Source organism: Curtobacterium sp. ME12, from assembly GCF_903970855.1.
Lineage (GTDB): Bacteria > Actinomycetota > Actinomycetes > Actinomycetales > Microbacteriaceae > Curtobacterium > Curtobacterium poinsettiae_A.
Genome location: NZ_CAJCKD010000030.1, coordinates 1 through 44,211, shown reverse-complemented (window position 1 = coordinate 44,211; position 44,211 = coordinate 1). Strand labels below are relative to the sequence as shown.

At 71.8% G+C, this 44,211-nt stretch carries 39 protein-coding genes; 21 read left to right on the top strand and 18 right to left on the bottom strand.

The window, feature by feature from the left end; all coding sequences use genetic code 11:
* Window positions 1–200 precede the first annotated feature (200 nt).
* Window positions 201–1,646 (bottom strand): amidase, encoded by a 1,446-nt coding sequence (locus tag H7A73_RS13865; RefSeq protein ID WP_182066496.1) that lies wholly within the window; start codon window positions 1,644–1,646, stop codon window positions 201–203.
* A 40-nt stretch (window positions 1,647–1,686) separates the two neighbouring features.
* On the opposite strand from H7A73_RS13865, the gene H7A73_RS13860 reads away from it, so the two are divergent.
* From H7A73_RS13860 to H7A73_RS13850, 3 genes are all read left to right on the top strand, one after another.
* On the top strand, window positions 1,687–1,986 hold the full coding sequence (locus tag H7A73_RS13860) for a hypothetical protein (RefSeq protein WP_182066495.1): 300 nt from the start codon (window positions 1,687–1,689) through the stop codon (window positions 1,984–1,986).
* A 104-nt stretch (window positions 1,987–2,090) separates the two neighbouring features.
* On the top strand, window positions 2,091–3,764 hold the full coding sequence (locus H7A73_RS13855; RefSeq protein ID WP_182066494.1) for an ABC-F family ATP-binding cassette domain-containing protein: 1,674 nt from the start codon (window positions 2,091–2,093) through the stop codon (window positions 3,762–3,764).
* A 44-nt stretch (window positions 3,765–3,808) separates the two neighbouring features.
* Window positions 3,809–4,732 carry a L,D-transpeptidase gene (locus H7A73_RS13850; protein WP_182066493.1) on the top strand — a complete coding sequence of 308 codons (924 nt, stop codon included), beginning with the start codon at window positions 3,809–3,811 and terminating at the stop codon, window positions 4,730–4,732.
* A gap of 17 nt (window positions 4,733–4,749) precedes the next feature.
* Here H7A73_RS13850 and H7A73_RS13845 read toward each other — a convergent pair whose 3' ends face one another.
* Complete coding sequence (locus tag H7A73_RS13845) at window positions 4,750–5,322, bottom strand: gluconokinase (RefSeq protein ID WP_182066492.1); 573 nt, start codon at window positions 5,320–5,322, stop codon at window positions 4,750–4,752.
* Window positions 5,319–6,875, bottom strand: coding sequence for a GntP family permease (locus H7A73_RS13840; protein ID WP_220456619.1), 1,557 nt, complete (start codon window positions 6,873–6,875; stop codon window positions 5,319–5,321). Before H7A73_RS13840 ends, H7A73_RS13845 begins: the two co-directional genes overlap by 4 nt.
* 207 nt (window positions 6,876–7,082) lie before the next feature.
* Between H7A73_RS13840 and H7A73_RS13835 the strand changes: the two genes are divergently transcribed.
* On the top strand, window positions 7,083–7,781 hold the full coding sequence (locus H7A73_RS13835) for a FadR/GntR family transcriptional regulator (protein ID WP_182066491.1): 699 nt from the start codon (window positions 7,083–7,085) through the stop codon (window positions 7,779–7,781).
* Window positions 7,782–7,914: 133 nt separating this feature from the next.
* Here the strand turns inward: H7A73_RS13835 and H7A73_RS13830 are convergent, their stop codons facing one another.
* From H7A73_RS13830 to H7A73_RS13810, 5 genes are all read right to left on the bottom strand, one after another.
* Window positions 7,915–8,520, bottom strand: coding sequence for a GNAT family N-acetyltransferase (locus H7A73_RS13830; RefSeq protein ID WP_182066490.1), 606 nt, complete (start codon window positions 8,518–8,520; stop codon window positions 7,915–7,917).
* A 9-nt stretch (window positions 8,521–8,529) separates the two neighbouring features.
* Entirely contained in the window at window positions 8,530–9,213 is a 684-nt protein-coding gene (locus H7A73_RS13825) for a uracil-DNA glycosylase (protein ID WP_182066489.1), read from the bottom strand.
* 5 nt (window positions 9,214–9,218) lie between these two features.
* On the bottom strand, window positions 9,219–9,938 hold the full coding sequence (locus H7A73_RS13820; RefSeq protein ID WP_182066488.1) for a Type 1 glutamine amidotransferase-like domain-containing protein: 720 nt from the start codon (window positions 9,936–9,938) through the stop codon (window positions 9,219–9,221).
* On the bottom strand, window positions 9,935–10,462 hold the full coding sequence (locus tag H7A73_RS13815) for a phosphoribosyltransferase (RefSeq protein ID WP_051596753.1): 528 nt from the start codon (window positions 10,460–10,462) through the stop codon (window positions 9,935–9,937). Before H7A73_RS13815 ends, H7A73_RS13820 begins: the two co-directional genes overlap by 4 nt.
* Before the next feature lie 159 nt (window positions 10,463–10,621).
* Window positions 10,622–11,395, bottom strand: coding sequence for an SDR family oxidoreductase (locus H7A73_RS13810; protein ID WP_182066487.1), 774 nt, complete (start codon window positions 11,393–11,395; stop codon window positions 10,622–10,624).
* Between the two features lie 123 nt (window positions 11,396–11,518).
* Here H7A73_RS13810 and H7A73_RS13805 point away from each other — a divergent pair, with 123 nt between their 5' ends.
* The 6 genes from H7A73_RS13805 (at window position 11,519) to H7A73_RS13780 (ending at window position 19,125) form a co-directional block, all read left to right on the top strand.
* Window positions 11,519–12,607, top strand: coding sequence for an acyltransferase family protein (locus tag H7A73_RS13805; RefSeq protein WP_182066486.1), 1,089 nt, complete (start codon window positions 11,519–11,521; stop codon window positions 12,605–12,607).
* Between the two features lie 316 nt (window positions 12,608–12,923).
* Entirely contained in the window at window positions 12,924–14,255 is a 1,332-nt protein-coding gene (locus H7A73_RS13800; protein WP_182066485.1) for a bifunctional o-acetylhomoserine/o-acetylserine sulfhydrylase, read from the top strand.
* A gap of 299 nt (window positions 14,256–14,554) precedes the next feature.
* Window positions 14,555–15,757: a homoserine O-acetyltransferase MetX gene (gene metX / locus H7A73_RS13795; protein WP_182066484.1), complete on the top strand. Its 1,203-nt coding sequence runs from the start codon at window positions 14,555–14,557 to the stop codon at window positions 15,755–15,757.
* Between the two features lie 133 nt (window positions 15,758–15,890).
* Window positions 15,891–17,048: a sensor histidine kinase gene (locus tag H7A73_RS13790; protein WP_182066483.1), complete on the top strand. Its 1,158-nt coding sequence runs from the start codon at window positions 15,891–15,893 to the stop codon at window positions 17,046–17,048.
* Window positions 17,045–18,367 (top strand): hypothetical protein, encoded by a 1,323-nt coding sequence (locus tag H7A73_RS13785; RefSeq protein ID WP_182066482.1) that lies wholly within the window; start codon window positions 17,045–17,047, stop codon window positions 18,365–18,367. The genes H7A73_RS13790 and H7A73_RS13785 overlap by 4 nt, the downstream gene beginning before the upstream one ends.
* Window positions 18,368–18,453: 86 nt before the next feature.
* The gene (locus tag H7A73_RS13780) at window positions 18,454–19,125 is read left to right on the top strand and encodes a response regulator transcription factor (RefSeq protein WP_017888182.1); all 672 of its coding nucleotides are present in this window, start codon (window positions 18,454–18,456) and stop codon (window positions 19,123–19,125) included.
* Between the two features lie 177 nt (window positions 19,126–19,302).
* Here H7A73_RS13780 and H7A73_RS13775 read toward each other — a convergent pair whose 3' ends face one another.
* From H7A73_RS13775 to H7A73_RS13760, 4 genes are all read right to left on the bottom strand, one after another.
* Complete coding sequence (locus H7A73_RS13775; RefSeq protein WP_182066481.1) at window positions 19,303–20,568, bottom strand: MFS transporter; 1,266 nt, start codon at window positions 20,566–20,568, stop codon at window positions 19,303–19,305.
* A gap of 146 nt (window positions 20,569–20,714) precedes the next feature.
* Window positions 20,715–20,894 (bottom strand): hypothetical protein, encoded by a 180-nt coding sequence (locus H7A73_RS13770; RefSeq protein WP_182066480.1) that lies wholly within the window; start codon window positions 20,892–20,894, stop codon window positions 20,715–20,717.
* Between the two features lie 114 nt (window positions 20,895–21,008).
* Window positions 21,009–21,317 carry an MTH1187 family thiamine-binding protein gene (locus H7A73_RS13765; protein WP_017888186.1) on the bottom strand — a complete coding sequence of 103 codons (309 nt, stop codon included), beginning with the start codon at window positions 21,315–21,317 and terminating at the stop codon, window positions 21,009–21,011.
* Window positions 21,314–22,570, bottom strand: a complete 1,257-nt coding sequence (locus H7A73_RS13760) for a glycosyltransferase 87 family protein (protein ID WP_182066479.1) — start codon at window positions 22,568–22,570, stop codon at window positions 21,314–21,316. Before H7A73_RS13760 ends, H7A73_RS13765 begins: the two co-directional genes overlap by 4 nt.
* Window positions 22,571–22,653: 83 nt before the next feature.
* Here H7A73_RS13760 and H7A73_RS13755 point away from each other — a divergent pair, with 83 nt between their 5' ends.
* Window positions 22,654–23,364: a YceI family protein gene (locus H7A73_RS13755; protein ID WP_182066478.1), complete on the top strand. Its 711-nt coding sequence runs from the start codon at window positions 22,654–22,656 to the stop codon at window positions 23,362–23,364.
* A gap of 259 nt (window positions 23,365–23,623) precedes the next feature.
* Here H7A73_RS13755 and H7A73_RS13750 read toward each other — a convergent pair whose 3' ends face one another.
* Window positions 23,624–24,484 (bottom strand): NAD(P)H-hydrate dehydratase, encoded by an 861-nt coding sequence (locus H7A73_RS13750; protein WP_182066477.1) that lies wholly within the window; start codon window positions 24,482–24,484, stop codon window positions 23,624–23,626.
* A gap of 24 nt (window positions 24,485–24,508) precedes the next feature.
* Here H7A73_RS13750 and H7A73_RS13745 point away from each other — a divergent pair, with 24 nt between their 5' ends.
* From H7A73_RS13745 to H7A73_RS13730, 4 genes are all read left to right on the top strand, one after another.
* Window positions 24,509–25,141, top strand: a complete 633-nt coding sequence (locus H7A73_RS13745; RefSeq protein ID WP_111223986.1) for an HAD family hydrolase — start codon at window positions 24,509–24,511, stop codon at window positions 25,139–25,141.
* A 9-nt stretch (window positions 25,142–25,150) separates the two neighbouring features.
* A complete protein-coding gene (locus H7A73_RS13740) occupies window positions 25,151–26,233 on the top strand; it encodes an NADH:flavin oxidoreductase/NADH oxidase (RefSeq protein WP_182066476.1) in 1,083 nt (360 codons plus the stop codon).
* A gap of 156 nt (window positions 26,234–26,389) precedes the next feature.
* Complete coding sequence (locus H7A73_RS13735) at window positions 26,390–27,790, top strand: hemolysin family protein (protein ID WP_182066475.1); 1,401 nt, start codon at window positions 26,390–26,392, stop codon at window positions 27,788–27,790.
* Between the two features lie 55 nt (window positions 27,791–27,845).
* A complete protein-coding gene (locus H7A73_RS13730; protein WP_182066474.1) occupies window positions 27,846–28,883 on the top strand; it encodes a hemolysin family protein in 1,038 nt (345 codons plus the stop codon).
* 96 nt (window positions 28,884–28,979) lie between these two features.
* Here H7A73_RS13730 and H7A73_RS13725 read toward each other — a convergent pair whose 3' ends face one another.
* The gene (locus H7A73_RS13725) at window positions 28,980–30,419 is read right to left on the bottom strand and encodes a GuaB1 family IMP dehydrogenase-related protein (protein ID WP_182066473.1); all 1,440 of its coding nucleotides are present in this window, start codon (window positions 30,417–30,419) and stop codon (window positions 28,980–28,982) included.
* 177 nt (window positions 30,420–30,596) lie between these two features.
* On the opposite strand from H7A73_RS13725, the gene H7A73_RS13720 reads away from it, so the two are divergent.
* Window positions 30,597–34,385, top strand: a complete 3,789-nt coding sequence (locus tag H7A73_RS13720) for a multifunctional oxoglutarate decarboxylase/oxoglutarate dehydrogenase thiamine pyrophosphate-binding subunit/dihydrolipoyllysine-residue succinyltransferase subunit (protein ID WP_182066472.1) — start codon at window positions 30,597–30,599, stop codon at window positions 34,383–34,385.
* Between the two features lie 79 nt (window positions 34,386–34,464).
* Here the strand turns inward: H7A73_RS13720 and H7A73_RS13715 are convergent, their stop codons facing one another.
* The 3 genes from H7A73_RS13715 to H7A73_RS13705 all read right to left on the bottom strand — a co-directional run bounded on the left by H7A73_RS13715 (window position 34,465) and on the right by H7A73_RS13705 (window position 36,132).
* Complete coding sequence (locus H7A73_RS13715; RefSeq protein ID WP_182066471.1) at window positions 34,465–34,905, bottom strand: GNAT family N-acetyltransferase; 441 nt, start codon at window positions 34,903–34,905, stop codon at window positions 34,465–34,467.
* Between the two features lie 136 nt (window positions 34,906–35,041).
* Window positions 35,042–35,284, bottom strand: a complete 243-nt coding sequence (locus H7A73_RS13710; protein ID WP_027465838.1) for a zf-HC2 domain-containing protein — start codon at window positions 35,282–35,284, stop codon at window positions 35,042–35,044.
* Window positions 35,281–36,132, bottom strand: coding sequence for a sigma-70 family RNA polymerase sigma factor (locus H7A73_RS13705; protein WP_182066497.1), 852 nt, complete (start codon window positions 36,130–36,132; stop codon window positions 35,281–35,283). Before H7A73_RS13705 ends, H7A73_RS13710 begins: the two co-directional genes overlap by 4 nt.
* 81 nt (window positions 36,133–36,213) lie before the next feature.
* On the opposite strand from H7A73_RS13705, the gene aroA reads away from it, so the two are divergent.
* The 4 genes from aroA to H7A73_RS13685 all read left to right on the top strand — a co-directional run bounded on the left by aroA (window position 36,214) and on the right by H7A73_RS13685 (window position 40,972).
* Window positions 36,214–37,599: a 3-phosphoshikimate 1-carboxyvinyltransferase gene (gene aroA / locus H7A73_RS13700; protein WP_182066470.1), complete on the top strand. Its 1,386-nt coding sequence runs from the start codon at window positions 36,214–36,216 to the stop codon at window positions 37,597–37,599.
* A 3-nt stretch (window positions 37,600–37,602) separates the two neighbouring features.
* Entirely contained in the window at window positions 37,603–38,649 is a 1,047-nt protein-coding gene (rsgA, locus tag H7A73_RS13695) for a ribosome small subunit-dependent GTPase A (RefSeq protein WP_182066469.1), read from the top strand.
* A gap of 342 nt (window positions 38,650–38,991) precedes the next feature.
* The gene (locus H7A73_RS13690; protein WP_182066468.1) at window positions 38,992–40,164 is read left to right on the top strand and encodes a hypothetical protein; all 1,173 of its coding nucleotides are present in this window, start codon (window positions 38,992–38,994) and stop codon (window positions 40,162–40,164) included.
* A gap of 19 nt (window positions 40,165–40,183) precedes the next feature.
* Window positions 40,184–40,972: an inositol monophosphatase family protein gene (locus tag H7A73_RS13685; protein WP_182066467.1), complete on the top strand. Its 789-nt coding sequence runs from the start codon at window positions 40,184–40,186 to the stop codon at window positions 40,970–40,972.
* 18 nt (window positions 40,973–40,990) lie between these two features.
* Here the strand turns inward: H7A73_RS13685 and H7A73_RS13680 are convergent, their stop codons facing one another.
* Window positions 40,991–42,550, bottom strand: coding sequence for an MFS transporter (locus H7A73_RS13680; RefSeq protein ID WP_182066466.1), 1,560 nt, complete (start codon window positions 42,548–42,550; stop codon window positions 40,991–40,993).
* 525 nt (window positions 42,551–43,075) lie between these two features.
* On the opposite strand from H7A73_RS13680, the gene H7A73_RS13675 reads away from it, so the two are divergent.
* Complete coding sequence (locus H7A73_RS13675; protein WP_182066465.1) at window positions 43,076–44,128, top strand: ATP-binding protein; 1,053 nt, start codon at window positions 43,076–43,078, stop codon at window positions 44,126–44,128.
* Window positions 44,129–44,211: the final 83 nt, after the last annotated feature.

Below are 44,211 nucleotides of genomic sequence, written 5' to 3'. Positions count from 1 at the left end.
GCATTCACATCACTCATACGATCTTATTTTTACATTATGCTCATCGACTAAATACTACTACATAGACCTGTCCCATTTGTCCACACGACTCGCTCTCATGATCACGACTCGCCTCCCGCCGCACCAGCCTGACTACGCCGCACGGTGCGCCCAGCGCCCGCACCCGCGCACCGGTGCGCGGAGCAGCCACGGGCCTCCCGTCAGGCGGTCCACGCGGCCGGGTGCCGCCGCTGCCAGCGCAACCGGCGCTCGAGCTGCGCGCCGATCGCGAGCAGGACGCGCTCGCCGCCGGGGCGTCCGATCAACTGCACGCCCATCGGCAGGCCGCCGCCGTCCGGGTGGTCGTCGTCGGTCACGCCGACCGGCAGGGTGATCGCGGGGAGCCCGGACACGTTCGCCATCGACGTCCACGGCGAGTACGCGCACTGGCGGCGGAAGTCCTCGTCCGGGTCGTCGCCGTACCAGCCGAGGAGCCTCGGCGTCATCGCGAGGGTCGGCGTGAGCACCGCATCGAACCGGTCGAACGCACCGATGAGCGTCGTCGAGAAGGTGTCGAGCGTCGACATCGCGTCGAGGACCTGCGTGCCGGACAACGCCTGTCCGCGGGCCACGAGCCAGGCCACGAGCGGGGTCAGCGACGACAGGTCGATGCCGGGCACCTCCGGCAGTCGGGCGGCCGAGCTCTCCCACGCCACCCGGAACGCGTCCGCGTACGGCACGCGGGGCATCCGGACGTCCTCGACGCCGTGTCCGACCTCGCCGAGCACCCGCACGGCGGTCTCCACGGCGGCCCGGGCCGCGGGGTCGACGACCACGTCGACGGTGTCGTCCCAGGGCGAACCCTCGAGCACCCCGACGACGAACCGGCCCTCGCCGCGGACGGCGGCCGCGGTGAACGGCCCCTCGCCGACGTCGGGGGTGACGAGTGCGTACGGCGACGGCTCCGGCAGCCCGGTCGGCGCGACCAGCGCGTCGAGGAGCATGCCCGCGTCGGCGACGGAGCGGGTGAGCGGCCCGGCCACGGACAGGCCACCGACTCCGGAGCGGCCGGGCATCGACGGCACGCGTCCGCGGCTCGGCTTCAGGCCGACGAGTCCGGTCGCCGCGGCGGGGATCCGCACCGATCCGCCGCCGTCCGACCCGACCGCGGCGGGCACGAGTCCGGCGGCGACGGCGACGGCCGCACCACTCGACGACCCGCCCGGCGCGCGCATGGTGTCGTAGGGGTTCCGCGTCACGCCGAGCCGGGTCTCGGACGACGAGGACATGCCGAACTCTGGTGACGCGGTCTTGCCGAGGCTGACGGTGCCGGCCGCGTCGAGCGCGGCGACGAGCGGGTGGTCGGCCGACGCGGGCCGCTCCGGCAGGCTCGTGGTGCCGTTCCGCGTGGGGACCCCGGCGCGGTCGTACAGGTCCTTGTCGGCGGACGGGAGGCCCCACAACGGTCTCGACGTCGGCACCAGGTGGCCGAGGCGATCGGCTCGGGCCCGGGCAGCGTCCGCGGTGACCGACACGAAGGCGCCGAGTCCGGCGTCCAGGCGTTCCACGCGGGACAGGTAGTGCTCGGTGACCTCGCGGGCGGTCGCCTCGCCCCGGCGGATCCAATCCCAGAGTTCCTGTGCGGAGAGATGGTGGAGTTCGAACACGGCTCCGAGCCTAGGCGGCGGCGGCCCGTATCCTTCGACGGTGCACACCTCGCTCGCCTCCGGCACGACGAAGCGCCGGATCGAACTCCGGCTCGTCCGGCCCCTGTTCGCCTGGTTCGCCCGGCCGACCGTCACCGTCGACGGGGTGGGACACCCGGCGCAGTGGGGCACCGGCACGTGGGCGGTGCCGGACGACGGCGACACGGTGATCGGTGTGTACCTGTTCAACCGAGCGTGGCGGTTCGGGGCGGCCTCGGTGTCGGTCGGCGGCGCGACGGCGCTCGAGTACCGAGGCGGGCTGCTGCCGGTGGGTGCGGGTCGGCTGACGCCGCGGGGCTGAGGGCAGGGTCTGCTCGGGCGACTACTCGAACATCTCGGCGAGGAGCGCGTGCTGGCACGGTCCGCTGCACGAGGAGTTCCCGCTCCGCGTGGGACGATGGGCGCATGACCGCCACGCTCGTCGCCAAGGGCCTGTCCGGCGGCTACGCCGCTCGCACGCTGTTCGACTCCCTCGATCTGACGGTGGCGCCGGGCGACGTGATCGGGGTCGTCGGCGTGAACGGTGCCGGCAAGTCGACGCTGCTCCGGCTGCTGGCCGGGGTCGACGAGCCGCTGGCCGGCACGGTGTCCCTGGCGCCGACGGACGCGTTCGTGGGGTGGCTCCCCCAGGAGCACGAGCGCATCGCGGGCGAGACCGTCGCGGCGTACCTCGGGCGGCGGACCGGCTGCACCGAGGCGACCGTGACGATGGACGCAGCAGCGGCGGCGCTCGGGGACTCCGATGCCGGCGACGCAGCGGCCGATAGGTACTCGGCGGCGCTCGACCGCTGGCTCGCCGCGGGAGCCGCCGATCTGGAGGACCGGATCCCGGCGGTGCTCGCGGACCTCGGGCTCGAACCCGGCACCGGCGACTCCGCGGCGGACGGCGTCAGCCCGGACTCCCTGATGACCGCGCTGTCCGGCGGGCAGGTCGCCCGGGTCGGGCTCGCCGCGCTGCTGCTGTCGCGGTTCGACATCGTCCTGCTCGACGAACCCACCAACGACCTCGACCTGGACGGCCTCGACCGGCTCGAGGCGTTCGTGCGCGGGCTGCGCGGCGGGGTGGTGCTCGTCAGCCACGACCGTGAGTTCCTGGCGCGCTCGGTGACCTCGGTGCTCGAGCTCGACCTGGCGCAGTCGTCGAACCGGCTGTTCGGCGGCGGGTACGACTCGTTCCTCGAGGAGCGCGAGATCGCCCGGCAGCACAAGCGGGACGCGTACGACGAGTTCGCGTCGACGAAGGCCGACCTGGTCGCACGGGCACGGACGCAGCGCGAGTGGTCGAGCCAGGGTGTCCGGAACGCCATGAAGAAGAGCCCGGACAACGACAAGATCCGCCGCCGTGCCGCCTCGGAGTCGAGCGAGAAGCAGGCGCAGAAGGTCCGGCAGATGGAGTCCCGCATCGCCCGGCTCGACGAGGTCGAGGAGCCGCGCAAGGAGTGGCAGCTCGAGTTCACGATCGGCAGCGCACCCCGGTCGTCGGCCGTCGTCGCGACGCTGTCGAACGCCACGTTCACGCAGGGCGACTTCACCCTCGGCCCGGTCTCGCTGCAGGTCGACGGCGGTGACCGGATCGGCATCACCGGCCCGAACGGCGCCGGCAAGTCCACCCTGCTGCGGGCGCTGCTCGGCAAGCAGGCGCCGACGACGGGCACGGCCTCGCTCGGCTCCAGCGTCGCGGTCGGCGAGGTCGACCAGGCGCGCGCCGCGTTCACCGGCGACCAGCCCCTGGCGGCGGCGTTCGAGGCGATCGTCCCCGAGTACACGACCGCCGACGTCCGGACGCTGCTCGCGAAGTTCGGGCTGAAGGCGGACCACGTCGGCCGACCGGCCTCGGCACTCTCCCCCGGCGAGCGCACCCGGGCAGGCCTCGCGCTGCTGCAGGCCCGCGGGGTGAACGTGCTCGTGCTCGACGAGCCGACCAACCACCTCGACCTGACCGCGATCGAGCAGCTCGAGCAGGCGCTGGAGTCCTACGACGGGACCCTGCTGCTCGTCACACACGACCGGCGCATGCTGGAGACCGTCCGACTCGACCGGCAGTTGCGGGTCGAGGGCGGCACCGTCACCGAACGCTGACGGGTCGACCGGACGCTGAGGCATCGACCGAGGGGGGACGCACCATGCGACGCAACACCTGGATCGCGACGACCGCCGGGGTGGTGGTGCTCGCCGTCGCCGCCGTCGTGGTGGGGGTGACCGTCGGGTCGCCGGCACCGGAGCCGACCCGCGCGGCCCGGGCCACGACGACACCGGCCCCGACCCCGAGCGCCACGCCGAAACCGAAGCCGACGCTCGCGGCCGTCCCCTCCGCGCCGTCCGACGCGACCCTGGCCGCGCTGCCGTTGGCGTTCCACGACGCCGTCGTACCGCAGTTGCTCGACGGCGGGGACGTCGACCCCGAGGACACCTGGCAGATCGCGACCCCGCGCACGCCGCTCGTCGCCCTGTACGCGAGCCCGTCGAGCCGCGCCCGGCCGGTGGCGACCCTGTCCCACCTGGTGTCGACGATCAACCGGCCCGCGGCGACCGCGGTGTGGGGTCGTTCCCCCGGCCGGGACGGCGGGATGCTCCTGGTGTCGACGCCGTCCCGCAACCGCACCCCCGGTGACGGCGGCGACCCGGACGCCCCGAGCGCGACGTTCGCCTGGGCCCGGGCCGCCGACTTCACCGTGACGCGCACCGACCGGATGATCACGGTCGACGTCGCCGCCAGCACGGTGTCCGTCGTCACCCGCACGGGCACGGTCACCGCCACCGAGGCCGCCCGGCTCGGGACGCCGGAGGACCCCACACCGGCCGACACCGCCACCTACGTCGAGGCGGCGTACGTCGACACCCGCGTCGCCTACACGCAGGGCAACCCGATCATCCTGACCGGGGCGCACTCGTCCCGGATCCCGTCCTACGGCGGCAACGCCGCGCTGACCGCGCTGCACTACTACCCGGACCCGACCGGCAGCTCGCACGGCTGCGTCCGGATCTCGGCGGAGATGACCCGCACCCTGGCGGCGCTGCCCGTCGGTACGCCGATCCGGTTCAGCTGAGGACCGGCGCCGCCCGATCAGTCGCTCGGAGTCCGCACCAACCCGAGTCGCTCCACGACCTCGGCGCTCTCCTCTTCCGGCGTGCGGTCGGCGGCGATGGTCAGGTGGGCCTCGTCAGGCTGCGGCGGCTCGAGCGTGGCGAGCTGCGACCGCAGCAGCGACGTCGGCATGAAGTGCCCGGAACGCTGCGACATCCGCTCCTCGATGAGGGCACCGTCACCGGCCACGTGCACGAACACCACCCCGGGCGCCCGCAGCACGTCGCGGTACGAACGCTTCAGCGCCGAGCAGGTCACGACGCCGTTCGTCCCGGCGTCCAGGTGCCCGCGGATCCACCCGGCGACGACGTCGAGCCACGGCCAGCGGTCCTCGTCGGTGAGCGGGGTGCCGGCGCGCATCTTGTCGACGTTCACCTGTGGGTGCATCGCGTCGCCCTCGGCGAACTCCCACCCGACCTGCTCCGCCACCATGGCGGCGACGGTGGACTTGCCGGACCCGGAGACCCCCATCACGACCAGGACGCGGGCATCCAGCCCGGTGTCGGCCGCCCGGGCAGCACCGGCCCCGCCGGCACCTCCTGCGCCGCTCATCGGATGAACACCCCGGCCAGCAGGACCCCGAGCAGCCCGAACACCGAGATGAGGCACTCGAGCACCGTCCACGTCTTGAACGTCTGCCCCACCGTGGTGCCGAGGTACCCCTTCACCAGCCAGAAGCCGGCGTCGTTGACGTGCGACAGGAACACGGAGCCGGCACCGATCGCGAGCACGAGCAACGACGTCATCGGGGTCGACAGGTCGGCGGCGATCGGCGCCATGATGCCGGCGGCGGTCACGGTGGCGACCGTGGCCGACCCGGTCGCCACGCGCACCAGGGCCGACACGACCCAGGCGACGAGCAGCACCGAGACGCCGGAGTCCTTGACGGCGTCGGCGATCACGCCGCCGATCCCGGTGTTGATGAGCACCTGCTTGAAGCCACCGCCGGCACCGACGATGAGCAGCACCCCGGCGATCGGGGGCAGCGCGCTCTCGAGCGACTTCGACACGGCCGAGCGGTCCATCCCGCCGCCGATCGCGAAGAAGACCATCGCGTAGACGGCCGCGATGCCGATGGCGATCATCGGCGAACCGAGGAAGTCGAGCAGGCTCACCCACGAGCCGGCGGCGTCGGGGGCGGTGGCCTCACGGATCGCCTGGCCGAGCATGAGCACGACCGGCAGCAGGATGCCGATCAGGGCGACGGTGAACGACGGGCTGCGCGGCTCGCTGATGACGCGCGTGAAGTCGCTCTTGCCGTTGGGCAGGGACGCGGTGTCCTGCGTTGCGGCGCGACGGCGTGCCTGGCGTCCGGAGTGTGCCGGGTCGTCGGCGAAGGCGGCGGACGCGGAACCCGACCCCGAACCCGGCCCGGCGGTGGCGACCGCCCCGCGCGACCCGAACATGTCGGGGACGGGGATGTCGACCCAGCGGGCTGCGAACCGGGCGAAGAGCGGCCCGGCCAGGATGATCACCGGGATCGCCAGCACGATGCCGAAGGCGAGCGTGGTGCCGAGGTTCGCGCCGACGGTGGAGATCGCGACGAGCGGGCCGGGGTGCGGCGGGACGAACGCGTGCATCGTCGACAGGCCGACCAGGGCGGGGACGGCGATCTTCATGATCGGCACCTCGCTGCGCTTCGCGACGAGCACGATGATCGGGATGAGCAGGACGAGGCCGACCTCGAAGAACATCGGCAGCCCGATGAGCGCACCGATCAGGGCCATCGTCCACGGCAGCGCCGCCTTCGACGACTTCCGCACCAGGGTGTCCACGACGCGGTCCGCTGCGCCCGAGTCGACGAGCATCTTGCCGAACATCGCCCCGAGCCCGACCAGGATCCCGACGCTCGTCATGGTCGCACCGAAGCCGTCACCGAAGCTCGTGACGGCCTTGTCGGGAGCGAGCCCCGCGCCGATGCCGACGCCGAGCGCGCCGATCGTGAGCGCGATGAACGGGTGCACCTTGAGCCACGTGATGAGCGCGATGATCACCACGATGCCGACGAGTGCCGCGATGATCAGCTGCGGGATCGAGCCGGACGGGTCGACCGTCTCGGTGGTGCCACCTGCGGCGAGCAGGTGGTCCGGGAGAGCGTGAGGCATCAGCGCCCCTTCCTGGAGTCGCTGCTGCGCGGCTCCGTCGCCTTCGTGTCGAGGGTGGACTGGCGCGACGAACGCCGACCCTCAATAATCTGATTAATCAGACTATACGACGTCGTTCCGCGCGCCAACCGCCCGTCCCCGGAGTCTGCCGCTTCGATGGGACCGGCGTCACGGCGACCGCGTGACCCGTACTGCACGGAGGAAACGATGCCCACCGCACGCGGACTGCACGCCCACGTGCTCGACACCCTGGGCCAGCGGATCGTCGACGGCGACCTGGCCACGGGTTCCGTCGTGCGACCCGAACTGGTCGCCGACGAGTTCGGGGTGTCCCGTTCGGTCGTCCGCGAGGCCCTGCGCGTCCTGCAGTCCCTCGGCCTGGTCGAGCCCCGGCAGCGCGTCGGCACGCTCGTCCGCGACATCACCGCGTGGGAGCTGCTCGCCCCCACGGTGATCCGGTGGCGCGGTACCTCACCGGCGTACTTCGTGCAGCAGCGGGAGCTCCTCGAGCTCCGCCTCGGCGTCGAACCGGTCGCGGCGTCCCTGACCGCCGGCACCGATGGTGCGGACGCCGTGCTCGCCGCCGCCGAGGACATGCTCGATGCCTGCGGACGCGACGACAGCCGCGCCTACCTGGAGGCGGACGTCCGCTTCCACCGTGCACTGCTCGGCGGCTCGGGGAACGCCGTGTTCGCGCACTTCGCCGGCACGGTCGAGGCGCTGCTCCGCACCCGCACGTCGGAGTCGCGCGACCCCATCACGCGCTGGACGCGCGAGGCGGCGCTCCGGCACCAGGCGGTCGGGCGCGCAGCGGTCGACGGTGACGCGGACGCCGCGGCGGCGGCGGCCACCGCGCTGCTCCGCGTGACGCGCGACGAGTTCATCACCGAGGCGCCGGCGGACTGACGCGACCGGGCGACGTCCTGGAGGCGCGTGCCGGGGCCGCCACGGGCCTCCCGTCCGCCCCGCGGCCGCGGCTCGAGCGTGACGGACGTCCGTCAGGTCCGTCGCGTCGGTACCGGCGCCGCTGCCGGCTCGGTCAGCGTCGACGCGCGAACAGCCGCGGGCCGCGCAGGCGGAGCCGCATCGTGACCGTGCCGAGCCAGCGGTCGTACTTGTAGCCGACCTTGCCCATCCGGCCGACCTCCTCGAAGCCGAGCCGCTCGTGCAGCCGGATCGACGCCTCGGCCTGCCGGTCCGCGATGACGGCGACGACCTCGCGCACGCCGGCCGAGCGGCACTCTTCGAGCAGCGCCTCCATCAGCGCGCGGCCGAGCCCCTTGCCACCGGACGCGGCGCCGAGGTAGATCGAGTCCTCGACGACGTGGTTCGAGCGGTCCCGCGGGTTCCACGCGTCGACCAGGGCGTACCCGAGGATCTGGCCGGCGGGGTTCTCCGCCACCAGGAACGGCAGGCGGCGCTTCCGGATGTCGTCGTAACGCTTCTTCCACGCGGCGTACGTGAACGCCGCCGGGTCGAAGGTCACCGACGAATTGCGGACGTAGTGCGTGTGGATCTCGCGCACGTGGGGCAGGTCCCCCACCTCGGCCGCACGGATGCGGTACTCGAAGGCCGTCTCGGTCGCCGCCGGGGCGCGTAGGTGTCGCGGCAGGACCCGCCGTCGCTGGTATTCCTCCTCGAGCACGTGCCGAGCCTACTGAGCGGGCAGCGTCCAGTCGACGGGCGGTGCGCCCTGCGACTCGAGCAGCGCGTTCACCTGCGAGAACGGGCGACTGCCGAAGAACCCGCGCGACGCGCTCAGCGGGCTCGGGTGGGCCGACGCGACGACGGGGGTGTCGCCGAGGAGCGGCCGCACCGACCCGGCCTGGGCACCCCAGAGCACGGCGACGAGCGGGGTGCCACGGGCGACGAGCGCGCGGACGGCCTGGTCGGTCACCGCCTCCCAGCCCTTGCCACGGTGACTGCCTGCCTCGCCCGCCTGCACGGTGAGCACCCGGTTGAGCAGCAGGACGCCCTGGTCGGACCACGCCCGCAGGTCGCCGTGCGGGGGCGGCGTCACCCCGAGGTCGTCGGACAGCTCGCGGTAGATGTTCGCCAGGCTGCGCGGCACCGGACGGACGGCGGGGTCGACCGCGAACGACAGGCCGATCGGGTGGCCGGGCGTCGGGTACGGGTCCTGCCCGACGACCAGCACCTTGACGGTGTCGAACGGGGTCGTGAACGCGCGCAGCACGTCGCCGCCGGCTGGCAGGTAGTGCCGGCCCGCGGCGGTCTCGTCGCGCAGCCACGCACCGATCCGGTGCACGTCGGGCTCGACCGTTGCGAGGGCATCGGCCCAACCGGGGTCGACCAGGTCGGCGAGCGGCCGGGGTTCCACGTCGGCTACGCGCCCATGGTCGCGACGGCCACCGACTCCTCGCCGGCCATGACGCGCCAGACGCTGCCGGTCCCGCGGACCTCGAGCGCGCCCTCGCCGACGACGAGCGTGGTGTCCTCGTCGATCGCGAGTCCGGCGGTGACGAACTCGGCCTCGGCGCTGGCGATGAGCCGCGCGAGCGTGCCGGCCTGCACCGCGTGCACGTCGATGGTCAGGTCGACCAGGCCGAGGCCCTCGCGGAGCTCGACCTCGTCCAGACCCTCGGACGCCGCCTCGGGGCAGATCTCGACGCCGCCGATGCGCCAGCCGCCCACCAGGGCGCGGTCGGCGGCGATCATCGCACCGGCCGAGTAGCCGAGGTAGGGCAGACCGTCGGAGACGAGCAGCCGGAGCTGGTCGACGAGCGGGGCGATCGCCGCCAGGTAGTCGGGGGTGACGCCGCCACCGACCACCAGGGCGTCGACGTCGCTCAGGACGGTGGTGTCGAAGACCTGCCCGGCAACGACCTCGGTGACGAGCACCTCGGCCGTGCGCGCACCGCCGAGGACCTCGGCGATGTCGGCGGTCGACGACGGACTGCCGCCGTCCGTGCTCGCCACGGAGAGCAGGGCGATGCGCGGGACGCTCCGACCGACCGCTGCCGAACGGGCGGTCGCCTCGGCGAGGAACGGTGCTGCGGCGTCCGAGGCGGCGAAGAGACCGCCGCCGACCAGGTGGATGCTCACGACTCGGCCGTCACGGGGGCGAGGGCGCTCCACGGGAACGTGATCCAGCCGTCGACCCGGCGCCACACGTGGTCGGGCTCGAGGACGGTGCCGGGCTTCGAGTACAGGCAGGCGCTCCGGACGTCGGCACCGGCGTTCCGGATGATGTCGACCACCAGGCGCAGGGTGCGGCCGGAGTCCGACACGTCGTCGACGACGAGGACCCGCTTGCCGGCCAGGCTCGGGGCGTCGAGGGCGGGGGCCAGCACGACCGGCTCCTCCAGCCGCTGCTCGACGTCGGTGTAGAACTCGACGTTGATCGAGCCGCACTCCTTGGTGCCGAGGGCGTACGCGACGGCGCCGGCGATGATCAGTCCGCCGCGGGCGACGGCGACGACGACCTCGGGCTCGAAGCCGCTGGACAGGACGTCCTTGGCGAGCAGTCGTGCGGCGTCACCGAACTCCAGCCAGCCGAGTACCTCGGGCCCACTCGTCACGGTCACGGTGGACGGAGCCGCGGGCTCGGGTTCGCTGCTGATCGGCATCCGACCACGGTACCGGCAGGGAGCCCGCGCCCGCGACCCACGCCCGCCGCCCGGGCGCTGCGCGGGTCCGGCGCGGGCACTGCGCGGGTCCGGCGCCGGTGCGGCGCCGGTGCGGCGCGGCTGCGTCGGGGGTCCCGTGGGGGTCCCGCGCGCGTCGGCTCAGCGGGGCGTCAGCGGGCCGCGCGCCAGCTTGTGCTGCGCCGACTGCGCCACCGGCCGGATCGTCACGAGGTCGAGGTTCACGTGCGTCGGCAGCTCCACCGCGTGCACGATCGCCTCGGCGACGTCGTCGGCCACGAGCGGCTCCGGCACGTCGTCGTACACCGCGGCGGCCTTCTGCTGGTCCCCGCGGAACCGGGTGAGCGCGAACTCGTCGGTCTTCACCATGCCCGGCGCGATCTCGACGACGCGGATCGGCTCGCCGTTCAGCTCGAGCCGGAGTGCGCCGACCAGGGCGTGCTCGGCGAACTTCGCGGCGTTGTAGCCGCCACCGTTCTCGTACGCGACGAACCCTGCGGTGCTGGTCACCGTGACGATGTCCGCTCCCCCGGACGCGCGAGCGCGGTCACGCAGGTGCGGCAGCAGCGCGGAGATGACACGCTTCGTGCCGATCACGTTGACCTCGAACATGGCGCGCCAGTCGTCGACCTCGGACTCCTCGACGCTCGCCGAACCGAACGCCCCACCGGCGTTGTTCACGAGCACGTCGGCGCCGCCGAGGTCCGCGACCCGCGCGGCGAGCGCCGCGACGTCGTCGGCGTCCGTGATGTCGGCGACCAGGGTGTCGGCCCCGGTCTCCGCGGCGAGCGCCTCGAGCTTCGCGGCGCGGCGGGCCACGGCGAGCACGTCCCAGCCCCGCGACCGGAACAGCCGGACGGTGGCCGCCCCGATGCCCGAGCTCGCTCCGGTGACGACTGCGCGCCGTGCTGCCATGTGATCTGCCTCCTGCGTCCGTGACCGGAGCGCGTGGTGGCCCGGTCCGTCCACCGTACCGAGCGGGACGCTTCCGACACCGCACCGGGCCGTCCAGGTCACGATCCGGTAACGTGACCGGCGATGACGACGGATGCCGCCCCTCCCGCCCCCTTGGCCCCGGCGACGCAGCTCGAGCCCGGCCGAGCCCCGCGCCGGATCCCGATGTGGGACACCGCGCGGTTCGTCGCGGTCACGCTGGTGGTCATCGGCCACGCGATCCAGCGGCAGACGCCGGCGAGCGAGCACGCCCTGGCCCTCTACACGTTCATCTACGCGTTCCACATGCCGGCGTTCGGCGTGATCAGCGGCTACTTCTCGTCGGCGGACACCCCGACGGCGAAGCGGATGCGCCGGACGATCACGGACATCGTCGTGCCGTACATCATCATGCAGACGATCTGGACCGTGGTGCAGGGCATCGTCGAGGGCGGCAAGGACTTCAACCCGACGAAGCCGACGTGGACCCTGTGGTTCCTGCTGGCCCTGGGCATCTTCAAGCTGATCCTGCCGTACCTGGCGCAGCTGCGGTGGCCGCTGTTCTGGGCGGTCGTGTTCAGCATCGGCGTCGGCTACTTCGACAACGTCGACTCGACGCTCTCGCTGTCCCGCGCGATCAGCCTGCTGCCGTTCTTCCTGCTCGGGTGGCAGGTCAAGCAGTGGGGCGTCTTCGACCGCTGGTACGAGGCGTCCCGCCGCACGGTCGTCCGGGTACGGATCGCCGCCGTGGTGGTGTTCGCCGCGTGGGCGGTGTCGTGCGCGGTCTGGATCCCGCAGTTCAAGGAGTTCGACCTGCACCACTGGTTCTTCTACGACGACTCCTACTCGGGGCTCGGCGAGGACGCCTGGTGGGCGGGTGCGGTGCGCTTCGGCCTGATGCTGCTCGCGACCCTGCTGACGGCGTCGTTCCTGGTGCTCATCCCCCGTCGGAACATCTGGATCACCCAGTTCGGCGCGGCGACGATGTACGTGTACCTGCTGCACACGTTCGTGCTCTACCCGATCCGGGAGTCCGGCGTCCTGGCCGGCGAGCACTCGGCCTGGCCGTTCGTGCTCCTCATGGTCGTCATCGCGTGTGCTGTCAGCCTCTTCCTGGCGCAGCCCTTCGTGCGGCGCGGGATGCGGTGGTTGCTCGAGCCGAAGGTCGGCTGGCTGTTCCGCCGCGACGCGTGACCCCTTCCCCCTTCCTCGCACCGTGCGAGGCCCATCCGCGAACGGTGCGAGGTTCCGTCCGTGGTGCAGGGGACCGAGGCTTGCACCGAGTCCGGAACCTCGCACCACAGGTGACCTCGCACGGTGCGACCCAGCGTCGCGCTCCGCGGACGGGAGGCGCGGGGTGCGTCGGGCGGGTGCGTTACGTCCCGAGGCGGGTGCGGTGGTGCGGGCCCGGCCACCTGCGTACCGTGACACCCGACGCACAGCCGCGCCGCGCCTCCAGCCCGAGCGCAGGGCGACCCGACGACCAGCCGCACCGGACAGGAGCACCAAGATGACCGAGCACGACGCCGCGCAGTGGCAGTTCGAGACCACCCAGGTCCACGCTGGCGCGCAGCCGGACCCGACCACGGGCGCCCGGGCGACGCCGATCTACAAGACGACCTCGTACGTCTTCGCGAACTCGGACGAGGCACGCGACCTGTTCGCGCTCGCCAAGCCGGGCAACATCTACTCCCGGATCATGAACCCGACGAACGACGTCGTCGAGCAGCGGGTCGCCGCGCTCGAGGGCGGCTCCGGGGCTCTGCTCGTCGCGTCCGGCCAGGCGGCCGAGACCTACGCGGTGCTGAACATCGCCGGTGCGGGTGACCACATCGTGTCGTCGTCGTCAATCTACGGCGGCACGTACAACCTGTTCAAGTACACGCTGGCGAAGCTCGGCATCGAGACGACGTTCGTCGAGGACCAGGACGACCTCGAGGAGTGGCGCCGCGCGGTCCGACCGAACACGAAGCTGTTCTTCGCCGAGACCATCGGCAACCCGAAGATCAACGTCCTCGACATCACGGGCGTCAGCGACGTCGCCCACGAGTCCGGCGTCCCGCTCATCGTCGACAACACGATCGCGACGCCGTACCTGATCCGTCCGTTCGAGCACGGCGCCGACATCGTGGTGCACTCGGCCACGAAGTTCCTCGGCGGCCACGGCACGGTCATCGGCGGGATCATCGTCGACGGCGGGACGTTCGCCTGGTCGCAGCACGCCGACCGGTTCCCGGAGTTCAACACGCCCGACCCGTCGTACCACGGTGCGGTCTTTGCCGAGGCGGTCGGCAACGAGCTCGCGTACATCGTGAAGGCCCGGGTGCAGCTGCTCCGCGACCTCGGTGCATCGAACTCGGCGGACACGGCGTTCGCCCTGCTCCAGGGCATCGAGACCCTGTCGCTCCGCATCGAGCGGCACGTGTCCAACGCGCAGGAGATCGCGGAGTGGCTCGACCAGCACCCCGACGTCGCCACCGTCGCCTACGCCGGGCTGCCGACGTCCCCCTGGTACGCGGCCGCGAACCGGTACGCGCCGAGGGGCGTCGGTGCCGTGCTGTCGTTCGAGCTCAAGGGCGGGGTCACCGCGGGCAAGGCGTTCGTCGACAACCTGCGGCTGTTCTCGCACCTGGCGAACATCGGCGACGTCCGCTCGCTCGTCATCCACCCGGCGTCGACCACGCACTCGCAGCTCACCCCCGAGCAGCAGCTCACCACCGGGGTCACCCCCGGCCTGGTCCGCCTGTCGGTCGGCATCGAGAACATCGCCGACCTGAAGGCCGACCTCGAGGCAGGGCTCGCCGCGGCCCGGACGATCACGCAGGAGAGCCAGCGCGCCTAGGGGGAGAGCCAGCGCGCGGAGGGGTGGTACGCCACCGGCTGCGTGCTCGCCTGCCGATGCGCGCGCATGTTGCGACGTCCCACGTGTCGATCGACGCGTGGGACGTCGTTCGTTGCACACGCATCCGGTACCTGCGCATGGTGCGACGATCCACGCGTCGAACGACGCGCACGATGTCGGAAGATGCGCACACACGGAACGGCGAGCGCGTTCCGAGCGCGGCCCGGAGGCCGGCCACGCGGCGGGCGTGACGTAACACGGCGGCGGCGACCCGCGCCTCCCGGCAGACTGGACGCACGATGGACTGGCAGACGACCCCCGAGGACTCCGTGCCGTCCACCCTGGTGCCCGGCACCGAACTCGGCACCCTCGGCAAGCCGCCCGTGACCGGTGCCTGGCGTCCCGGTGACCACCCGGGTGCACGCCGGTTCGAGTCCCTCGGCGAGCAGTGGGTGCGCGGCGGCCGCCTGCCGTCCGTGCGCGTGGCGTACGAGACGTGGGGCACGCTCAACGCCGCTCGCGACAACGCGGTGCTCGTCCTGCACGCACTGACCGGGGACTCGCACGTCGCGGGTGCCGCCGGCCCTGGCCACCGCACCGCCGGATGGTGGGGCGACGTCGTCGGCCCGGGGCGGGCGATCGACACCGACCGGTGGTTCGTGATCGCGCCGAACATGCTCGGCGGGTGCCAGGGCACCACCGGACCGTCGTCGGTGTCGCCGTCGGGCGCGGAGTGGGGCGCACGGTTCCCGTTCGTGACGGTGCGCGACCAGGTCGAGGTGCAGGCGCAGCTCGCCGACCGGCTCGGCATCGAGACCTTCGCGGCCGTCGTCGGGGGGTCGATGGGCGGGATGCACGCCCTCGAGTTCGCGGTCTCGCACCCCGCGCGCGTGCAGCGGCTCGCGGTCCTCGCGTCGACGGCGCAGACCACCGCCGACCAGATCGCGGCGAACTCGCTGCAGCGGGCGGCGATCCAGATGGACCCGGCGTTCGCCGGCGGCGACTACTACGAGGCCGATGTCGGCGAGGGCCCGCACCGCGGGCTGTCGCTGGCCCGGCGGATGGCGCTCATGACGTACCGCGCCTCGGACGAGCTGAACAGCCGCTTCGCGCGGTCCTGGCAGAGCGACGTCTCGCCGCTCGGCGACGACGGGCGGTTCTCGGTGGAGAGCTACCTCGACTTCCACGGCAACAAGTTCACCCGGCGGTTCGACGCCTCGAGCTACGTCACGCTGACGTACGCGATGGACTCGCACGACGTCGGTGCCGGGCGTGGCGGGGTGTCGGCCGCCCTCGGGCTGGTGACCGCACGGACCCTGGTCGTGGGGATCTCGAGCGACCGGCTGTTCCCCGTCGAGGACCAGCACCGGATCGCCGCGGGCGTGCCGGACGCACTCGACGGGGACGCCGCAGCGGTGATCGAGAGCGAGTTCGGACACGACGGGTTCCTCATCGAGCACGAGCAGGTCGGGGCGCACCTGCGGCGGCTGCTCGAGTCCTGATCGGGCGCGCCGGCCACCACGGCGCGCCGAAGACCCCCCAACGGGTGGCGCGCGTGGAATGATGGCGTGGAGCCCGGCACTGACCGACGCTCGGTTTCCCGCACCACCCAGATCGTCACCAACCAGGACATCGATGGACTTCATCGCACAGGAACGCGACCGCTTGCTGCGGTCGGCGACCCGTGTCGTGGGCATCGTCTGCGCGCTCGTCAGCGTCGTGGGCATCCTCTCCGCCGCCGCCGTGCCCACGCTGCCCCTCGTCGGCGCGCTCCTCTGCATCGCCGCGATGATCACCGCGCTCGTGTGCTTCGGCCGCGGCGGCGAGGTGTGGTGGACCGCCGCCATCGTCGTCGCCGGACTCGCCGCGATGGTGCTGCTCTTCACCGGCGTCGACGACTCGGCACGTCCGCTCGTCGCCAGCGCCGTCATGCCCCTCGCCGCCGGCGGGCTCTCGGCACCGCTGATGGCGCAGCGCGGGCACCCGGTCGGTCTCGGCATCACCATCGCCGGGGGCGGCGCCGTGGTGGTGCTCATGGTCTGGGGGTCGGGCTCACTCCTGTCCACCCCCGTCAGCGGCGCACTGCTCGGGTGGGTCCTGATGGCCGTCGTGGCGATCTGGATCTCGCGCAGCATCCCCCGCGTCGCCCGACGCATCTACAGCATCGGCACCGCCCACCGTGCCGAACGGCAGGCCAGCGAGACCGAGGCGCAGCGCCGCCAGGGTGCCCGCCTGCTGCACGACACCGTGCTCGCGACCCTGACGCTGCTGGCGCACTCCGGCGTCGGCGTCTCCGAGCAGGCGATGCGCGAGCAGGCCGCCGAGGACGCCCGACTGCTGCGCCACCTGCGCCTCGGTGCGACCCCGCAGCCCTCGCAGTCCGGTGACTACTCACTCACCCGCGAAGAGGAGTCGCCCCTCGGGCAGACCCTGGAGTCGGTCAAGCAGCGCTTCGGCCGCATGGGACTCGAGGTCAGCTGGCACGGCACCGGTCAGGTCCTGCTGCCGTCGAACGTGCTCGACGCGTTCTTGCTCGCGCTCGGCGAGTGCCTCGAGAACGTCCGTCGGCACGCCGGCGTCGGCGAGGCGCACGTCACGATCGTCCACGACAACGAGGTCGTCCGTGCGATGGTCACCGACTCCGGCGTCGGCTTCGACCTCACCACCGTCAGTGCCGAGCGACTCGGCTTCAAGGAGAGCGTCGTGAACCGCCTGCGCGAGGTCGGGGGCGACGCGAAGCTCTTCTCCGCGCCGGGCTCCGGCACCACCGTCGTCCTGGAGGCACCGCGATGACCCGGGTCCCCGAGGACACCATCGGCCGCAGCCTGCCCGGCGAGACGGCTCCGCCCGCACCCCGCACCCGCCGCGAGGCCCGCGAGCGGTACCGGACGAGCGAGCGCCGGCAGGCCAGAGGGCTCCCGTCGACGTCGACCGGCGCCCGGTCCCTGCGGCAGGCCGCGAAGCCCGGTGCCTCGCTCGGCGCCGGTTACCTCGGACTCGGCGCCGCGGTCCTCACCGCGATCGAGGCCGCCGCCGGCATCGCGTTCTTCCTGGTGCGCTGGAACGAGTACTCCGACCCGTGGCTGCCCGCGGTCGCGTGGGCGCTCTACGTCGTCGCCGCCGTCGGCGTCGGGCTCAGTGTCCTGACGTACGGCGAACGACTGACGGGCCTGGCCTTCGCGTTGATCTGCGTCGTGCTGGCCTGCGTGGTCACGCTCGACTTCATCGGCATCTGGCCGGAGCACGACATCGCGCACACCGCAACGGCGTCGATGGCCGCGGGGTTCGCCCTGCTGCCGATCGCCACGCTCCGGCCTGCCCGGGAGGTCGCAGCCGCCATCGCCGTACTCGGCCTCGCGTTCGTCGTGATGGCCGTTGCGTCGACGCCGATCACGAACGACACCATGCCCGGCATCGTGTCCCTGCTGTCGCTCGTCGTCGTGCCGCCGGCGCTCGCGCTGTACGTCGTGCAGCGGTTCCGCCAGCTCGTGCAGCGCGAACTCGACCGGGTGCTCGTGCAGAGCAACGTGCAGGCACCGCAGTTCGCCGTCGGCATGCTCGCCTCGGACGAACTCGCCCGGCTCGACCTGGCCGCCGAGAAGCTGCTCGACGCCGTCGCCAACGGCACCGACCCGCTGCCGTTGTCCGACGCCTCGAGCTCCGTCGCCGCGTCGCTCGCCACCGAGCTCCGTCTGCACCTGATCGAGGGCCGCCGCGAGACCTGGCTCTACCACGCGATCACCGAGTCCGACCACCTCGGCCGCTCGGTGAGCGTCGCCGACCCGACCGCCCTGGCGGGGCACCTCTCCCCCACCCAGCGCGACGGGCTGCTGCAGGCCATCTGGCAGATGGTCGGCGACGGCCGCACCGCGCAGCCCGGCATGCCCGTCGTCTCCGTCACGCTCGGCCCGATCGGCTCCGACGGCCACCTGGTCAGCGACGACACGATGGACGTGCCCGTCGTCATCGAGTCCCGCGGCGTGCCGCGGCGCAGCCTCGGTCCGACGGCCTGGAGCGCCTTGCAGCGCATCGGCCCGTACACCGAGACCGTCCGGGACGGCACGCTGCACATCGTCGCGCACTGCGTCGTGAACCGACATCCGTCGATGTAGCCGCCGGACACCCGCACGCCTGACCGACTTCCGGCCCGGATCCTCCTAGGATCGGCCGAGCAACCGCACCGAGAAAGGACGCCAGCATGGCGACTCCAGAGGAACCGATCCGACTCGCACTGGTCGACGACCACAGGATGCTCCTCGGCGCGCTCACGGAGTGGATCCGGAACGCCGCCGACGACATCACCCTGGTGGCCGCCGTCACGACCTGGCCCGAGCTGCTGACGAGCCCGGCGTTCCCCGTCGACGTGGTGCTGCTGGACCTGGACCTCAAGGACTCCATCCCGGTGTCGCTGAAGATCTCGACGCTCAAGACCGCGGGCGTCAAGACCGTCGTGATGAGCACCTACTCGGAGCCGAACGTCGTGCGCGAAGCCCTCGGCGCCGGCGCCCTCGGGTACCTCGTCAAGAGCGAGGACGCCGACATGATCGTCGAGGCGATCCGCTCCGCCCAGCGCGGCGAGCAGTACGTCTCGGCTGAGCTCGACCTCGCCATCAACAGCGGCGACGTCGGCGGCGTCCCGAAGCTCAGCGCCCAGGAGCGTCGCGTGATGGCCCTGTACGGCGGTGGCGAGCCCGTCAAGAGCGTCGCCTACCAGCTCGGCATCTCCGAGGAGACCGCGAAGAGCTACCTGAAGCGCATCCGCGAGAAGTACCGCGTCGCCGGCTTCGACGTCGGCACGAAGGTCGCACTCCGGAAGCGTGCGATCACCGACGGCATCATCGTGCAGGACGGCAGTCCGCTGGGTCTGTAGCGCGCGTTGCGTTGCGCTTCGCTTCGCTTCGTGAGCACAAATGGTCGGGTTCCGTCACGGAACCCGACCATTGCTGCTCACCATGTGCAGTGGCCGCGCCACGAGACGGACGGGAGGCCCGTGGCGGCGGCGCCACGGGCCTCCCGTCCGGTGGGTGCGTGCGTGCACCCCGCGCGGTCAGTGGATCGGGACCGGTGCGGTGATCGGACCGGTGGACGGTGACGAGGAGCGGACCGCGGCACGACGGGTGCTCCGCCGCTCGACCGCGTAGCTGACCATCGTCACCAGGACGCCGAGCAGCGCCAGGCCGATGCCGAGCCAGCCCGGTGCGAGGAACCCGAAGCCGGCCGCGATGACGGCGCCGCCCAGGGCCGCACCGATCGAGTTGCCGATGTTGAACGCCGAGTGGTTCAGGGCCGCCGCGATCGTGCGCGCGTCGCCGGCGACGTCCATCAGGCGCGACTGCACCGCGGGCGGGATCGCCGACGAGGTGGCCCCGAGTAGGAACGCGCCGAGCAGCATGCCCCAGAGCCACTGCGCCGTCAGCACGGTGATGAGCAGGGCGCCGATGAGCGCGAACATCCCGACGTAGATCGTGCGCTTCACGCTGTGGTCGGCCAGGTGTCCGCCGAGCACCCCGCCGACGACCATGCCGATGCCCACGACGACGAGCACGATGGGCACGAACGACTCGGGCATCCCGGTGACGTTCTGCACGAGCGGCGAGATGTACGAGTAGACCGCGAAGAACCCGCCGAACCCGACGGCGCCGAGGCCCATCACGATCCACACCTGCGGGACGCGGAACGCCCGGAGCTCGCGACCGATCGTGGCGTGCTCGTCGCGGGCGTTCTTCGGCACGAAGGCCGCCACGGCCAGGAACGTCAGGGCGAACAGCGCGGCGACGACACCGTAGGCGACCCGCCATCCGGCCACCTGTCCGACCCAGGTGATCGCCGGGACGCCGACGACGTTCGCGACCGACAGACCGAGCAGCACCATGGCGATGCCCTTGCCGCGCTTGCCCGGGCCCATCATGTCGCCGGCGACGATCGACGCGATGCCGAAGTAGGCGCCGTGCGGCAGGCCGGCGACGAAGCGGGCGACGAGCACCAGACCGAACGAGGGCAGCAGCGCGCTCGCGATCGTCGCGACGACGAACCCGACGAGCAGCACGAGGATCAGGCCCTTGCGTGGGAACCGGGCGGACATCGCCGCGATGGTCGGCGCACCGACGACGACCCCGAGGGCGTAGGCGCTGACGAGCCAGCCGGCGTGCGCGATGCCGGCGTCGGGGTCGATGCCGTACTGCTGCGGCAGCAGCGCCTGCGCGATGTTCGGCAGCAGGCCCATCGCGACGAACTCGGTCGACCCGATGGCGAAGCCACCGAGGGCGAGCGAGATGAGCGCGGCGGTGCGACGCGCAGGCGTGAGCTGTGACATGGGGCCTGTTCTCGTGCGGGCGGAGCGGGACGACGGTGCAGCACCCCACCGGACGGGGCGGCCGTGAAGTCCTGGTCTGTCAAGTGTAGACCGCTCCAACGGACCAGCGAAAGCCCAGCGGCGCTCAGGCCCTCGGGCCACTGGCGCTACGCCGCCTGGCGCTCCGGCGTGCGGGTCCGTGCCGGGGTCTGCTCGGGCAGCTCGTCGCGGTGCACCCATCCGGTGCCGCACTCAGCGCAGGTCGCCCAGGCGTTGTCGCCCTGTTCGTCCGTGTCGATGACGACCGTTCGCAGGTCGCAGTCGGGGCACCAGCCGTCGTGCATCATCACGCGCTCCTCGTCGTCTCGCAGGCCACCGGATGTGGCTCGATGCAGACCATGAGACACCCGACCACCGACATCCGAGGGACCGCCCCGGCGTGTCGGGCGACGCGCTGCGGGCTACTCGCCGAGCGCGGCCTCGAGCCGTTCGAGCTTGCCGTCGATCTCGCCGGTGTGCCCGGGCCGGATGTCGGCCTTGAGCACGAGCGACACCCGTGTGCCGTAGGCGCCCACGGCCTCGGTCGCGCGCTTGACGACGTCCATGACCTCGTCCCACTCCCCCTCGATCTCGGTGAACATCGACGAGGTGCGGTTCGGCAGCCCGCTCTCGCGCACCACGCGCACGGCGGCCGCGACGGCGTCGTGCACGGACCCGTCGGACGTTGCAGCGGGACCACCGGACGGAGCGACGGAGAAGGCGACGATCATGCGTCCATCCTGCCCGCAGCCCGCCCCATCCGCACCAGCACGACCACGCTCCACACCAGGATCGCCACCTCGAGCACGTTCCGCACCGTGAGCACCACGAGGATCCACGGCTGCACGCCGAGCAACTGGTCGTAGTAGCCCGGGTAGATCACCTGCGTGAGCAGGGCCATCGGCAGCGCGAGCACGGCGATCGGCACGAACCGGCGCACACTCGGCGTCCCTGCGGCCAGCCCCCACACGATCGGCACGGCGAGCCACCCGATGTACTGCGGCGACCCCACCTTGTTCGTCGCGATGAGCGCCGCGACGAACAGGAGCGCGAGGACCGGCGCGAGCTCGGCCCGACGGGCGCCGCGGCGGGCGGCCCAGAGCGCGAGCACGACCCCGGCCACCACGACGACGGCCATCAGCGGCGTCGACACCGCGGCGGCGGCGGACGTGCCGGCACCGGACACCTCGAAGGTCAGGATCTCCTGGTCGTAGAACACCGCTGCACCCGGAACGCCGAAGGCTGCGGCCCACATGAACGGCGTCGCGAGCGGTGACTCGATCTGCAGCGCACGGCCGGTCTGCTCACCGACGAAGGACAGCAGGAACGGCGCACCGCCCCACAGCACGTCGACGAGCACGATCAGGGCGCTCAGCACCAGGGCTCCGGCGAGCACACCCCGGCGGTGTCCGCGTCGTAGGAGCAGCAGCACCGCGACGAGCGCCGCGGGCCACACCTTCGTCCAGGCGCCGGCGGTGAAGAGCGCGGCGGCGACGGCCGGCCTCGAGGCCACGAACGCCACGCCCACCAGCGCGAACACCGTCGCGACGGTGTCGATCCGACCGAGCGCGATCGGCCCGAGCGCGAGCAGGAACAGCAGCCACCACCAGACGACCCGCACGCCGTGCACACCGAAGCGGTCGGACGACCCCACACGCGCCCGGAACCGCCACAGGAACGCGCACGCCACGGCGTCGAGCAGCACCATCAGCAGCAGCCAGCCGGTGCCGATCGACGCGATCCCCCCGAGCGCCGCGGCGGCCATCGGCACGATCGCCAAGATCGGGTACACCCACGCGCCGTCGATGCCGACCCAGAAGTCCGCGGTCCGCCCGGTCTCGATCCAGCGACTGTAGGTGATGGTGACGTCGCCGAGCGGCAGGTTCGCCGACACGAGGGTCAGCCACCACAGGAACCCGTGCACGGCGACGAACGCCAGGACGAATCCGGCGAGTTCGAGCCACCGGGTCGAGGTCCTCTGCACCGGACGAGCGTAGCGGCCGGACCGGGGGCGATCGCTGCCACGATCTCAGGCTCTCCCGAGCATGACGTGTCACCGTTCAGCTCGTGACTTCCGACACCCCGCGCAAGCGCCGCAAGGCCGTCATCTGGATCTCCGTCATCGCCGCCGTCGTCGTCCTCGGCGTCGTGGGTGCGGTGGTCTTCACGAACGTCTACACGAGCACCGAGAACGCGAAGGCCTCGGCCGCGCCGTCCGTCGCCGCCACCCGCGAGGCCTCCACCCTCGACGAGACAGATCTGTCCGGCGAGTGGACGGTCGGCGGCGACTCCGAGGCCGGGTACCGCGTCCACGAGGTCCTGAACGGCTCCGACGTCACCGTCACCGGCCGCACCGACAGCGTCGCCGGCACCGCGACCGTCGACGGCACGAGCATCACCGCCGCGAAGATCACGGTGCAGGTCGCCGACATCACCACCGACTCCGACCAGCGCGACGCCTACTTCCGCGACTCCGCGATGGACGCCGCGGCCTTCCCGAAGGCCACCTTCGAACTCACCGCGCCGATCGCCGACGCGGTCCCGAGCGGCTCCGACACGACGACCGTGACGGCTCCGGGGAAGCTCACCCTGCACGGCGTCACGAAGGACGTCACCGCGAAGCTGCAGGTCGGCCTGAACGGCGACGGCGTCGACATCTCCGGTTCGGTCCCGATCACCTTCTCGGACTACAGCGTGCAGGCCCCGAGCCTGGGGTTCGTCAAGGTCGACGACGCCGGTTCGGTCGAGTTCCTCGTGCACGCGACCCCCGCGAGCTGACGTCCGCGACGCGCGTCACGCCCGTGACGTGATCGCCGACGGACGGGAGGCGCGGTGCCAGCTGGCACCGCGCCTCCCGTCCGTCGTCGTGTCCGGGGATGCACCCGCTGCCCGATGCGTGCGCATGTTGCGACCTTCCACCTGTCGAACCCGCGGTGTTCCGTCGCTGGATGCGCACGTACCCATTGCGTGCGCATCCTCCGACTGAACATGCGTCGATCACCTCGTGGATCGTCGGAAGGTGCACGCGCACCGACCGCTACCCGCGCGCGTCGCCGTCCACGACCAGGTCGCGCACGACGCCGGGCAGCTCGGCGACGAGCCTCGTCATCGGGAACGGCCCACCGCCGGACGCCCGCCGGGCCGCGAGCCCGTGCACCACCGCGGCCGACGCGGCCAGGTGCGCGAGGTCCGACGGCGTCAGCGACGACCCGGCCGCCTCGACGGAGCCCTGCCGCGCGGCGACGAGCGCCCCGAGCACGCCGCCCAGCACGTCCCCGGCCCCGGCCGCCGCGAGCCACGGCGTCGCCGACGACGCCACGAGCCGCACCGCCCCGTCCGGGGTGACCACGTGTGTCCGCTCCCCCTTGAGCAGCACGACGCTGCCGGTCTGCTCGGCCGCACGGAGCGCCGCGGCGGCCGGGTCCTGTTCGATCTCGGCGCGGTCGGCCCCCAGGAACGAAGCGAGCTCACCGGCGTGCGGGGTGAGCACGGCGAGCGGCCCGAGGTCGACGAGCGGGATCGCCCCGGCGTCGACGACGACCGGCACGCCGTCGTCGGACGCGTGCGAGAACCCCGATGCCGTCGTCTCGTCCAGGTCGCCGAGCGACGGTGCCGAGATCCCGCTGCCGACGAGCCAGGCCTGCACGCGGCCGACGCCGGACACGACCTCGGGGCGGCGGGTGAGCACGTGGTCGGTGGCACGTGCGGGTCCGACGTACCGGACCATGCCGACGCCGGTGTGCACGGCGGCGTCGACCCCGAGCACCGCGGCGCCCGGGTACTGGTCGGAGCCGGTCGCGACGCCGAGCACCCCGCGGCGGTACTTGGTGGACTCCCCCGTCGGCGCGGTGACCCACGCGGCGGCATCGGACGGTCGGACGGGCACGAAGTCGTTCACCGGCCCCACGTTACGGTGGAGCACATGAGCCTGTTCCTGCCTGGTCGCGTGGTGGTCTTCGACTACGGCGAGGTGATCAGCCGGACGCCGCACGCCTCGCGGGACGCCCTCGTGGCCGCCACCGGGGTCCCGGCGGACGAGCTGTTCCCGGTCTACCAGGAGCTCCGGCACGACCTGGACCGTGGGGACCTGTCCGTCGTGGCGTACTGGCGTGCCATCGCGGAGCGGACCGGACGGACCTGGAGCATCTCCGAGATCCACCGGTTCTGGGCGATCGACTTCACCGGGTGGTTCGAGGTCGAGCCGGAGACCCTCGAGATCGTCGAGGAGCTGCACGACGCCGGCACCCGTCTGGCCCTGCTCTCGAACGCGGGCTTCGACTTCGGTGACCCGTACCGCCGCTCCCCGATGGGCTCGTTGTTCGAGACCGTCGTGGTGAGCGCCGAGGAGCACGTCCTGAAGCCCGCGGCATCCATCTACCGCGACACCTGTGCGCGCTTGGGAATCGACCCGGGTCAGATGGTGTTCGTGGACAACAGGGCCGAGAACGCCACCGGTGCGGAAGCGATCGGGGCGGTCGGCCACCACTACACGTCGCCGGCGTCGCTGCGGTCGTTCCTGACGGGACTGGCCGAGGCGCCGGCACCCGTCCTCTGAGGAGCCCGCGTGACGCACGCCCTGTTCGACCCGATCACCATCCGTGACCTGACCGTCCGCAACCGCATCTGGGTCTCCCCGATGTGCCAGTACTCGGTGGACCAGCAGGACGGCGTGGCGACCCCGTGGCACCTCGTGCACCTGGGCGGGTTCGCCAAGGGCGGCGCCGGCGCGGTCGTGGTCGAGGCGACGGGCGTCGTGCCCGAGGGACGGATCACCCCGCAGGACCTCGGGCTGTGGAACGACCAGCAGCGCGACGCGTTCAAGCCGATCGTCGACTTCCTGCACGAGCAGGGCGCCGCGGCGGGCATCCAGCTGGCGCACGCCGGCCGCAAGGCGTCGACCTACCGCCCCTGGGACACCACGCACGGCACCGTCCCCGCCGACCAGGGCGGCTGGACCACGGTCGCTCCGTCGGCCGTGGCCTTCGACGGCTACGACGTCCCGCGCGAGCTCGCGGTCGAGGACGTCCGCGTCGTCGCCCTCGCCTTCGCGCAGTCCGCCCGGCGCGCGGTGGAGGCCGGGTTCGACCTGGTCGAGATCCACGCGGCCCACGGCTACCTGCTGCACCAGTTCCTCTCGCCGCTGAGCAACCAGCGCACCGACCAGTACGGCGGCTCGCTCGAGAACCGTGCGCGCGCGCTGCTCGAGGTCGTCGACGCCGTGCGCGCCGAGGTCGGCGAGGGCTTCCCGATCGTCGTCCGGTTCTCGGCCACCGACTGGGTCGACGGCGGGCTCACGCTCGACGAGACCACCGTCGTCGCCCGCTGGGCCGCGGAGCACGGTGCCGACCTGGCCGACGTGTCGACCGGCGGCAACGTCGCGAGCGCGCCGATCCCGGTCGGCCCCGGCTACCAGGTGCCGCACGCGGCGGCGATCAAGCGCGACGCCGGCATCCCGACGATCGCCGTGGGCATGATCTCCGAGGCGTTCCAGGCCGAGCAGATCGTCGCGACCGGCCTCGCCGACGTCGTGATGATCGGTCGTGAGATGCTCCGCGACCCGTCGTTCGCGCTCCGTGCCGCCGTCGAACTCCGCGTGCCGGTCGACTACGAGCCGCAGCAGTACCACCGCGCGCGGATCACGGCGTAGGCGCGGTCGGTTCTGTACGGATTCACGGCCCAGCGACCCCGCAGGCAGTACGATTGGCAGCACTGTGGACGATCCCCCGAATAGTTCTTCGCCTCACTCATCCGCCGCTCACTCGGTGAGCCGCACGTCACCCCTGTGCGCGAACGGGGGTGAATCATGAGTCCGATCGACATCGTCATGCTGATCGGCGGCATCCTGCTGACCCTCGGCACGGGTGTCTTCGTCGCGTCCGAGTTCGCGCTGGTCAACCTCGACCGCGCCGACGTCGAAGCGCGGCGCGACCGCGGTGAAGCCGGCCTCGCACCGGTCATCGGCGCGCTGAAGGTCACCTCGACGCACCTGTCCAGCGCGCAGCTCGGCATCACGCTGACCACGCTGCTGACCGGCTACCTGCTCGAACCCTCGATCGCGACGCTGCTCGAGGCGCCGTTCCTGGCGATGAACCTGCCGGAGGGCATCGTCGAGACCGTCGGCTCGATCGTGGCGCTCGTCATCGCGACCCTGCTGTCGATGATCCTCGGCGAGCTCGTGCCGAAGAACTTCGCGCTCGCGCTGCCCCTGCAGACCGCCCGGCTCGTGGTCCCGCTGCAGATCGCGTTCACGACGGTCTTCAAGCCCGCCGTCGCGCTGCTGAACGGCACCGCGAACGCCGTGCTCCGGTCGCTGGGCATCGAGCCGCAGGAGGAACTCTCCGGTGCCCGCAGCGCCGAGGAACTCACCTCGCTGCTGCGCCGCTCGGCCTCTGAAGGTTCCCTCGAACAGGACACCGCGACCCTCCTCGAGCGCACCATCTCGTTCTCCGAGCTGAGCGCCAGCGACGTGATGACCCCGCGCCCGAGGCTCTCCACCATCCGCGTGTCCGAGTCCGCCGAGGACGTCATCGCCCTCGCCCGCAAGACCGGCTTCAGCCGCTTCCCCGTCATCGAGGAGGACGCGGACGACGTCGTCGGCATCGTGCACGTCAAGCAGGCCGTCGCCGTGCCGCGCGAGAAGCGTCCGGAGGTCCCCGTCGGGGCGCTCATGACCGACGCCGAACGCGTGCCGGAGACCATGCCCGGTGACACCCTGCTCGCCGAGGTCCGCGGTCGCGGCTACCAGATGGTCATCGTCGTCGACGAGTACGGCGGCACCGCCGGGGTCGTCACGCTCGAGGACCTGATCGAGGAGATCGTCGGCGAGGTCTCCGACGAGCACGACCGCGCCCGCATCGACGTGGTCCGCTCCCGTGACTGGCTGACCTTCCCCGGTCTGCTGCGTCCCGACGAGCTCGAGGACCGCGCTGGCGTGAAGGTGCCCGAGGAGGGCCCGTACGAGACCGTCGGCGGGTTCGTCATGTCGACGCTGGGCCGTCTGCCCGTCGTCGGTGACGAAGTGCCGCTGGACGGCGGCGTCTTCCGCGTCGAGCGGCTGGACGGCCGTCGGATCGACCGCATCCGCTGGACCCCGACGCGCCCGTCGACCGACACGGCGGCGACCGCGATCATCATCCCGTCCACCGGGAGCACCCCGACCACCACGAAGGCCGCGACCACCACGACGAAGGGCAGCACCCGATGAGCTCCGATTCGGTGATGGGCGCAGCGGGATCTCCTGGCTGCAAGGAGGGACTGCGATGAGCTCCGACTGGTGGGGTATCTTCTGGCTCGTCGTCCTGTTGATGGGCAACGCGTACTTCGTCGCGGCGGAGTTCGCGGTCATCTCGGCTCGCCGCTCCCAGATCGAGCCCCGCGCCGAAGAGGGCTCGAAGGCCGCGCAGATGACGCTCTGGGCGATGGAGCACGCCACCCGCATGCTCGCGACCACCCAGCTCGGCATCACGGTCTGCTCGCTGCTCATCCTGAACGTGTCCGAGCCGGCGATCCACCACCTGCTCGAGGTCCCGCTGCACCTGACCGGCTGGAGCGCCGAGGTGATCGGCACCGTGGCCTTCGTGTTCACGCTGCTGCTCGTGTCGTTCCTGCACGTGGTGTTCGGCGAGATGGTGCCGAAGAACATCTCGTTCTCGATGCCGGACCGCGCCGCGCTGCTGCTGGTCCCGACGCTCTGGTACATCGGTCACGGCCTGCACTGGGTCATCGTCGGCCTGAACGAGGTCGCGAACGCCGTGCTGCGACTGTTCCGCGTCGAGCCCAAGGACGAAGCGGTGAGCGCGTTCACGGTGGAAGAGGTGCAGACCATCGTGGAGCAGTCCCGGCGGGAGGGCACCCTGACCGACGACGGCAAGCTCGCCCTGGCGTTCGAGTTCACCGAGAAGAAGGTCCGTGACGTCGCCGTGCCGATGGCCGAACTCGTCACGCTGCCCGACGACGCGACCCCGGGTGACGTCGAGCACGCCGTGGCACAGCGCGGGTTCTCCCGCTACGTGCTCGTCGGCGAGGACGGCTCCCCCACGGGCTACGTGCACGTGAAGGACGTCATCGACCTGCGTCCGGACGAGTTCGACGACCCGGTGCCGCCGAAGCGGATCCGCCAGCTCATCTCGCTGTACACCGAGATGGACCTCGAGGACGCGCTCGCGACCATGCGGGCCGCCGGGCGCCACGTGGCCCGCGCCTTCGACGCGGACGGCCGCACGATCGGCGTGCTGTTCCTCGAGGACATCCTCGAAGAACTGGTGGGCGAGGTCGAGGACGCGACCCGACGCCGGTAGACGCACCGAAGAGCGGACGGGAGGCGCGGTGCCAGCTGGCACCGCGCCTCCCGTCCGTCCGTGGTCGCGACCAGGGCGACGCGCGCCCCGTCCGCGCTACCAGCTGACGGGCAGGGGCTTGCCCTCCTCGTACCCGGCGGCGGACTGGATGCCGACCAGCGCGCGCTCGGAGAACTCGGCGAGGGACGACGCGCCTGCGTAGGTCGCGGAGCTGCGGACGCCGGTGGTGATCATGTCGAGCAGGTCCTCGACGCTCGGGCGCTCCGGGTCGAGGTAGATCGTCGACGACGAGATCCCCTCGGCGAAGAGCGCCTTGCGGGCACGCTCGTACGGGTCGAGCCGCTCGAACCGCTCACGCACGGCCTTGGCCGAGGCCATGCCCCAGCTCTCCTTGTAGGCCTTGCCGGCGTCGTCGCGGCGGAGCACGCCGGGCGCCTCGAGCGTGCCGGCGAACCACGAGCCGATCATGACGGCGGACGCCCCTGCTGCCAGGGCGAGCGCGACGTCGCGCGGGTAGCGCACCCCGCCGTCCGCCCAGACGTGGGCGCCGAGCGAGCGGGCTGCCGCGGCGGTCTCGAGCACGGCGGAGAACTGCGGACGACCGACGGCCGTCATCATGCGGGTGGTGCACATGGCACCCGGGCCGACGCCGACCTTGATGATGTCCGCTCCGGCCCCGACCAGGTGCGCGACGGCGTCGGCGGTGACGACGTTGCCGGCGACGAGCGGGATGCCGAGCTGCAGCGACGCGACCGTGCGGAGTGCGCGGAGCATGCCGTCCTGGTGGCCGTGCGCGGTGTCGAGGACCAGGACGTCCACGCCCGCGGCGGCCAGCGCCTTCGCCTTCGCGGCGACGTCGCCGTTGATGCCGAGCGCGGCGGCGACCCGGAGCCGGCCGGAGGCGTCGACGGCGGGCGTGTAGATGTCGGAGCGGATCGCGCTCGTCTGGCTCGTGGTGCCGACGACCCGGCCGTGCCGCACCACCGGCGCGAAGTCGACCTCGGCGGCCGAGAGCACGTCGTAGACGTGGCGGGGCGTACCGGCGTCCTCGGCGTCGATCGCGGTCGAGGCGCCGTGCAGCAGGTCACCGAGGACGGCGTCGGGGCCGGCGGTGCCGAGGCGGGACGCGGGCACACAGCCCAGGTACTCGCCGTCGGCGTCGCGGACGACCACACCACGGCCGGCCACGGGCAGGAGCTGCTCGAGGGCCTCGGCGACGGTGGTCTGAGCACCCATGTCGTAGGCGGTGTCGAAGTCGACCGGCTGGTCCTTGACCCAGCGGATCGCGGCGTCGAGGTCCTGCAGGTGCATGTCCTGCGGCAGCACGCCCAGACCACCGCGGCGGGCCAGGGTGGCGGCGAGCCGAGGGCCGGTGACGGAGTTCATGTTGGCGCTGACGATCGGGATCGTGGCGCCGCTGCCGTCGTTCGCGGCGAGGTCGACGTCGAAGCGGCTCGTCACGCCGGAGCGGCTCGGGACGAGGAAGACGTCGGAGTAGGTCAGGTCGTGCGTCGGCCGCGTCTCGTAGAACCTCATGCGCTCCACTGTACGGCTCCCGTCAGGGCCCCGACCGGGTGCTCGGGGGCTGCCGACTCGCGCCGCGGCTGACACGGAACGGACATGTCGGAGCGGCTAGGCTTGGCACCTGTGCGGCGCAGGGTTGCTCCGCACGACACACACGAGCATCTATCGACGGAGAGTGGGCGATCGGCTGTGTCGAGCCATCTGACCGGAACGGACGAGACCGCGGGCGAATTCGGGGCGAACGAGTGGCTCGTCGACGAGCTCTACGAGCAGTTCGTCGCGGACAAGGAGTCGGTCGACAAGTCCTGGTGGCCGGTCCTCGAGAGCTACCACCGCACGCAGGTCGGTGACGCTCCGGCTCCGGCGGGATCCCCCGCACCACAGGCGGCGGCCGGGCAGCAGGCGTCGGCGGCGCAGCAGGCCCCCGCTTCGCAGCAGCAGCAGTCCTCGACGCAGCAGCCGGCCACCGGGGACACCCTGGGCGAGGCGAAGTCGGGCACGATCCAGGCGAAGACCACCTCGCGCCAGCCGGCACCGCAGCCGATCCCGGCCGAGGCGAACGACGCGGCCGACGACCACGAGGAGACCCACGAAGACGTGGCGACCCCGCTCCGGGGCATGGCCAAGACGCTGGCGTCGAACATGGACGCCTCGCTGACGGTCCCGACCGCCACGAGCGTCCGGACCATCCCGGCGAAGCTGATGATCGACAACCGGATCGTCATCAACAATCACCTCCGACGCGCCCGCGGCGGCAAGATCTCCTTCACGCACCTGATCGGGTGGGCGATGGTGCAGGCGCTCAAGGACTTCCCGAGCCAGAACGTCTACTACGAGGATCGCGACGGCAAGCCGTTCGTCGTCGCCCCGGCACACGTGAACCTCGGCATCGCGATCGACGTCCCGAAGAAGGACGGCACCCGCTCGCTCCTGGTGCCGAGCATCAAGCGCGCGGAGACCCTGACGTTCGGCCAGTTCCTCTCCGCCTACGAGGACCTCGTCAAGCGCGCCCGCGACAACAAGCTCACCCCGGCGGACTTCCAGGGCACGACGATCTCGCTCACCAACCCGGGCGGCATCGGCACCGTGCACTCGGTCCCGCGCCTGACGAAGGGGCAGGGCTCGATCATCGGTGCCGGCGCCCTCGAGTACCCCGCGCAGTTCCAGGGCTCGGCGTCGAAGACCCTGGTCGAGCTCGGCATCGGCAAGACCATCACCCTGACGAGCACCTACGACCACCGCGTCATCCAGGGCGCCGGTTCGGGCGAGTACCTCAAGCACGTGCACGAGCGCCTGATCGGCGAGCACGGCTTCTACGACGGCATCTTCGCCGCGCTCCGGATCCCCTACAAGCCGATCCAGTGGGCGAACGACATCAACGTCGACCTGGCGCACCGGGTGAACAAGACCGCCCGCGTGCAGGAGCTCATCAACAGCTTCCGCGTCCGTGGGCACCTGATGGCCGACATCGACCCGCTCGAGTACCGCCAGCGCACGCACCCGGACCTCGAGATCGAGAGCCACGGGCTGACCTTCTGGGACCTCGACCGCGAGTTCGTCACCGGCGGGCTCGCCGGCACCACCTCGGCACCGCTGCGCGACGTCCTCGGGATCCTGCGCGACGCCTACTGCCGCACGGTCGGCATCGAGTACATGCACATCCAGGACCCGGAACAGCGTCGCTGGGTGCAGGAGCGCATCGAGGTGCCGTACTCGAAGCCCTCGAAGGAGGAGCAGCTCCGCGTCCTCGGCAAGCTCAACGAGGCCGAGGCGTTCGAGACCTTCCTGCAGACCAAGTACGTCGGCCAGAAGCGCTTCTCGCTCGAGGGCGGCGAGTCCACCATCGCCTTCCTCGACACCCTGATCCAGCACGCCGCCGGAGCCGGGCTGGCCGAGGTCGCGATCGGCATGGCCCACCGCGGCCGCCTGAACGTGCTGACGAACATCGCCGGCAAGACCTACGGGCAGATCTTCCGTGAGTTCGAGGGGTCCTCCTTGCCGGGCACGGTGTCCGGTCAGGGCTCCGGCGACGTGAAGTACCACGTCGGCACCGAGGGCGTGTTCCGCACGTCCGACGGCTCGAGCATCCCGGTGACGATCGCCGCGAACCCCTCCCACCTCGAAGCCGTCGACGGCGTGCTCGAGGGCATCGTCCGAGCCAAGCAGGACCGCGAGGCCCCCGGCAGCTTCGGTGTGCTCCCCGTGCTCGTGCACGGCGACGCGGCGATGGCCGGCCAGGGTGTGGTCGTCGAGACGCTGCAGATGTCGCAGCTCCGCGGCTACCGCACCGGCGGCACGGTCCACCTCGTCATCAACAACCAGGTCGGGTTCACCACCCCGCCCGAGTCGGCGCGCAGCTCGGTGTACTCCACCGACGTCGCGAAGACGATCCAGGCGCCGATCTTCCACGTGAACGGTGACGACCCCGAGGCCGTCGCGCGCGTCGCAGAACTCGCCTTCGCGTACCGCGAGGAGTTCCACCGCGACGTCGTGATCGACCTGATCTGCTACCGCCGTCGCGGGCACAACGAGGGCGACGACCCCTCGATGACGCAGCCGCTGATGTACAACCTCATCGAGGCGAAGCGCTCCGTCCGCACGCTGTACACCGAGGCCCTCGTCGGCCGCGGTGACATCACGCAAGAGGAGTACGACGAGGCGCACCGCGACTTCCAGGACCGACTGGAACGCGCCTTCGCCGAGACGCACGAGGCACAGACCGGCACCATCCCGGTGATCGACGTCGACGACGACGGTGCGGTGCAGGGTCTCGAACGCCCGGCCGCGCAGCGCGACGACGCCGAGGTCGAGGTGCACGAGACCGCCGTGTCCGAGGAGCTCGTCCGGGCGATCGGTGACGCGCACAGCAACCCGCCCGCCGGGTTCTCCATCCACCCGAAGCTGCAGCAGCTGCTCACCAAGCGCACCGAGATGACCCGCAACGGCGGCATCGACTGGGCGATGGCGGAGCTCATGGCGATCGGGTCGATCCTGGTCGAGGGCAAGCCCGTCCGCCTCGCCGGACAGGACGCCCGCCGCGGCACCTTCGTCCAGCGCCAGTCGGTGTTCCACGACCGGGTGAACGGCCAGGAATGGCTGCCGCTGTCGAACCTCACCGAGGACCAGGCACGGTTCTACGTGTACGACTCGCTGCTGAGCGAGTACGCGGCGATGGCCTTCGAGTACGGCTACTCGGTGGAGCGCCCGGAGTCGCTCGTGCTCTGGGAGGCGCAGTTCGGCGACTTCGCCAACGGTGCCCAGATCGTCATCGACGAGTTCATCTCGTCCGCCGAGCAGAAGTGGGGGCAGCGCTCCGGCCTCGTCCTGCTGCTGCCGCACGGGTACGAGGGTCAGGGGCCGGACCACTCGTCGGCGCGCATCGAGCGCTACCTGCAGCTGTGCGCCGAGGACAACATGATCGTCGCGCGCCCGTCGACCCCGGCCTCGTACTTCCACCTGCTCCGCCGGCAGGCCTGGGCCCGTCCCCAGAAGCCGCTCATCGTGTTCTCCCCGAAGGCGATGCTCCGGCTCCGCCAGGCGACGAGTGCGGTCGAGGACTTCACGACCGGGACGTTCGAGCCCGTGCTGGACGACGCGCGGATCACCGACAAGCGCGCCGTCCGTCGCGTGGTGCTGCACTCCGGCAAGGTGCACCACGACCTGCGTGCCGAGGTCGACAAGCGCGGCGTCACCGACGTCGCACTCGTCCGGCTCGAGCAGCTCGCCCCGCTCCCCCTCGACCGCATCCTCGAGGTCCTGGCGGGCTACCCGGACGCCGACGTCGTGTGGGCGCAGGAGGAGCCGGAGAACCAGGGCGCCTGGCCGTTCGTCTGCATGAACCTGTCGCCGCACCTGGGTGGCCGACCGTTGTCCGTGGCGGCCCGCTCGGCGAGTGCCGCACCGGCCACCGGTTCCTCGAAGCGCTCCGCGCAAGAGGCCACCGACGTCATCGACACGGCGCTGCGCGCGTCGGCCTGACCACGAGGAAGCGCCCCGTGCGGGAGTCCGACGGACTCCGGCACGGGGCGCTTCGACGTTGGCGGGGAAGGCGGCGGCGCTACGCGATCTTCGTGTAGCGCACCCCGGCGTCGTGGTACCCGCGCTTCTGGTAGAAGCGGTGCGCGCTGTCCGTCGCGGCCGCACTGACGGCACTGAGGCGACGCGCGCCCTGCTCGACCGCCCATGCTTCGAACGTGCCGATGAGCGCGGAACCGGTGCCGTGCCTCCTGGCCGTGTCGTCGACGACCAGCAGCAGCAGCTGCGCCGTCGGCTCGTCGCTGGCGTACGCCCACGTGACCTGTGCGCCGGCGACGGCGACGACCCGTCCATCGTCCCCCCGGACCACCCAGGTGCGGTGCCCGGCTTCGGGGGTGAGCCGGTCGAGGCGGTCGCGCATCGACGCGTCGTCGACGTCGTGACCGAGCAGGCGGACGAGGGCGGCGACGTCGGCGACGTCCGTGTCGGACCAGGTGGTGGTCGACTCGACGGAGAGGGTCATGTCGGCCAACCTACCCGGGCCGTCGGTCGTGTTGCGACGGGCTCCCACTGCGCCCTCGTGTCCACACGTCGTCGCGCGCTACGGCGAGCAGCCGAGCCGTCCAGGTCCGGGCTGACGAGCCCGCACCCCTGCAGCGTCAGTGCGTCGCCTGCTCCACCCGGATGCGCGCGAGGATCTCGCTGCGCAGCTGGTCGGGAGCGGTCTCCTTGCAGGCACGGCGCACGGTCTCCATGAGCACGACGCCGACGCGGTGCTCGGTCTGGCAGTCCTCGCACCCGTCCATGTGCTCGCGGATGTCCGCGGCGTCCTCGTGGCGGAGCTCGTCGTGCAGGAACTCCTCGAGCTCGGCCTTCGCCTTCGAGCAGTCGCAGCCGCTCATCGTGCGTCCTTCCGTCCGGTGCGGCCCGTGGCCGCGGTTGCCTTCGTCGTCTGTGCCGCGCCTCGTCCCCGTCCACGCATCGTCGCCGTCGACGCTGCGTCCGGGACGATGCCGGTCTCACGGGCGTGGTCCGCCAGGAGCCCACGGAGGAGCCGGCGGCCACGGTGGAGGCGGCTCATGACCGTCCCCACGGGGGTCTTCATGATGTCGGCGATCTCCTGGTACGAGAAGCCTTCGACATCGGCGAAGTACACGGCCATCCGGAAGTCCTCCGGGATGGCCTGCAGGGCGTCCTTCACGACGGAGGACGGCAGGTGGTCGATCGCGTCGGCCTCGGCGGACCGGGCGGAGATCGACTGGGTCACGCTCTCCGCGCCGCCGAGCTGCCAGTCCTCGAGCTCGTCGATGGTGCCCTGGTACGGGTTCCGCTGGTTCTTGCGGTACGTGTTGATGAACGTGTTCGTGAGGATCCGGTACAGCCAGGCCTTCAGGTTCGTGCCCTGCTTGAACTGGCGGAACGCGGCGAAGGCCTTGACGAACGTCTCCTGCACCAGGTCCGACGCGTCGGCCGGGTTGCGGGTCATCCGCATGGCCGCACCGTAGAGCTGGTCCATGAAGGGCAGCGCCTGGTCCTCGAACAGGGACCGCAGCTCCCCCTCGGAGACGGTCTTCGCGTCCACCGGCTCGTCTGCGGCGTCGTCGAGGGCTTCGTGTTCCTCTTCGACTGCGTCGAGCTGCACCTCGGTCTCGTCGACCAGGTGGTGCGGAGCTGCCTGCGGTTCGTCGGTCGTCATCGCCGCCAAGTCTAGGCCGAGCGTGCCGAGCGTCGTCCGCACCGCGGTCAGCACGGTCGCCGTGCCGGTCCGCTCTCGTGCGAGTGTTGCTGTCGCCACTGATCCTCCCGGTGCGTTCAGTACCCTGGTGAACCGATGGCAGACACGACGCATTCCCACAGCGGGGCCCAGCCCGCCGACCCCTGGATCGCCCCGGTCGCAGGGGGTCCGCTCCGCGGCGACGTCGCGCTGCCCGGGTCGAAGTCGCTGACGAACCGAGAGCTCGTGCTCGCGGCCCTCGCGGACGGCCCCTCGACGATCAGGCTCCCGCTGCACTCCCGTGACTCGGCGCTGATGATCGCGGGCCTCCGGGCGCTCGGCGTCGGCATCGAAGCGCTCGAGCCGGCGGCCGGCATCGCCCCGAACCCGTACGGCCCGGACCTCAGGATCACGCCCGCCCCGATGCACGGCGCCGTCCGCCTGGACTGCGGACTGGCCGGCACGGTGATGCGCTTCCTGCCGCCGCTCGCCGCCCTGGCCATCGGGCCCGTCACGGTCGACGGCGACCCCTACGCCCGCAAGCGGCCGATGCACGCCATCGTGCAGGGACTCGTGGACCTCGGTGTCGACGTCACGGACGACGGCGGCGGTTCGATGCCGTTCTCGTTCACCGGCACCGGCTCGGTCCGCGGCGGCGCCCTGACGATCGACGCGTCGGCGTCCTCGCAGTTCGTCTCCGGGCTGCTGCTGTCGGCCCCCCGCTTCGACGAGGGCCTGCACCTCACCCACGTGGGCGAACGCCTGCCGAGCATGCCGCACATCGAGATGACCGTCGCGGCACTCCGTGCCCGCGGCGTCCGCGTCGAGGAGCCGGCGGTCGGCGAGTGGCTCGTGCACCCCGGCCCGATCGGCGCGCGTGACGTCACGATCGAACCCGACCTGTCGAACGCCGCGCCGTTCGCGGTCGCCGCGCTCGTCGCCGGCGGCACCGTCCGCATCCGCACCTGGCCCAGCGAGACGACGCAGGTCGGCGCCGACCTCGAGACGCTCCTGCCCCTGTGGGGGGCGAGCGTGGCCCGTGACGGTGACGACCTGGTCGTCGACGGCGGCGTCGGGATCCGGGGTGGGGCCTCCTTGCCGGGTCTCGAACTCGACCTGAGCCGCGGCGGCGAACTCGCACCGGCGCTCGTCGCGCTGGCCGCGCTGGCGGACGGACCGAGCGAGATCACCGGGATCGGGCACCTGCGCGGGCACGAGACCGACCGCCTGGCCGCGCTGGCGGCGGACCTCAACCGGTCTGGAGGCGCGGTGCACGAACTCGACGACGGCCTGCGGATCGAGCCGGCGCCGCTCCACGGCAGCGCCTGGGGCGCGTACGACGACCACCGGATGGCGACCGCGGGGGCGATCGTGGGCCTCGTCGTCGACGGCGTCGCCGTCGACGACATCGGGTCGACCGCGAAGACGCTGCCGCAGTTCCCGGAGCTGTGGGCGGCGCTCGTGGCGTCCTCGGTGGCCGCTGCACCGGTGAGCGGGGACTGACGCATGAGCTGGTGGGACGACGTCGACGGCGACGACTCCGACGCGGACGAGCCGTACGGGCAGTACGACGAGTCGAGCGTGCGGGTGCGCCCGAACCCGAAGGGCAACCGACCGCGCACGAAGACCCGTCCGACGTACGACGACGCCCCGGTCGGCTGGGTGACGAACGTCGACCGCGGGCGCTTCGGCGTGCTGCTCGACGACCACGTCATCACCGCGACGAAGGCCCGCGAGCTCGGCAAGAAGTCCGTCGTCACGGGCGACCACGTGTCGCTCGTCGGGGACGTCTCCGGCGACCCGGGCTCGCTGGCACGCATCGTGAAGGTCGCCGAGCGCACCACCCTGCTGCGGCGGAGTGCCGACGACTCCGACGAGGTCGAGCGCGTCATCGTGGCGAACGCCGATCAGATGCTCATCGTGGTGGCCGCCGCCGACCCCGAGCCGCGCACCCGCCTGATCGACCGGTACCTGGTGGCCGCGTTCGACGCCGGGCTCGACCCGATCCTCTGCATCACGAAGACCGACCTCGCCGACCCGGCCCCGTTCCTGGCGCACTTCGCGTGCCTGGACCTTCGGATCGTGACGAGCCGATCGGACGACGTCCCGTTCGAGGCGCTGCACGAGCTCCTCGACGACAAGGTGACCGTGACCGTCGGGCACTCCGGTGTGGGCAAGTCGACCCTGGTGAACGCCCTGACCGGGTCGACGCGCGCGATCGGCGTCGTGAACTCCGTGACCGGCCGAGGGCGGCACACGTCGTCGTCGTCGATCGCGCTGCGGGTCCGTGACGGCGGGTGGATCATCGACACGCCGGGTGTGCGGTCGTTCGGCCTGGGGCACGTCGACCCCGCGAACGTCTTCCGGGCGTTCGCGTCGCACGCCGTGCCGGTGCTGCCCGCGCGGGACGGCATCCCGCTGGCGCAGGCGCACGACTGGGAGATCGTCGACCGCGTGCAGGACGGGGAGCTCGGGCCGACCGGCGTCGAGCGGCTCGACTCGTTCCGGGCACTGCTCACCGGGATGGGCGCGTCCGACCCCGGTTCCGAGTAGCCCGCCGGGCGATGTCGGCCGGGCGGTCGGTGCTGATCGGCGCTGGTCGGCCGGCTGGTCACGACACCCCGCGGTGTGTGCGTCGAGGGGTCACGAACTGTCGGCTGACGCGGCGGCACCCGACAGTTCGTGACCATTCGGGCATCGGCGCGCGGTGCCTCGTGCGTCATGACCACTCCGGACGCCCCCCTCGCACCGTGCGAGGGGCGTACGAATGGTGCGAGGTTGTGCACTCCGTGCGGGCTCGCGCGCCTCGCACCGAGTGGGCAACCGCGCACCGGACGACGCCTCGGCACCGGGACGGCGTCGACAAGCGCGCATCGGGGTTGTACTGTTGCGGTCGTGTCTGAAGTTGCAAAGTACAACTTTGCGCCGACCCCCGCGGTCGACGCCCCGTCCCCGAGCACGACGACGACGTCGCACGCGCACCACTCCCCCACCCACAAGTCCGCACGAGCCCCGAAGCCGCAGCGGTCCGACAGCGTCCTGCGCCCCGCCGGGCTCGGTCGCGTGCTGCTGACGTTCGCCTCGCACATCCTCGTGCCGCTGTTCCTGGCCGCAGGCATGGGCCTGGCCTACCTCGGTGCCTTCCACGCCCCGGCACCGCGGGAACTGCCCGTCGGCATCGTCGGCCAGGGCGCGGCCACCCAGGTGTTCGCCCAGACCGTGACCGACCAGTCGAACGGCGCCCTCGTGGCCCACGTCGTGGCCTCGACGAAGGCGGCCGAGCAGCAGGTGCGCGACCGCGACCTCGCCGCCGTGTACGCGCCGACTGCGACGGGTGCCACGCTCTACGTCTCGACCGCCGCGTCGGAGACCACCGCGAGCGCAGCGCAGAAGGTGTTCCTGCCGATCGCCTACGACCAACACGTGCCGTTCCGGGTCGTCGACGTCGTGCCGACGGGCGACCAGGACACCACCGGCCAGGGGCTGTTCTTCCTGCTCGTGGCGCTGAGCGTCGGTGGGTACGCGTCCGCGATCGCCGTGGCCTCGGTCGCGACGAAGCTCCGTGCCGTGTGGACCGCGGTCATCGGGCTCGCCTCCGCGGGGGTCGTCGCCGGCATCGGCGTGATCGTCGCCGGACCGATCTACGGCGTCATCACCACCCACCACTGGCAGGTGTTCCTGTTCGCCTGGCTCTACGACGCGATCATCGTCGCGCTCGGCGTCGGGCTCCACCCCGTGCTCGGACGGTGGACCACCCCGATCCTCACGATGCTGTTCGTGATGCTGAACTTCACGTCGTCCGGCGGGATCTTCCAACCAGCGTTCCAGCCCGGGTTCTTCGCCGCCCTGCACACCTTCTGGAGCGGTGCCGCGTGGCTGCAGGCCGCACAGGACCTGCAGTACTTCCCGGACGCCTCGCTCGGCCGGTCGTCGCTCGTGCTCGCCCTCTGGCTGGCCGCCGCGCTCCTGCTCTGCGTCGTCGTGCACGGACTCGTCGCCCGCCGGACCCGCATCGCCCGTGAGCGCGAGGTCACCCGGCTCGAGGAAGAAGAGGTCGTCGCCGCGTAGCGACGGTAGGTTGGGCGACGTGGACCTCAGCGCCGACCTGGACTTCGCCCGCTCCCTCGCCGACACCGCCGACACGATCAGCCTCGAGCGCTTCCGTGCCGCCGACCTGCACGTGACGAAGAAGGCCGACAGCACGCACGTCACCGACGCCGACCAGGCCGTCGAACGGGCCCTGCGCGAGCGACTGGCCGCCGAGCGACCGGACGACGCGTTCCTCGGCGAGGAGACGACGGCGGACACCGGTGCCGAAGCCGTCAGCGAAGGGCACCGGCAGTGGGTGGTCGACCCGATCGACGGCACCGCCAACTACCTGCGCGGCGTGCCGGTGTGGGCGACCCTCATCGCGCTCGCGGTCGACGGCCGCCCGGTGCTCGGCGTCGTGAGCGCGCCCGCCCTCGGCAAGCGCTGGTGGGCGGCCGAGGGCTCCGGCGCGTTCTCGCTGGACGGACCGCTCCGGGTCTCCGGGGTGGCCGAGCTCGGGGACGCGAGCCTGAGCTACAACAGCATCCAGCAGTGGGACGACGACGACCGCCTCGAGCCACTCGTCGACCTGTCGCGCCGGGTCTGGCGCACCCGGGCCTACGGCGACATGTGGTCCTACATGATGGTGGCCGAGGGCGTCCTCGACGTCGCCGGTGAACCGGACCTGAAGCCGTGGGACATCGCAGCCCTCGTCCCCATCGTCGAAGAGGCCGGCGGCCGCTTCACCTCGCTCGACGGCGATCCCGGGCCGTGGCACGGCAGCGCGCTCGCCTCGAACGGCCTGGTGCACGATGCCGTCGTCGAGGTCATCCGTCGCGACTCCTAGGCCCGGTCGGCGGGCCGGTCAGCCGCGCTCGGCGGACCCCGGCGCGCCGGTCCGGTCGGCGGACTCAGCAGCGGCGTCCGAGCCCTCGGACTCCCCGCCCGACCGCCGCGCCGCGCGACGACGCGCCACCAGGTCCGCGCCGGCCAGCGCGAGCGCGAGCGCCATCAGCGACACCGTGAACGTCGTGCCGCTGCGGAAGGCGTCGTGGTAGGCGTCGAGACGCCCGCCCGACCCGCCCGAACCCGACCCCGCCGCCTCGCTCCGCACGATCCCGTAGAAGATGCTGGTCGCCACCGCGGTACCGATCGCCGTGCCGACCCGCTGGCCGAGCTGCTGCATCGACCCCGCCACCCCGGACTGCTCGACGGGGATCTCGGCCAGGGTCAGGGTCTGGTTCGGCGACACCACGAACCCGCCACCGAGTCCGCCGACCAGGAACGCGCCCGCCATCGCCCACGGTGTGACCTCCGGAGGGGTGGCGACGGCGGCGACCATGAGCAGCAGGAAGCCGACGACGACCATCCCGAGCCCGGCGACGACCAGCGCCCGCCCGACCCGGTCGACGATCCGTCCGCCGATGTACGAGCCCACCGCACTCGTCGCGGCGAAGGGGATGCTCACCATGCCGGCGAACAGCGGTGAGAGCCCGAGGCCCTCCTGCAGGTACAGCGTGACCATGAGGAACGACGCCGGCAGCGCGGCGAAGTAGACGGCCACGATCGACAGGCCGTTGCGGTACGACGACAGCCGGAACAGCTCGAAGTGCACCACGGGCGACTTGCCCTGCCGCTTGAACCGCTGCTCCCAGAGCACGAACAGCACGAGGAACACCGCGAAGCCGACGAGCCAGAACCAGCGGGTCGCGGAACCACCACCACCGCTGGTCAGCACGAACGGCAGCATCAGGGTGACGATGGCGGCTCCGAGCAGCAGGATGCCGACGACGTCCAGTTCGCGGTCCTGCGCCTTCCCCTGGGCGCCCTTCGGCAGCAGGCGGACGGCGAAGAGCAGTGCGGCGATCCCGAGGGGCACGTTCATCCAGAACAGCAGCCGCCAGCCGGACTCCTCGCCGCCGATCGCGATGAGGCCACCGCCGATGGTCGGCCCGAGGGCGGTCGAGATGCCGATCATCGCCCCGAAGAGCCCGAACGCGCGGCCACGCTCCGGCCCGCGGAACAGCTGCTGCACGAGTCCGATGACCTGGGGCATCTGGATCCCGGCGGCGAAGCCCTGCAGGATCCGGGTGACGATCAGGACTTCGATGTTCGGTGCGACGGCGCACAGCAGGCTCGATCCGGTGAACGCGCTGAGCCCCACGATGAACATGACGCGCCGGCTCTGCAAGTCCCCGAGCCGACCCGCGGGCACGAGGGCGAGGCCGAACGCCAGCGCGTACCCCGCGACGATGAGCTGGAGCGACGAGCTGGTGGCCCCGAGGGACTGCTCGATCGAGGGCAGCCCGACGTTCACCTTGGACAGGTCGAGGATCGTCAGGGCCGCCACCGCCACACACACGCCGAAGGCCCGCCACCGGGTGCGGTCATCGAGGCGGGCGTCGGTCGGTTCGGCGTTGGACATCCCGTCCTGGCTACACCTGCGACGACGAACGAGGTCCGGACAGCCCTGTACCCCGGTTGCGTCCGGAGGACCCGGATCGGGGTCAGGAGGGCCGGTGCCACTCCCCCATCGTGGCCCCCCGTACTGGGGGCACCGTTCTGGACATCTGCTCGCGGGAGTCCGCCGCGTGGACCGGTACCTGAGTTATCGTGCTCCAGACGGCAGGTCACGTGATGCGCTCGGATTCCCTAGATCCGGACGGCGGAACAGACCGGTCGTGTTCGTCCGAAGACCCTAACCCGAGGGGTGATACAGACGATGACATCATCGTTCCCGAGCGGAACCGAGTGCACCCACACTCGTCGACCGCATCCAATCCACGACAGTTCCGGCGCGCGCTCAGTCGCCGCCGCTCGTCCGCACTCCGCCACGGTCACCCGCCGTGCAGCAGTCCGGTCCGCCGCAGTGCGCCCCGTCGCCGCGACCCCCGTGTTCGCCGACGCCCTCCTCGCAGCATCCGCCTCCGGACCCGGAGGCCGGTGAGTCATGGCACTCACCGGTCGACGTCTCGAGGTCGACCGGATCGCGACCCTCGCAGTGCTCCCACGGGAGTCCGCGATGGTCGTGGTCGGCGACCCTGGTTCCGGACGCAGCAGCGTCCTCGACGCGGTCTCGAACCGCGTTTCCCTCCCCGTCGTCCGGGTCGGTGTCAACGGGAGTGAATCCCGTTGGCCACTGGCCGGGGTGACCTCCCTGTTCACCGCGCTCGACGACCCTCGAGCGACCGCACACATCGCCCACCTGCTGCAAGCCGGCGGGACCGCGGCCGCTGTGACGGCCGGGCTGGCGGCGGCGCACGACTTCCTCGACGCCGTGCACGCTCTGACCCTCCCGCCGACGCTCGTCCTCATCGACGACCTCGACCGGATGGACGCGGAGAGCCAGGAACTCATCGCGTTCCTCGCCGGACGGCTCGCGGGCACCGCCTTGCGCGTCGTGGCGACGGTCCGCTCGGTGCCGTCGGACGGTCCGCTCGCGGCCCTGCCGACCCTGCGCATCGAACCGCTCGCCGCGGACGAGGCCCTGGTCCTCGCCCGGGACATGGCACCGGCCGAGGCGAACGACGGCGTCCTCGCCGTCCTCGCCGCGGAGACCGGTGGCAACCCCGGCGCGCTCCGCGAACAGCTCGCGGTGCTCACCCGGGAGCAGCTCACCGGCGCGGAGCCGATCGTGCTCCCGCTCCGACCCACTCCGACGACCGAGGCCATCGCGGCACTCGCGCTCGGGCCCGCCGCGGGACGCGATCTGGACGTCCTCGCGAAGCTCGCCCTGGTGCCCGTCGCGAAGACCACGGCGTGGGACCGGGACGAGCTGGACGACCTGGTCGGGGCCGGTCTCGCGACCGTCCGCGGGCAGAGCGTCACCGTCCGGCACCCACTCGTCCGTTCCGCGCTCTACTGGCGGATGCCCGCCCGTGACCGTCGTGCGGCACACGCCGAGCTCGCCGCGGCGAGCGCGGAGACCGACCCGCGAGACAGGGAGAGCACACGTCCTAAATCCCGGCCCATTACTTCATCTCGTATGCCCTCTTCTCTTTGAAAAACTATGAACTCCATGCACGGCGTGGACTGCTCTATGGGTATATCAAGCCTTATTCAAGATGATGTAGCTAAACATGCTAC

Excerpts from the sequence above, each read along its gene's own strand:
- aroA (WP_182066470.1), top strand. The coding sequence starts at position 36,214 with ATGGCAGACACGACGCATTCCCACAGCGGGGCCCAGCCCGCCGACCCC.
- H7A73_RS13775 (WP_182066481.1), bottom strand. The coding sequence starts at position 20,568 with ATGTCACAGCTCACGCCTGCGCGTCGCACCGCCGCGCTCATCTCGCTC.
- metX (WP_182066484.1), top strand. The coding sequence starts at position 14,555 with ATGGACTGGCAGACGACCCCCGAGGACTCCGTGCCGTCCACCCTGGTG.
- H7A73_RS13840 (WP_220456619.1), bottom strand. The coding sequence starts at position 6,875 with ATGCCTCACGCTCTCCCGGACCACCTGCTCGCCGCAGGTGGCACCACC.
- H7A73_RS13765 (WP_017888186.1), bottom strand. The coding sequence starts at position 21,317 with ATGATCGTCGCCTTCTCCGTCGCTCCGTCCGGTGGTCCCGCTGCAACG.
- H7A73_RS13800 (WP_182066485.1), top strand. The coding sequence starts at position 12,924 with ATGACCGAGCACGACGCCGCGCAGTGGCAGTTCGAGACCACCCAGGTC.
- H7A73_RS13735 (WP_182066475.1), top strand. The coding sequence starts at position 26,390 with ATGAGTCCGATCGACATCGTCATGCTGATCGGCGGCATCCTGCTGACC.
- H7A73_RS13675 (WP_182066465.1), top strand. The coding sequence starts at position 43,076 with ATGGCACTCACCGGTCGACGTCTCGAGGTCGACCGGATCGCGACCCTC.
- H7A73_RS13805 (WP_182066486.1), top strand. The coding sequence starts at position 11,519 with ATGACGACGGATGCCGCCCCTCCCGCCCCCTTGGCCCCGGCGACGCAG.
- rsgA (WP_182066469.1), top strand. The coding sequence starts at position 37,603 with ATGAGCTGGTGGGACGACGTCGACGGCGACGACTCCGACGCGGACGAG.
- H7A73_RS13710 (WP_027465838.1), bottom strand. The coding sequence starts at position 35,284 with ATGAGCGGCTGCGACTGCTCGAAGGCGAAGGCCGAGCTCGAGGAGTTC.
- H7A73_RS13845 (WP_182066492.1), bottom strand. The coding sequence starts at position 5,322 with ATGAGCGGCGCAGGAGGTGCCGGCGGGGCCGGTGCTGCCCGGGCGGCC.
- H7A73_RS13745 (WP_111223986.1), top strand. The coding sequence starts at position 24,509 with ATGAGCCTGTTCCTGCCTGGTCGCGTGGTGGTCTTCGACTACGGCGAG.
- H7A73_RS13725 (WP_182066473.1), bottom strand. The coding sequence starts at position 30,419 with ATGAGGTTCTACGAGACGCGGCCGACGCACGACCTGACCTACTCCGAC.
- H7A73_RS13810 (WP_182066487.1), bottom strand. The coding sequence starts at position 11,395 with ATGGCAGCACGGCGCGCAGTCGTCACCGGAGCGAGCTCGGGCATCGGG.
- H7A73_RS13770 (WP_182066480.1), bottom strand. The coding sequence starts at position 20,894 with ATGATGCACGACGGCTGGTGCCCCGACTGCGACCTGCGAACGGTCGTC.
- H7A73_RS13855 (WP_182066494.1), top strand. The coding sequence starts at position 2,091 with ATGACCGCCACGCTCGTCGCCAAGGGCCTGTCCGGCGGCTACGCCGCT.
- H7A73_RS13850 (WP_182066493.1), top strand. The coding sequence starts at position 3,809 with ATGCGACGCAACACCTGGATCGCGACGACCGCCGGGGTGGTGGTGCTC.
- H7A73_RS13785 (WP_182066482.1), top strand. The coding sequence starts at position 17,045 with ATGACCCGGGTCCCCGAGGACACCATCGGCCGCAGCCTGCCCGGCGAG.
- H7A73_RS13730 (WP_182066474.1), top strand. The coding sequence starts at position 27,846 with ATGAGCTCCGACTGGTGGGGTATCTTCTGGCTCGTCGTCCTGTTGATG.
- H7A73_RS13790 (WP_182066483.1), top strand. The coding sequence starts at position 15,891 with ATGGACTTCATCGCACAGGAACGCGACCGCTTGCTGCGGTCGGCGACC.
- H7A73_RS13715 (WP_182066471.1), bottom strand. The coding sequence starts at position 34,905 with ATGACCCTCTCCGTCGAGTCGACCACCACCTGGTCCGACACGGACGTC.
- H7A73_RS13780 (WP_017888182.1), top strand. The coding sequence starts at position 18,454 with ATGGCGACTCCAGAGGAACCGATCCGACTCGCACTGGTCGACGACCAC.
- H7A73_RS13835 (WP_182066491.1), top strand. The coding sequence starts at position 7,083 with ATGCCCACCGCACGCGGACTGCACGCCCACGTGCTCGACACCCTGGGC.
- H7A73_RS13680 (WP_182066466.1), bottom strand. The coding sequence starts at position 42,550 with ATGTCCAACGCCGAACCGACCGACGCCCGCCTCGATGACCGCACCCGG.
- H7A73_RS13815 (WP_051596753.1), bottom strand. The coding sequence starts at position 10,462 with ATGCCGATCAGCAGCGAACCCGAGCCCGCGGCTCCGTCCACCGTGACC.